At 44.1% G+C, this 57,671-nt stretch carries 50 protein-coding genes (1 of these 50 cut by a window edge); 20 read left to right on the top strand and 30 right to left on the bottom strand.

Features of this window, described 5'->3' with window-relative positions; all coding sequences use genetic code 11:
- Window positions 1-15 precede the first annotated feature (15 nt).
- Window positions 16-816 (top strand): TerC family protein, encoded by an 801-nt coding sequence (locus AC1RNB_RS03535; protein WP_493080760.1) that lies wholly within the window; start codon window positions 16-18, stop codon window positions 814-816.
- Between the two features lie 52 nt (window positions 817-868).
- Window positions 869-1,222, top strand: a complete 354-nt coding sequence (locus AC1RNB_RS03540; protein ID WP_493080762.1) for a diacylglycerol kinase family protein — start codon at window positions 869-871, stop codon at window positions 1,220-1,222.
- A 67-nt stretch (window positions 1,223-1,289) separates the two neighbouring features.
- Here the strand turns inward: AC1RNB_RS03540 and AC1RNB_RS03545 are convergent, their stop codons facing one another.
- Window positions 1,290-4,661: a hypothetical protein gene (locus AC1RNB_RS03545; RefSeq protein ID WP_493080764.1), complete on the bottom strand. Its 3,372-nt coding sequence runs from the start codon at window positions 4,659-4,661 to the stop codon at window positions 1,290-1,292.
- Between the two features lie 61 nt (window positions 4,662-4,722).
- On the opposite strand from AC1RNB_RS03545, the gene AC1RNB_RS03550 reads away from it, so the two are divergent.
- Window positions 4,723-5,358: an MBL fold metallo-hydrolase gene (locus AC1RNB_RS03550; protein WP_493080766.1), complete on the top strand. Its 636-nt coding sequence runs from the start codon at window positions 4,723-4,725 to the stop codon at window positions 5,356-5,358.
- Window positions 5,359-5,366: 8 nt separating this feature from the next.
- Here the strand turns inward: AC1RNB_RS03550 and AC1RNB_RS03555 are convergent, their stop codons facing one another.
- The gene (locus AC1RNB_RS03555; protein ID WP_493080768.1) at window positions 5,367-7,514 is read right to left on the bottom strand and encodes a hypothetical protein; all 2,148 of its coding nucleotides are present in this window, start codon (window positions 7,512-7,514) and stop codon (window positions 5,367-5,369) included.
- Window positions 7,515-7,692: 178 nt separating this feature from the next.
- Here AC1RNB_RS03555 and AC1RNB_RS03560 point away from each other — a divergent pair, with 178 nt between their 5' ends.
- The 5 genes from AC1RNB_RS03560 to galE all read left to right on the top strand — a co-directional run bounded on the left by AC1RNB_RS03560 (window position 7,693) and on the right by galE (window position 12,696).
- Entirely contained in the window at window positions 7,693-8,379 is a 687-nt protein-coding gene (locus tag AC1RNB_RS03560) for a response regulator (RefSeq protein ID WP_493080769.1), read from the top strand.
- 90 nt (window positions 8,380-8,469) lie between these two features.
- Window positions 8,470-9,519 (top strand): sensor histidine kinase, encoded by a 1,050-nt coding sequence (locus AC1RNB_RS03565; protein ID WP_493080770.1) that lies wholly within the window; start codon window positions 8,470-8,472, stop codon window positions 9,517-9,519.
- 277 nt (window positions 9,520-9,796) lie between these two features.
- Complete coding sequence (locus tag AC1RNB_RS03570; protein WP_493080772.1) at window positions 9,797-10,444, top strand: DUF47 domain-containing protein; 648 nt, start codon at window positions 9,797-9,799, stop codon at window positions 10,442-10,444.
- Between the two features lie 105 nt (window positions 10,445-10,549).
- Window positions 10,550-11,590, top strand: a complete 1,041-nt coding sequence (locus tag AC1RNB_RS03575) for an inorganic phosphate transporter (protein ID WP_493080773.1) — start codon at window positions 10,550-10,552, stop codon at window positions 11,588-11,590.
- Between the two features lie 62 nt (window positions 11,591-11,652).
- The gene (galE, locus tag AC1RNB_RS03580) at window positions 11,653-12,696 is read left to right on the top strand and encodes a UDP-glucose 4-epimerase GalE (protein WP_493080774.1); all 1,044 of its coding nucleotides are present in this window, start codon (window positions 11,653-11,655) and stop codon (window positions 12,694-12,696) included.
- On the opposite strand, the gene AC1RNB_RS03585 is transcribed toward galE, so the two are convergent.
- From AC1RNB_RS03585 to prfA, 3 genes are all read right to left on the bottom strand, one after another.
- On the bottom strand, window positions 12,697-13,404 hold the full coding sequence (locus AC1RNB_RS03585; protein ID WP_493080776.1) for a hypothetical protein: 708 nt from the start codon (window positions 13,402-13,404) through the stop codon (window positions 12,697-12,699). It lies immediately after the preceding gene.
- 141 nt (window positions 13,405-13,545) lie between these two features.
- Window positions 13,546-14,244 carry a hypothetical protein gene (locus AC1RNB_RS03590; RefSeq protein ID WP_493080777.1) on the bottom strand — a complete coding sequence of 233 codons (699 nt, stop codon included), beginning with the start codon at window positions 14,242-14,244 and terminating at the stop codon, window positions 13,546-13,548.
- A gap of 39 nt (window positions 14,245-14,283) precedes the next feature.
- Window positions 14,284-15,345 (bottom strand): peptide chain release factor 1, encoded by a 1,062-nt coding sequence (prfA, locus tag AC1RNB_RS03595; protein WP_493080779.1) that lies wholly within the window; start codon window positions 15,343-15,345, stop codon window positions 14,284-14,286.
- A 95-nt stretch (window positions 15,346-15,440) separates the two neighbouring features.
- Here prfA and AC1RNB_RS03600 point away from each other — a divergent pair, with 95 nt between their 5' ends.
- The 6 genes from AC1RNB_RS03600 (at window position 15,441) to AC1RNB_RS03625 (ending at window position 23,329) form a co-directional block, all read left to right on the top strand.
- Window positions 15,441-17,003, top strand: a complete 1,563-nt coding sequence (locus tag AC1RNB_RS03600) for an N-acyl-D-amino-acid deacylase family protein (RefSeq protein ID WP_493080780.1) — start codon at window positions 15,441-15,443, stop codon at window positions 17,001-17,003.
- A 3-nt stretch (window positions 17,004-17,006) separates the two neighbouring features.
- Window positions 17,007-18,098, top strand: coding sequence for a serine hydrolase domain-containing protein (locus AC1RNB_RS03605; protein WP_493080781.1), 1,092 nt, complete (start codon window positions 17,007-17,009; stop codon window positions 18,096-18,098).
- A gap of 6 nt (window positions 18,099-18,104) precedes the next feature.
- Window positions 18,105-19,271, top strand: a complete 1,167-nt coding sequence (locus tag AC1RNB_RS03610) for a dipeptidase (protein WP_493080782.1) — start codon at window positions 18,105-18,107, stop codon at window positions 19,269-19,271.
- 181 nt (window positions 19,272-19,452) lie between these two features.
- Window positions 19,453-20,280 carry a BRO-N domain-containing protein gene (locus AC1RNB_RS03615; RefSeq protein WP_493080784.1) on the top strand — a complete coding sequence of 276 codons (828 nt, stop codon included), beginning with the start codon at window positions 19,453-19,455 and terminating at the stop codon, window positions 20,278-20,280.
- 232 nt (window positions 20,281-20,512) lie between these two features.
- Window positions 20,513-22,696: a penicillin acylase family protein gene (locus tag AC1RNB_RS03620; protein ID WP_493080785.1), complete on the top strand. Its 2,184-nt coding sequence runs from the start codon at window positions 20,513-20,515 to the stop codon at window positions 22,694-22,696.
- 54 nt (window positions 22,697-22,750) lie between these two features.
- Entirely contained in the window at window positions 22,751-23,329 is a 579-nt protein-coding gene (locus tag AC1RNB_RS03625; RefSeq protein WP_493080787.1) for a hypothetical protein, read from the top strand.
- Between the two features lie 73 nt (window positions 23,330-23,402).
- Here the strand turns inward: AC1RNB_RS03625 and AC1RNB_RS03630 are convergent, their stop codons facing one another.
- The 9 genes from AC1RNB_RS03630 to AC1RNB_RS03670 form a co-directional block, all read right to left on the bottom strand.
- Complete coding sequence (locus tag AC1RNB_RS03630) at window positions 23,403-23,612, bottom strand: heavy-metal-associated domain-containing protein (RefSeq protein WP_493080789.1); 210 nt, start codon at window positions 23,610-23,612, stop codon at window positions 23,403-23,405.
- A gap of 197 nt (window positions 23,613-23,809) precedes the next feature.
- Window positions 23,810-25,381, bottom strand: coding sequence for a serine hydrolase domain-containing protein (locus tag AC1RNB_RS03635; protein ID WP_493080791.1), 1,572 nt, complete (start codon window positions 25,379-25,381; stop codon window positions 23,810-23,812).
- A 162-nt stretch (window positions 25,382-25,543) separates the two neighbouring features.
- Window positions 25,544-26,167 (bottom strand): hypothetical protein, encoded by a 624-nt coding sequence (locus AC1RNB_RS03640; RefSeq protein WP_493080792.1) that lies wholly within the window; start codon window positions 26,165-26,167, stop codon window positions 25,544-25,546.
- A gap of 522 nt (window positions 26,168-26,689) precedes the next feature.
- The gene (locus AC1RNB_RS03645; protein ID WP_493080793.1) at window positions 26,690-27,244 is read right to left on the bottom strand and encodes an ATP-binding domain-containing protein; all 555 of its coding nucleotides are present in this window, start codon (window positions 27,242-27,244) and stop codon (window positions 26,690-26,692) included.
- Between the two features lie 356 nt (window positions 27,245-27,600).
- On the bottom strand, window positions 27,601-28,137 hold the full coding sequence (locus AC1RNB_RS03650; protein WP_493080795.1) for a VOC family protein: 537 nt from the start codon (window positions 28,135-28,137) through the stop codon (window positions 27,601-27,603).
- Between the two features lie 56 nt (window positions 28,138-28,193).
- The gene (locus tag AC1RNB_RS03655; RefSeq protein ID WP_493080796.1) at window positions 28,194-28,919 is read right to left on the bottom strand and encodes a helix-turn-helix transcriptional regulator; all 726 of its coding nucleotides are present in this window, start codon (window positions 28,917-28,919) and stop codon (window positions 28,194-28,196) included.
- A 256-nt stretch (window positions 28,920-29,175) separates the two neighbouring features.
- Window positions 29,176-30,612: a hypothetical protein gene (locus tag AC1RNB_RS03660; RefSeq protein WP_493080797.1), complete on the bottom strand. Its 1,437-nt coding sequence runs from the start codon at window positions 30,610-30,612 to the stop codon at window positions 29,176-29,178.
- A gap of 247 nt (window positions 30,613-30,859) precedes the next feature.
- Window positions 30,860-31,183, bottom strand: coding sequence for a nuclear transport factor 2 family protein (locus AC1RNB_RS03665; protein WP_493080798.1), 324 nt, complete (start codon window positions 31,181-31,183; stop codon window positions 30,860-30,862).
- A gap of 20 nt (window positions 31,184-31,203) precedes the next feature.
- Window positions 31,204-32,067, bottom strand: coding sequence for an SDR family oxidoreductase (locus tag AC1RNB_RS03670; RefSeq protein ID WP_493080800.1), 864 nt, complete (start codon window positions 32,065-32,067; stop codon window positions 31,204-31,206).
- A 55-nt stretch (window positions 32,068-32,122) separates the two neighbouring features.
- On the opposite strand from AC1RNB_RS03670, the gene AC1RNB_RS03675 reads away from it, so the two are divergent.
- The gene (locus tag AC1RNB_RS03675; protein ID WP_493080802.1) at window positions 32,123-32,494 is read left to right on the top strand and encodes a winged helix-turn-helix transcriptional regulator; all 372 of its coding nucleotides are present in this window, start codon (window positions 32,123-32,125) and stop codon (window positions 32,492-32,494) included.
- A gap of 250 nt (window positions 32,495-32,744) precedes the next feature.
- Here the strand turns inward: AC1RNB_RS03675 and AC1RNB_RS03680 are convergent, their stop codons facing one another.
- From AC1RNB_RS03680 to AC1RNB_RS03690, 3 genes are all read right to left on the bottom strand, one after another.
- The gene (locus AC1RNB_RS03680) at window positions 32,745-33,728 is read right to left on the bottom strand and encodes a GNAT family N-acetyltransferase (RefSeq protein WP_493080804.1); all 984 of its coding nucleotides are present in this window, start codon (window positions 33,726-33,728) and stop codon (window positions 32,745-32,747) included.
- Window positions 33,703-34,461, bottom strand: coding sequence for a M23 family metallopeptidase (locus AC1RNB_RS03685; protein ID WP_493080806.1), 759 nt, complete (start codon window positions 34,459-34,461; stop codon window positions 33,703-33,705). Before AC1RNB_RS03685 ends, AC1RNB_RS03680 begins: the two co-directional genes overlap by 26 nt.
- Window positions 34,462-34,655: 194 nt before the next feature.
- Window positions 34,656-35,102, bottom strand: a complete 447-nt coding sequence (locus AC1RNB_RS03690) for a hypothetical protein (protein ID WP_493080807.1) — start codon at window positions 35,100-35,102, stop codon at window positions 34,656-34,658.
- A gap of 1,340 nt (window positions 35,103-36,442) precedes the next feature.
- On the opposite strand from AC1RNB_RS03690, the gene AC1RNB_RS03695 reads away from it, so the two are divergent.
- Together AC1RNB_RS03695 and AC1RNB_RS03700 are read left to right on the top strand one after the other, a co-directional pair.
- A complete protein-coding gene (locus AC1RNB_RS03695; RefSeq protein WP_493080808.1) occupies window positions 36,443-36,616 on the top strand; it encodes a hypothetical protein in 174 nt (57 codons plus the stop codon).
- A 200-nt stretch (window positions 36,617-36,816) separates the two neighbouring features.
- Window positions 36,817-40,098 carry a S41 family peptidase gene (locus tag AC1RNB_RS03700; protein ID WP_493080809.1) on the top strand — a complete coding sequence of 1,094 codons (3,282 nt, stop codon included), beginning with the start codon at window positions 36,817-36,819 and terminating at the stop codon, window positions 40,096-40,098.
- Window positions 40,099-40,161: 63 nt separating this feature from the next.
- On the opposite strand, the gene AC1RNB_RS03705 is transcribed toward AC1RNB_RS03700, so the two are convergent.
- The 3 genes from AC1RNB_RS03705 to AC1RNB_RS03715 all read right to left on the bottom strand — a co-directional run bounded on the left by AC1RNB_RS03705 (window position 40,162) and on the right by AC1RNB_RS03715 (window position 44,266).
- Window positions 40,162-42,192 carry an alpha-ketoacid dehydrogenase subunit alpha/beta gene (locus AC1RNB_RS03705; protein ID WP_493080810.1) on the bottom strand — a complete coding sequence of 677 codons (2,031 nt, stop codon included), beginning with the start codon at window positions 42,190-42,192 and terminating at the stop codon, window positions 40,162-40,164.
- 208 nt (window positions 42,193-42,400) lie between these two features.
- On the bottom strand, window positions 42,401-43,168 hold the full coding sequence (locus tag AC1RNB_RS03710) for a Bax inhibitor-1/YccA family protein (RefSeq protein ID WP_493080812.1): 768 nt from the start codon (window positions 43,166-43,168) through the stop codon (window positions 42,401-42,403).
- Between the two features lie 240 nt (window positions 43,169-43,408).
- Window positions 43,409-44,266: a polysaccharide deacetylase family protein gene (locus tag AC1RNB_RS03715; protein ID WP_493080814.1), complete on the bottom strand. Its 858-nt coding sequence runs from the start codon at window positions 44,264-44,266 to the stop codon at window positions 43,409-43,411.
- 143 nt (window positions 44,267-44,409) lie between these two features.
- On the opposite strand from AC1RNB_RS03715, the gene AC1RNB_RS03720 reads away from it, so the two are divergent.
- Both AC1RNB_RS03720 and AC1RNB_RS03725 read left to right on the top strand, forming a co-directional pair.
- Entirely contained in the window at window positions 44,410-46,257 is a 1,848-nt protein-coding gene (locus AC1RNB_RS03720) for a 2-oxoacid:acceptor oxidoreductase subunit alpha (protein WP_493080815.1), read from the top strand.
- A gap of 185 nt (window positions 46,258-46,442) precedes the next feature.
- Window positions 46,443-46,769: an MmcQ/YjbR family DNA-binding protein gene (locus tag AC1RNB_RS03725; protein WP_493080817.1), complete on the top strand. Its 327-nt coding sequence runs from the start codon at window positions 46,443-46,445 to the stop codon at window positions 46,767-46,769.
- A gap of 111 nt (window positions 46,770-46,880) precedes the next feature.
- On the opposite strand, the gene nth is transcribed toward AC1RNB_RS03725, so the two are convergent.
- The 10 genes from nth to AC1RNB_RS03775 all read right to left on the bottom strand — a co-directional run bounded on the left by nth (window position 46,881) and on the right by AC1RNB_RS03775 (window position 55,662).
- Window positions 46,881-47,528, bottom strand: coding sequence for an endonuclease III (nth, locus tag AC1RNB_RS03730; RefSeq protein WP_493080818.1), 648 nt, complete (start codon window positions 47,526-47,528; stop codon window positions 46,881-46,883).
- Window positions 47,529-47,609: 81 nt separating this feature from the next.
- Window positions 47,610-48,500: an alpha/beta hydrolase gene (locus AC1RNB_RS03735; protein WP_493080820.1), complete on the bottom strand. Its 891-nt coding sequence runs from the start codon at window positions 48,498-48,500 to the stop codon at window positions 47,610-47,612.
- A 127-nt stretch (window positions 48,501-48,627) separates the two neighbouring features.
- Complete coding sequence (locus tag AC1RNB_RS03740) at window positions 48,628-48,846, bottom strand: hypothetical protein (RefSeq protein WP_493080822.1); 219 nt, start codon at window positions 48,844-48,846, stop codon at window positions 48,628-48,630.
- A gap of 104 nt (window positions 48,847-48,950) precedes the next feature.
- Window positions 48,951-49,253, bottom strand: a complete 303-nt coding sequence (locus tag AC1RNB_RS03745; RefSeq protein ID WP_493080823.1) for an FtsB family cell division protein — start codon at window positions 49,251-49,253, stop codon at window positions 48,951-48,953.
- A gap of 232 nt (window positions 49,254-49,485) precedes the next feature.
- The gene (eno, locus tag AC1RNB_RS03750) at window positions 49,486-50,778 is read right to left on the bottom strand and encodes a phosphopyruvate hydratase (RefSeq protein ID WP_493080825.1); all 1,293 of its coding nucleotides are present in this window, start codon (window positions 50,776-50,778) and stop codon (window positions 49,486-49,488) included.
- Between the two features lie 53 nt (window positions 50,779-50,831).
- Complete coding sequence (locus tag AC1RNB_RS03755) at window positions 50,832-51,335, bottom strand: GNAT family N-acetyltransferase (RefSeq protein ID WP_493080827.1); 504 nt, start codon at window positions 51,333-51,335, stop codon at window positions 50,832-50,834.
- Window positions 51,335-52,246, bottom strand: coding sequence for a gliding motility-associated ABC transporter ATP-binding subunit GldA (gene gldA / locus AC1RNB_RS03760; protein ID WP_493080829.1), 912 nt, complete (start codon window positions 52,244-52,246; stop codon window positions 51,335-51,337). The genes AC1RNB_RS03755 and gldA overlap by 1 nt, the downstream gene beginning before the upstream one ends.
- Before the next feature lie 109 nt (window positions 52,247-52,355).
- Window positions 52,356-53,654 carry a Fic family protein gene (locus AC1RNB_RS03765; RefSeq protein WP_493080831.1) on the bottom strand — a complete coding sequence of 433 codons (1,299 nt, stop codon included), beginning with the start codon at window positions 53,652-53,654 and terminating at the stop codon, window positions 52,356-52,358.
- Window positions 53,655-53,843: 189 nt separating this feature from the next.
- On the bottom strand, window positions 53,844-54,089 hold the full coding sequence (locus tag AC1RNB_RS03770) for a DUF6814 family protein (RefSeq protein WP_493080832.1): 246 nt from the start codon (window positions 54,087-54,089) through the stop codon (window positions 53,844-53,846).
- A 34-nt stretch (window positions 54,090-54,123) separates the two neighbouring features.
- A complete protein-coding gene (locus tag AC1RNB_RS03775) occupies window positions 54,124-55,662 on the bottom strand; it encodes an MFS transporter (RefSeq protein ID WP_493080834.1) in 1,539 nt (512 codons plus the stop codon).
- A gap of 204 nt (window positions 55,663-55,866) precedes the next feature.
- Between AC1RNB_RS03775 and acs the strand changes: the two genes are divergently transcribed.
- Window positions 55,867-57,671, top strand: partial view of an acetate--CoA ligase gene (gene acs / locus AC1RNB_RS03780; protein WP_493080836.1) — the 5' portion only. Its footprint extends 133 nt past the window's final position; only the first 1,805 of its 1,938 coding nucleotides appear in the window; it begins with the start codon at window positions 55,867-55,869; the stop codon falls past the right edge of the window.

A 57,671-nucleotide genomic window follows, 5' to 3' on the forward strand; every position in this document is an offset into this window, starting at 1 on the left:
TTATTCTAACCCTGTATGGAAGCACTGTTTACCTCGGAGAATCTGATCAGTTTTATTGTTCTGGTGATACTGGAGATCGTTCTCGGTATTGATAATGTAATTTTTGTAAGCATTATCATGAACCGCATGACCAAGGCTTTGCAACCCAAAGCCCGGCTGATCTGGATGGTTACCGGTATGATTACCCGCACCATTTTATTATTCGGATTAAGCTGGTTACTTTCTCAAAAAGGCAAACCGGTGTTCAGTGTGTTTGGGAAAGATTTTGACCTGGCCAGTCTGGTAATGCTGGCGGGAGGTCTGTTCCTGATCTATAAAACAGTAAAAGAAATTCACCACAAACTGGAAGGAGAAGCCGATGTAGCTGCCGGTGTTACTACCAAACCGTTGGGTTTTGGTAACGCTATTGCCCAGATCATTTTGATTGATATGGTATTCAGTTTCGATAGTATCATTACCGCCGGTGGTACCGCCAAAAGCCTGGTAGTAATGATCAGCGCAGTAGTGGTTGCCATGATGGTGATGTTCCTGTTCAGTCCGAAGATCTCTGCTTTTATTCACAAGCATCCTACTTTAAAAATGCTGGCACTCTCTTTCCTCGTAATGATTGGTTTTGTATTGCTGGTAGAAGGCTGGAACAGTGAAGGCGCGCATGATCTGCACCTGAAAAACTATGTGTACTTCGCCATGGCTTTTTCTTTTTTGGTAGAACTGCTGAATATGCGGATGCGCAAAGCTTATGTTGCCCCGGTACAGTTACGCGAACCGCATTTGAGCGATGAGCCGGTGAACGGCGGTTCGGATATGGCGCATTAACCGGAACGGCTGTAATACCATAGATCACTGATACCTCATCAAAAGATCGTATATGAAAACAGCTAACCTGCTTGCCTCTTTCTACTATGCGTTCAGTGGCCTGTTCCATTTTATCCGCAACGACCGGAACGGGAAAATCCATCTTTGCATCAGCCTGCTGGTGATAGTTGCCGGTTGGTATTACGCTATATCTGCAACAGAATGGATCGCCATCCTGCTTTGTATCGCTCTCGTGTTTTCCCTGGAAATGTGCAACCATGCAATGGAAATGATTTGCGATGTAGCACAACCTGAGATCGATCCCAGGATCAAAACCATCAAAGACGTGGCAGCCGCTGCAGTACTGATGGCGGTATTGATTTCAGTAAGTATTGGGGTAATTATTTTCTGGCACAGGATCTTCTAATGCCCTTCAACAAATAAAAAAGCGCACATGAATTTCATGCACGCTTTCTGTATTAATTAAAAAGTATTTAGAAATCGAATCCTAAAGAGAAATACCAAACCGGTTTACCCAGAAAAATCCCCTTCATGGGCCAGCCTGCATCCAGTTTCATAAAGTATCCCAGCAAAGTGCTGCGTACACCAAATCCGTAACCGCCGGCAAAAGGTCCCAAGCCTCCTGCATCAATCCGAACCAGTACCGGTGTATTGGGTGCGGTAATTACTTCGCCCGGGCGTTTGATGCCATTGTATTTACCATTCCAGGCAGTACCCAGATCGAGAAACTGCACCAGTTGGAAATTACGCAGGAAGGCATTGTTGATAGGTCGGTTGATCAGTGTAGAGAATACCGGGAAACGGAACTCACTGTTAATCACCACCGCGTTATTTCCGTTGGCAATATTCTGGTTATAACCACGCATATTCAGTGTCAGCGACTGGAACGCATATGTCTGGTCAGCTGCCGGTTGGTTATTGTTGAACTTAGGACTGATCCAGCCATCTACCCCGCCAAGGTAATAGAGGATCTTTTGTCCACCCCACGAAAAATCACCCGCGGCACGGCCTGCCCAGATAAAGTTGCGGTAGATTTTGTGATAATACCTTCCATCAAAACCCAGGTTCATAGTGGCTTTGCCATTGCCAAGTGCCGTATTTAAAGTAGGCATATTTACATCGAGATAGATCTTGTAACGGAGCCCGTTCCAGATATTCTGCGTAGGACTAACTGTATTATCATGCACATACTCAAATCGTGATACAATGTATTTGGATAATGTATCATTATACTTCAATGCATTCGGATCGGGCAGGCCTGAGTTATTATCGTATGAACGAAGTACCCCTCTATCCGTACGCAGTCCCACGGTAGCACGTAAACTCTTCACCTCGTTAAACGGATAGGTTACATTCACCTGGTACAGGTTCGTGTATAACATTGTATTGAAACTGGAATTATAGAAATTGCTTACGTTACTGCGATAGTAAGTGAGTCCCCAATCGAAACGCTTACGCAGGTTCTGGTAAGTAAAGAATACATCTTTATCGCTGAGGTTGGTACCAAAACGGATACCGCCTACAAATTTCTGGTCTTCCATCAGGTCGCTGGTTCCTACGCGGAAAGTGAAATTGAAATCATTTCCGTTATTCAACTGTATCGGACCCGAACCACCGCCATAAGGCTGGTAGCGGTTGATGAGTATATTATTGGTAAACCCAACCAATGCATAATCCGAACTGAACTTCAGGCGATAGTCGAACAACCTTGAACTGCTTAACACAGAAGTTTTGGGCTGGCCGGTCAGCAACTGGTTTTGTATAGCGGCACTACTGCTGTCTGGTTTCTCATCTGCAAACTCGTTCTGGAAAAAGTCTTTCGCTTTTTTAGTAGTATCTACAGCAGCCTTCTTGTTATAAATAATGGCCCTGCCGTCCAATGCTTTTTTCTCAGCAGTCAGCTTGCGGATATATTCGGTAGGTCTTGCATTTACATTCCGCTTAGCCAATGCCTGTTCGTCTACTTTCAGTTTATAGAGGAATTTAAAATCCCCCTCCCTTCTCACTTCGCTCACCGTACCGTTATTACCGGCAATCCTTGTTTCGAGCAACGTGCTCTGGTAGTTGGTGATGGGGAACGTGTAGGTAGAATCTTTGTACACCTGGAAATAACTCACACTGTCAGGCTCCTGTTTTTGCCAGGCCACCAGGGTAGAATCAAATTCTTTGGGTGATGGATTGCGCAGCAACTCATCTCCTATATAGTATAACGTATCCAGTCCATTGCGTTGTGTAGAAAAGAAACCTGCCCAACGGTTACCGATCCCGTTCTCGTCTGATACAAACGTGAAGTGATTGGTATTGTACTGCATCGGGAAACGGGCATTACCCATTTTCAGATCGGTGAGTTTGGCCAGTTGTTTCTGTTTACTATCGTTGAGGATATCTACCATGTAAATATTGAATCTATACTTACTCGGCAATACGGTATCCTGGTTTGGTGCCAGCGGATCGGGACGGTTAGAGGAATAAATAATACCCGAACGGTTAGGGAAGGAAACAAAAGTAGGATCCAGGTCATCATAAATATCGTTGGTGATCTGGGTCAGTTTGTTCTGTTCGATCTTGTAGGTATAAATATCCGAGTGACCATTCTTCACGGCACTCATCACCAGTGTATTCGCATCCAGCATAAAAGAGGCATCCAATAACTGGTCTACCCCTTCTATCTCCTGTTTGTAGCGTTTGTATTTGGCAATCACATCGTACACAAACATTTTGATCTTACCATTTTCCCAGTAAGCCACCAGTAAACGGGTGCCTTTGCCATCCCAGGCAAGGATGGGATAATTAGGGTTGATATCGCCCTGGTTGGTACGAACGCCGATTTTCAGTAGAGTGCGTGCATCATAAAAATTCTCCATCAGCTTAACGCTGTACTGGCCTTTTTTGAATTCCACCACACCATACGTGCTGCTTTTGGGATTGGGATTGGCCTGGAAACGGAAATAATCGTTCTTGGAAATATCTTCCGATACATTCAACTGCCCCTTGGGCTGGTTGCGGCGCTGGCGGATATCTTTGGAATATACTTCCTGCTGGTACTGCATGAAATCGGCCAGTACTTCCTTGAATTTCTTTTTACATACCCGTAAACAGGCATTGTTCAGGTTTTTGTAAATACGTGCGAGGTATAATAAATACGTGATATTTTCTTTGCGGTATTTTTCGCCGATATAGTACCAGAAAGCATGTCCTGCCAATACAGGTTTCTCAAAAGCGAACTGGTAAAAAGAATTATAGCGGCCACCGAGTATGGCACTTTTCAGTTCATCATCTTTTTCAGTGCTCCAGGCTTCGCCGGCATAAGAAACATAGCCATCTACCAGCCATTTGGGAAGGTCCAGTAAAGCCTGGTTACTCGCAAACTCGCCGATATCGTCTCCAAACAGCAGGTTATCCGTCAATACCCTTGCAATACCTTCCCGGATCTGGCGTTTGAGGTGATCATGGTTACCATCAAAATACACCACAATTTTATTATTCACCAGCTTGGTTACGCCACCCGCATTCTGCCAGTCGCTGCCCAAGCCGATATTGCTGCTTTTATAATCGTTATAGCTGTTATAGATCACGATATTGGCCCTGCGCTGCAAAGAATATTCAATGAAATTCTCAATGGAACGTAATTCTTCCTCCGCCACCTGCGCCACAAATTTGCCCAGTTCTACGCCGCCCTGATTGGTATAGGTGTTGAAATTGGGCGACTGGTAAAATTTCCAGATGAATTTTTTATGCTGAACCCTGTTCTTGCCAAATTCCACAGAGTTAACCTGCGCCGAAGAGAGGGCTGGTAAAAGAAAACCGGCAAAAACCAGTAATTGAGCGATTCGATTCAATTGCATATCCGAACTTTAGTGTTTTAAAATTAGTCATTTACCATTAAAAGCAGGTAAAAATACGTTTATGATCAAGGTCAGGGTTTTTACATTTAGTCCCGTTCAGGAAAATACCTACGTACTGTACAATGAACAGAACAAAGCTATTATAATTGACCCCGGATGTTACTTCTCCGCTGAACAGGAAACGTTAAAAAACTATATTACCGATACGCAACTGGAACCGGTAAGGTTGCTGAACACCCACTGCCACCTGGATCATGTTTTCGGAAACAAATGGGTTTCAGAAACATGGAACCTGGAACTATACCTGCACAAGGGCGAGCAGCAGATGTTGCAGCTGGCTCCATTATCAGGCGAAAAATGGGGTTTGCCCTTTCAGAATTACACTGGCCCACTCCATTTTCTCGAAGAAGGAGATACGATTTCTATTGGTAACGATGCTTTACGGGTTATACTGGCTCCGGGCCATTCGCCGGCCAGTATCTGTTTTTATTGTGAAGAACAGTTGTTCCTGGTAGGCGGCGATGTGCTGTTCCGGGAAAGCATTGGCCGCACCGACCTGCCCGGTGGTAACCACGAAACATTGCTGAAAAGCATCCGGGAAAAACTGTTTGTGCTACCGGATGAGGTAGTGGTGTATTCCGGGCATGGCGAGCCTACTACTATCGGGCACGAGAAACGGAATAACCCATTCTTATAAACGCCTCTTTACTGTTTCTCTGCTTTATCATAGGCCATGATAAAAATGGCCCCCAGGTTTTTATGGGGAGGGATATAGTCGTCGAACTTATCGCGGTAACCCGCCCCTACCCTGCCCTGTACGGTTTTCCAGAGTTCTTCCCAGTTCAGGTCTTTACCGGCCCGCAGTTTATCTGTGATCGCATCTATCAGGCTCTGGTTTAACACACCGGCAGCCACCTGTTTGGAGGAAATGATATGTGCTTTGGGACAGATCTGCAGAATATCGTTCAGTTTCTGGTACCCGCCGCAACTACCCAGCAACACCACTTTGGCACTGGCAGGCAGGCGTTTGATGGTTTCGGGCAGGTAATAACTATGTCCGCGGTGAATAACGATCGCCGGCGGCAGGTGTTTTTCTTCCAGGTAACTGATCAGGCTGTCCTGCGCCTGCAGGTCCAGCTCCTGTTTCTCATCTAATGGCAGGTTGGCATAAATGGTGATGGGACTGCCTTTGGCCGAATGGATCTCCACCCATTGCGGTTTGCGGGTGATGCGCCAGTTACTGTTGCTGAACCGGCTCATGAATGCACCGAAATAAGTGGCTGCATCTTTATCGCCATAAGAGAATTGCTGGATGATAATCCGGCCCGTACTATCCTGCAGCGATTTACGGGGCATGATATACACCGGATCAATGCCCAAACGGGAAGCGATATCTACTTTGTTGGAAGGATCGAGCGACAAAAAGATGGTATTGAGGAGATCATAGATCACGGCTCCTCTTTTATTATGGTTGCGGGTACTATTGGCGAGGTTCACCTGTACCTGCGCCAGTATCAGGTTACGCAACTCCTTGTTATAAATACTGGCATAAGAATCGGCCACATCCACCGCATCTTCGAGTGTGGGCGAAGCGTCCAGTCCGTTCACAAAACGGCGCATCACATTTTCTGCGGTACTCTTCTCCATCCGGCCCAGAAAATTATCGAGCGTATTATAGGCTGCGCAGATCTTGATGAATTTTTTATAATAATCGCCATGGATCAGCCGTATCAGGCTATCTGCCCTTGGCACCTGCATGCGCTGGAAAATACGTGGGTACACCCCCACCACAAAACTGGAAGTATAGATCTCTTCCTCTCCCATCACCGCGAGGTAATACAGTTCTTCCGGACCCAGTTTATCCAGTGCTTTAAACCGGATATTCTCGTTGGCCACATCGTGCAGGGCATTGATCTCATTGATGAATAATTCAACGGCTTTGCTACGCAGTTTATTGGTTAATACCATGGCGGCCATGGGTGTATCGCCCCGCTGCATACGGGTGGCATAATCAATCCGCGTTTTCACGAGCAACTGGTAATACCCTATAGAGGAATCATTGGTAACCAGTGGCGTGATGGAATCGATAGAGATCTTATTACGGTAGAGATTATCGAGAAAAGGGAAATACATGCGCCCGGTTTTGGTCAAAGCCAGGCGTCCGATCATTTTTACCAGCGGATGATTTACCGACTGGATCTTTCTGCCTAATGCATTGGGTACGGCGGCATAACTGTACAGTTCTTCCTGGTTGCGGTAGGCAGCCTGTATGATGAGGCTGTCTGCAAAACGGTTATTCGGGTAACGTGTCAGGATCTTGAGTACATCCAATGGATTGCGCTGGCAGGTTTTGAGTACCAGGTAATCGGCCGCAGCAGGTATACCCGGATTCGATTTCAGGGCAAAATTATCTGTGAGAATGGAACTCACTTCCAATGTATTCGCAATGATTACGGGCAGCATAGAATTACCTGCTAATTCTGCCTGCATGGCATCTTCATAGGCTTTTACCAATGCGGGCAGCATACCCACACTCATGGAACGGGATCGATAAGAAGACAGAAAACCCCTCAGCATTTCATTGATACCCCGCAGCCATTTGAATTTGTCATTATCGCTGAGGTTTTTGTTCAGTTCTACAACAGCCCGCAGGTTATTGACCCGAATCCGAATGGACTGATCGATGGAGCGGTCGAGTGAAGCATTACCCGTAAACGGTATCAGGCTGTCGGTCTTGCTTTTTAAATGGGTGATCGCATTCAGCGAGATCAGGATGGTTTCGTGGTGAAACTCGCGCGAAGCGGGTATTTCAGGGATGGTCAATGCCTCCTGCGAAAAAACAGAAAGGCTCATTAATAAGACCGATATTGTAAGGTAAAGTTTCTTCCGGTTCATAAACTGGCCCAAAAATAGGTTCATTTATATGAAGACCCATATTTCGGGCCATTTGCAGTTAACAATAACATAATAAGGCCAAAACCCTTAATTGCGGTTCTTAAAAATTAATTTTGTGTAAACATTAGGTTAAGACATGGAAGTAAAGCCCAAACAGATCCTGATAGCAGACGATGAGCCGGATATTTTAGAGATAGTGAGCTACAATCTTGGCAAAGAGGGCTATGAGGTTTACACTGCCAAAGATGGCAATGAAGCCATTGAGCGGGCCAAACAGTTGCACCCCGACCTGATTATACTGGACGTGATGATGCCTAAGAAAACAGGCGTGGAAGTATGCCAGATCCTCCGTTCGCAACCCATGTTCCAGGATACCCTGATCATTTTCCTGACCGCCATGAGCGATGAAGCTTCACAGATCAAAGGCCTGGAAACGGGTGCAGATGATTATGTGAACAAGCCCATCAGTCCGAAAGTACTGGTAAGCCGCGTAAATGCCCTGTTCAGAAGACTGAATAAAGACGACAGCGGATCCGGAAAAAGTATTGTGATAGGTAATATCACCATCGACCCGGTTAAATTTCTGGTGACCATTGATGGGCAGGAAGTAACCCTTGCCAAAAAAGAATTTGAGCTGATTTACCTGCTGGCATCCCGCCCCGGTCGTGTGTTTCTGCGGAACGAGATCCTCTCGCAGATATGGGGTAATGATGTGATTGTGGGCGACCGCACCATTGATGTACATATCCGTAAAGTTCGTCAGAAACTGGGGGTAGACTGTATCACCACCGTAAAAGGTGTGGGTTACAAATTTGACCTTTAAACCCCGGCTACAGGACCGCTGTACCGGAACAGCGGAGGAATGCTGCCCGATCCTGCTGCTTGTATTTTGTTTGCTGTAACTTTATCGCAGATGTTCAAAACCAAGAACCTTTCCCCGCAGCAGTTATCCGCTTTTACGGCGTTGATCCTGTCGATCCCCATTTCGGCAGGGATCTGGCTGTTACGTCCCGACTGGATCATTGCCCTGGTATCGCTGCTGGTTACTTTTATCGGCAGTTATTTCCTTATCCGTTTTGTGCTGGAATCTTTTATTTACCGGAAGATCAAACTCATTTACAAATTCATTTACCAGACCAAAGCGAGTAAACGGGAAGAAACCTATTACAAATACATACTTCCCCAAAAAGGGATCGACGAGGTAAGAAAAGATGTGGAGCAATGGGCCGAACAGCGTAGTGCAGAGATCGAATTACTGAAAACCAACGAAGCCTACCGCAAAGAGTTTCTGCAAAACCTCGCACACGAATTCAAGACACCCATTTTTGCCATACAGGGTTATGTAGACACTTTACTGGGCGGTGCCATGGAAAACCCGGAACTGAGCAAACGTTTTTTAGAGAATACCGCCCGTAATGTAGACCGGATGGTAACCCTGGTAGAGGATCTGGACGAGATCTCCAGACTGGAAAGTGGCCAGCAGCCTTTGTACAAGGAGAATTTTGTGATCCAGGATATTATACGGGAAACCTTTGAATCATTGTCTATTAAAACCAGCGCCAAAAATATCCGGTGCAGTTTCAAAAAAGGCTGCGAATCGCCCATCACTGTTTTTGCGGATAAAGAAAAGATCCGGCAGGTGCTGAATAACCTGGTAGAAAATGCTACCAAATACGGCAAACAGGATGGCAGTATTGTGGCCAGCATTTACAAAACCGATGGGCAACATGTACTGATAGAACTGAGCGATGATGGCATGGGCATTGCAGAAGAGCACCTGCCCCGCATTTTTGAACGTTTTTACCGCACCGACCGGGGCCGTAGCCGCGATGTGGGGGGCACCGGGCTGGGACTGGCCATCTGCAAACATATTATAGAGGCCCATGGCCAGACCATGCATGTACGCAGTAAACTGGATGTAGGAACCACCATCGGATTTACACTGGATGTGCGGAAAGACTAAGCCATCCGTGATGATGAACTGACCAACGTATAAAAGCCCCGATAGAGATCGGGGCCGCACATGAGAGAAAACTGTTGGTTATTACTTGCTGCGGTAAAATTGAGATGCCAGGATTAACTGAAAATGAACAAAATGCCATCAAACTATTACCAATCATGCGCAAAGAGGACATTATCTATACAAAAAAGCCTGAAAAAGCTATATTACCAAATCATTAATTAAATTCAGTAAGGATACAATCACTGCCAGAATCTTACTTTTGCCTAAATTTTATTGTATGGGTATCAACAACTTCGGTCGCTTTTTTATGCCTAAGAACAAGATCTTCTACGAACTGTTTGAAGATGTTGCAGAGAAAGCCCACGAGATGGGTATTAAACTGAAAGAAATGGTGAGTGAGCCCGACCCCAACAAACGCGCCGCCATTCTTGCACAGATCGAAGACCTGGAGCATAAGAACGACGACAATACCCACCGTATTTTCACAGAACTGGGCCGGAACTTTATCACACCTTTCGATCGTGAAGATATTCACTACCTGGCCAGCTCGCTGGATGATATTGCAGACTATATCTATGCCTGCGCCAAAAAGATCAACTTCTACAGCGTTAATCCCAACGATACCGGTATCCAGAAAATGGCCGACCTGATTTTGCAGGGTTCCAACGAAATCAAAAAAGCGGTATTTGGCTTACGCGATATGAAGAACCTGCGCGAGATGACCGAAGCCATGGTAAAAGTAAACAGTATCGAGAACCAGGCCGATGATGTGTTTGATATGAGTATTGAAATGTTATTTCAACAGGAAAATGATTTCAAGGAAGTGATCAAAAAAAGAGAGATCTATCAGGTAATGGAGATCGTTACCGATAAATGTGAAGACGCAGCCAATGTGATCGAATCCATCATCATCAAATACGCATAGATTAATTAAAAATTAGCAATTAAAAATTAAAAATAGGTTTGTCGTAAGGCTGCTTTCTTTAATTGTTAATTGCTAATTGCTAATTGTTAATTTTCAATTACGCCCATGTTCACGATACTCATTATCATCATTGCGCTCGCATTTATTTTCGATTATATCAATGGGTTTCATGATGCGGCCAACTCAATAGCCACGGTGGTTTCCACCAAAGTACTAACGCCTTTTCAGGCCGTAGTCTGGGCAGCTTTCTTCAATTTCGCCGCTTTTTTTATCTCGAAATATGTGTTTAAGGAATTTGGTATCGGTAATACGGTAGCCAAATGGGTGCACGCAGAATTTATTACGCTGGAAGTAATTCTGGCGGGTATTATTGCCGCTATTATCTGGAACCTGATTACCTGGTGGTTCGGAATCCCCTCCAGTTCTTCGCATACATTGATGGGTGGTTTTGTGGGCGCAGCACTGGCGCATGCCGGCGGTTTCAGCGGAGGGGGGGTGGATGTGATCAACTATGTTAAAGTAGTACCTACTTTCCTGTTTATTTTCTTTGCGCCACTGATCGGTATGATCATCGCATTTATTATTACGATACTGATTGTGCATATCTGTAAACGATCGAACCCCTATAAAGCCGAAAGCTGGTTCAAAAGATTACAGCTGGTATCTTCTGCGGCCTTCAGTCTGGGCCACGGTGGTAACGATGCCCAGAAAGTAATGGGTATTATTGGCGCTGCCATGATCTATTACGAGGGAACCAAGGGCAACCATATGGATTTTAATGAGTTTGTAAACGCTTACAGCTGGGTACCTTTCTGCAGCTTTCTCGCCATTGGCCTGGGTACCATGAGCGGCGGATGGAAGATCGTGAAAACCATGGGAACCCGCATTACCAAAGTAACCCCGCTGGAAGGTGTTGCTGCCGAAACAGCCGGTGCCATTACCTTATTCATGACGGAACATTTCAAGATCCCTGTATCTACCACCCATACCATCACCGGCTCTATTATCGGCGTAGGTGCTACCAAACGCCTGAGTGCTGTGCGCTGGGGTGTAACGGTAAACCTGTTATGGGCATGGATCATGACCATCCCTGTTTCGGCCGCAATTGCCGCGGTGGTTTACTACCTGCTGAAACTATTTATCTGATCTGTCCCTGGATTGACGGTTTATTCTGGATATCAAATTATCTTGCGGGCTAACTCATGCCTATGTCTAAGATCCTTGTTACCGGCGGATGCGGTTTTATCGGCTCTCATACCATTGTAGATCTGCTGGAAAACGGATTTACCGTTGTTTCCATTGATGACAATTCCCGTTCCTTAGCGTATGCCATGAACGGGATTGAGCAGATTACGGGCAAGAAAGTGAAGAATTACAAGGTAGATCTTAAGAATTTTGATGAAACACGTGCCGTATTCCAGGAAAACCCGGATATCTCAGGCCTGATTCATTTTGCAGCCTATAAAGCAGTAGGAGAATCAGTTACTGAACCCATTTTATATTACGAGAACAATATCTTCGGACTGATTAACCTGCTGAAATGTGTACAGGAATTTCAGGTACCGCATGTTGTATTCTCCTCTTCCTGCACCGTGTATGGAAATCCTGACAGTGTTCCGGTTACCGAGTCCTCGGCCATTAAAAAAGCAGAATCGCCGTATGGTGCCACCAAACAGATGGGAGAACAGATTCTGCAGGATTTTACACATTCCCAGACCGGTTTATCTACTATTCTGTTACGTTATTTCAATCCGGTGGGAGCTCACCCTTCTGCATTGATCGGCGAAATTCCGCTCGGTAAACCGCAGAACCTGGTACCGGTCATTACACAAACTGCTATTGGGAAACTTCCCAAAATGACTGTATACGGCAATGATTATGATACCCGCGACGGCAGTTGCGTAAGAGATTATATTCATGTTTGCGATATCGCGCATGCGCATACGCTGGCCATTCAATACCTCGAAAACAAAAAGAACAAAACCCGTTGCGATATCTTTAACCTGGGTACCGGCGATGGTGTTACCGTGCTGGAAGCCATTCAGATGTTTGAAAAAGTCAGCGGCGTAAAACTCAACTACGAAATTGGCCCCAGGCGTGCGGGTGATGTGATCAATATTTACGCCAACAATAACCTCGCTGTTGCCGAACTGGGCTGGCAGATCCGCTACAACCTGGAAGATATGATGCGGACCGCCTGGGTATGGGAGCAGAAAATCCACGAAGCCGAACAGAAAGTAAAAAGCAACTGATTACGCTTTATCAAACAGCCCGTTGTAATAGCGGAACAGCTTCTCCAGATCAGCCTGTTTTTTGATCTTAAGGTTCTCTTTTTTGATATAGTCTGATACTTCCCGGGTTTTATCACCCAGTAATAAAAGTATATCTTCTGCTTTGCTGAGCCGTTGCATTTTACCTGCTGCCACTCCATAAAAACTAATGAGCCTGTCTATCCGGATAGAAGTAGTGGCACTATTATATTCTTTGTATTCCACTTCAGCAAATTTGGTATCCATCAATAAGCCGGCTTTGCCGGTTACAAGTACCTGGTAATAATTATCTGCTGTCAGTTTATCAATGGGCGGGAATCCTTTTTCAAAAACTGTATTGTTATTTTTACCTGGATCGCCGATGAACTCAATACTTTTTACCGGACTGGTCACTTCCATCTCCTCCCCATTGGCATCCATAAAAAACAAGCGGTTCTGCTGCAGGTTGAGTTTGAATTTGTTTCCCATCAGTGGTTTGCCGTTACCAGCCAGGTACAGAATGGCCGTCGTATACCCGGGTTTAAAAAGGTGGGCTGTTTCTCCGGCCGCGGCCTTCTTCATCAGAACGGGATTGCCATTACCATCAGACAAAGTGGTCATGGAGTATTGTAACTGGCCAAACAATAACTGGCCAAACATCAGAAAGGCAATCACTGCCAATAATTTCGGAGATGAAAAAAGTAGCTTCATAAACCGGGTAGAATTTTCTTAAAGATAGGTTGCCGGAATACCTGCATGTACAACAGGGGGCCACTTCATCCACCAGCCATGATTTTATTTTACCGAGGCATGAAAACAAGTCACCGGACCCGATAGCAAAATAACAGACTACTACTGCAGCGCATTATAAAACTGAACAACTTTTACCAGGTCGGTTTCTTTTCTGCATTTAAGATCATTGGTCGTGAGAAAAGCCTGCACCGTTTTTCGCTGATCAGAGAGTAGAGAAAGTACAGCCGTTTCTTCCTTGGCCAAACGTATCATTCCTTTAGCCGGTTGATAAGCGTAAACCATTTCTTTCTGCTCAAATACACGGGTGGTCTGGTTACTGCCATAATATTTCACATCGCGGTAATTGACCCCTATCCGTTTCAATAATGTTACACGACCAGAGTCAAGCACCAGGTAAAAGCTATTCACCGTTTGTCCATCTACCGGCGGAAACCCACTGCGGAATACCTGATTTTTAGCAGGATCTGCACAGTTCACAAAAATAATCTTTTCAATAGGTGTAATAGATGCCATTTCTTTTCCGTCGCCGGCATCATATATCACCAGGTTTTCCTGCAGGTTCAGTTTTGCTTTAATACCCTGGTAATATTTTCCATTACGTACTTTGAGATTAGCGGTACAATACTCCTGGGAAAAAAAAGGGGATCCTTCTATTAAGTATTCTGAACGCAACATCATGGGCCGACCATTCACATCATTCAGAAAGCTGTTATCTTCTTTCATGAACTGTAAGGTTTGCCCCTGACTGAACAACAAAAAAGGGAACAGCATGACCAGAATACATACAAAGATTTTCATGCAGCGATATTTTGTATGCTTAAAGTTACCGGGTTACGCTTATTGATTCACCATTTTGGCCGCATTTTCGGCCATCTGCAGTGATTCAATAAACTCATCGATATCGCCATTGATCACCGCATCCAGGTTATAGGAAGTAAGACCGATCCGGTGATCGGTAACCCTGCCCTGTGGCCAGTTATACGTGCGGATTTTGGCACTGCGGTCGCCGGTGCTAACCAATGTTTTACGCTGGCGCGAAATTTCTTCTTCCTGTTTACGCACCTGCTCTTCATAGAGTTTGGTACGTAACATGGTCATCGCTTTTTCGCGGTTGCCTAACTGCGAGCGCTCGGTCTGGCAAACCACCACCACGCCCGTAGGAATATGTGTCAAAAATACCTTGGTCTCTACTTTGTTTACATTCTGTCCACCCGCCCCCCCGCTTCGGGCGGTTTCCATTTTCACGTCACTTTCTTTCAGTTCAAAATCCACTTCTTCCGCTTCGGGCATTACCGCTACGGTGGCAGCAGATGTGTGTACCCGCCCCTGCGTTTCTGTATCAGGCACCCTTTGTACGCGGTGTACCCCGGATTCAAATTTCAATGTGCCGTATACATCTTCCCCGGTTACTTCCAGGATCACTTCCTTGTATCCGCCCACCGTTCCTTCGCTTTCGCTCACAATGGCCGTTTTCCAGCCTTTGCGGGAGCAGTAGCGTAGGTACATACCCAGCAGATCGCCGGCAAACAGGCTGGCTTCATCGCCACCGGTACCGGCACGGATCTCGAGAATGGCGTTTTTATCGTCCTGCGGATCTTTGGGTATCAGTAATTTGGTCAGTTCTTTTTCAAGGGCTTCTTTTTTTTCTTCCAGTTCGGGCAGCTCCATTTTGGCCAGTTCGCGCATTTCTTCATCAGAACCATTCTGGGCTTCTTTGGCATATTCATAGTCGGCCAGCACCTTTTTATACGCTTCGTAAGGCTGTACTATCTTCTCCAGAGAGCGGTATTCCTTGCTATAGGCACCAAATTCCTTCTGGTTATTGATAATTTCCGGGTTGGTAAGGGCTACCCCTACCTGTTCAAACCTCGCTTTTATCGCATCAAGCTTATTCAGCATATCCTTCTTTTAAAGTTGGCAAAATTACAGTTTTAGCGGGGAAGCGCACAGACTATTCAGAGATTACTTAATTTCATGATCCTCAATAACTGATTATGCGTATTCTTTTCCTTTTCGGCCTGTTTCTGGCTACCCAAAGTTTTGGCCAGCAGGCTGACCTCCTGATCCGGAACGGTAAAATCCTCGACGGTACCGGCAACAGCTGGTTTTACGGCGACATAGCTGTTCAAAAAGGGAAAATTATTGCCGTAGGCAAACTCGGCAAATGGACGGCCACCAAAACCATTGATGCTACCGGTTTGATAGTGGCTCCGGGGTTTATTGATGTTCACACCCATATTGAGGGGGAAGAAAAAAGACAACCTACCGCAGATAATTTTATTTACGACGGGGTAACCACCGTGGTTACCGGTAACTGCGGCGGATCCAACGTACATATCGGCCGGTATTTTTCGATGCTCGATAGTTTGAAACTATCTATCAATGTAGCCAGCCTCATTGGCCATAACGATGTTCGTAAAGCTGCCATGGGCTCTGCTAACCGCGATCCCAACGAAGCCGAAATGCAGCGTATGGAAGCCATTGTGGAACAGGCCATGAAAGACGGAGCCGTAGGACTCTCTACCGGCCTCATTTATATACCCGGCACTTATTCCAAAACAGAAGAAGTGGTACGCCTGGCCAAAGCAGCATCCAGATACAATGGCGTATATGCCAGCCATATGCGCGATGAGGGCGATAGTGTAACCCAGGCCATTGAAGAAGCCATCCATATCGGACGCGAAGCAAAGATGCCGGTGGAGATCTCGCATTTTAAACTGAGCGGACAGCAGAACTGGGGCAGAAGTAAAGAAACCATTCCCATGATCATCAAAGCCAGAGAAGAGGGATTGGATGTAACGATTGATCAGTATCCATATACAGCCAGCAGCACTTCACTGAGCACGTTGTTGCCCGACTGGGTATTGTCTGACGGACAGGATTCCATCAAAGCCCGTTTGGCAAGACCCGAAGTGAGAAAAGAAGTGGCAGAACACATGCTGCGGAAACTGAAAAAAAGAAAGCTGAAACATTTCAGTTATCCGGTAGTGGCTTCTTTCAGGGCTGATAGCACCTTTAATGGCAAAAGCATCGAGGAAGTGAACCTGCTCAAAGGCAGAAAACACAAAGCCAGAGAAGAAGCCGAAACCATTATAGAAATGATGGAGCTGGGAGGGGCGGGTATGGTATTTCATGGCATGGGCGATAAAGACGTAAAAGCCATTATGCAATACCCTTTTAACATGTTTGCGAGTGATGCCAGCATACGCGTATATGCTGCCGGCAATCCCCACCCGCGGGGATATGGCACCAACGCGAGGGTACTTGGTAAATATGTACGCGAAGAAAAAGTGATTTCGCTGGAAGAAGCGGTAAGACGGATGACGTCTTTACCCGCCCAGAAATTTCAACTGCCCAACAGGGGTTTGCTGCGCGAAGGCTTTGCTGCGGATATTGTACTGTTTGATGAGCAGAAAGTACAGGACCTTTCCACCTACGATAAACCGCACCAATACAGTACCGGTTTTCAGTATGTACTGGTAAACGGCGAACTTACCGTAGAAGCAGGCAAACACAATGGTACCCGTGCAGGAACTACTTTACGTTTGAAAAACTGATAGATGAGAAAATACTTTTTACTCGCTTTTTGTTTGACGGCTGTTTACGGCCATGCGCAAAAAGACCGTTACCAGATCATCGATTCCATTGTTAGCAGTGCCGCCGGTAATCACCCGCTGAGTGCCGTGGTAATGATTGCGGAAAAAGGAAAAGTGACCTACGAAAAAGCAGTTGGTTACCGCGAATTTGCCGGACAATTACCCCTGCAAACAACCGATGTGTTTGAACTGGCTTCTGTTAGCAAACAGTTTACTGCCATGGTGATCATGATGCTGAAAGAGAAAGGTTTGTTGCAGTATGATGACCTCGTAGAGAAATACCTCAGCATCCCTTACAAGGGAATTACGATCCGCAACCTGCTTACCCATACCAGTGGTTTACCTGATTACCAGGAGATCATGGATGCCCACTGGGATAAAAGTAAAGTGGCCGGCAATCCGGACATACTTGCCTATCTGAACCAATACGCACCGCCCAAACTATTTGAACCCGGCGAGAAATATGCGTACAGCAATACCGGTTATGTATTACTGGCCAGCATTGCAGAAAAAGTGAGTGGGAGAGATTTTATAGAATTTTGTAACAAAGAGATCTTCCGCAAACTGGGCATGAAACACACGGGCATCCGCACCCTGGCAGAAAAAGCAGCGGTAAAAAATTTCGCAATCGGACATATGTATGTGAAGGAGAGAGATGAATTTGTAAGAGCCGATTCTTTTCCTTCTTCCGACTATACTATCTGGCTGGGTAACCGCAAGGGACCGGGCCGTATCAGTTCTACCGTGCAGGACCTGCTGAAATGGGACCAGGCACTCTATACAGAGAAACTGGTATCACAAGTTACCCTGGCCGAAGCATTCAAACCGATGGTGTTGAATAACGGCAAGCTCTCAAATTATGGTTTTGGATGGATCCCGGTAACGGACGATCCTTCCGGCCGCATTGTATGGCACAATGGCGATAACCCGGGGTATAAAACAGAGATCATGCGTTTCATCGACCAGCAGAAAACACTGATCATACTTTGTAATAATGCTTCTGACCAGTTTGAGAATATTATAAAACAGATCCGTATCCAACTCACCCGTCAATAAACTACCATGTTGAAAAAACTATTGTTCCTATTATTACCCTTATCGTTGCAGGCCCAGCAGTACCAGAAGATTCACAACAAAGCCATTGTTGTTGATTCGCACAATGATATCCTTACTGCCTGTATGGAGAAAAAAGTAAGCATGGATGCCGATCTCAAAGGCAGAACCCACTCAGACCTGAACCGCTTTAAACAGGGTGGTGTAGATGTACAGATCTTTTCTGTATGGTGCGATGGTAGTAAAGAAAATCCTTTTGCCTGGGCCAACCGTGAGATGGATACCCTGGATGCCGTGATCAGCCGCAATCCTGATAAAATTGCACTCGTCAGAAATTCGAAAGAATTAAAACAGGCCATCAAAGACAAAAAACTGGCCGCCATGTTTGGCGTAGAGGGCGGGCATATGATCGAAGGCAAGCTGGAGAATCTCGATAAACTGTTTGCCCGCGGCACCCGTTACTTAACGCTTACCTGGAACAACTCGCCCGGCTGGGCCACATCGGCCATGCTGGAAGTGAGTAAAAAAGACAGTCTGGCCAATGCACAGAAAGGCCTGACCGATTTTGGCAAACAGGTGATTAAAAGAATGAATGAACTGGGTATGATGGTAGACCTCTCACATGTGGGCGAGCAGACATTCTGGGATGCCATCCAAACCACTACCAAACCGGTAATGGTATCGCATAGCAATGCCTATGCGCTTTGCCCCAGTTTCCGCAACCTGAAAGATGAACAGATCATTGCCGTAGGAAAAAATGGCGGTGTGATAGACCTGAATTTTTATTCCGGTTTTGTAGACAGCAGTTCCAAACGTAAAGAAGCCCTTTTTGTAGTGGCCCATGCAGCCGAACTGGATTCTTTGGTGAAAGCAGGCATACAAAAAGAATATGCCATTACCATGCTCGCAGACAAATATGCCGCAGAAGCACAGGCAGCCCGGGCACCCTTGAGCCTCTTACTGGATCACCTGGATTATATTGTGAAACTGGCGGGTGTAGATCATGTAGGACTGGGATCAGATTTCGACGGCATCAACTCTGCACCGCAGCAACTGGATGATGTGACCACGTATCCTGTTATCACGAAAGCCTTACTGGAAAGAGGGTACAGCAAAAAAGATATTGCCAAAATAATGGGGGGTAATATTCTGCGGGTACTTAAAGCAAATGAATAAAAGCATTTATATCAGCTTAGATTTTAACTACTTTTTTTGCTAAGCACAAAATTACAAGACACGATGTTTGAGAATCCCAAAAGGGTTCTCTAATGTAAGCGTTAATCTCTTTTCGATTTACTATCGATAAAACAGGTCTTTCTGAGACACATATGTGACAAATGATAAATTTGAAAATCAAATGAGTAATATTCAGATTTTTGAGAGTAAGAAAATCCGTAGCCAATGGAATGCTGAGGAAGAAAAATGGTATTTTTCTATAGTGGATATTATTGAAGTTTTAACTGACAGTCCTAATCCTCAGGTTTACTGGAGGGTATTGAAAAAAAGGCTTAAAGATGAGGGAAATGAAACCGTTACAAATTGTAACGGTTTGAAAATGGAAGCTGCAGATGGCAAACTCAGACTAACTGACGTGGCTGATACTGAGCAACTGTTTCGACTGATTCAATCAATCCCATCTCCTAAAGCAGAGCCTTTTAAACAATGGCTGGCTAGAGTAGGCTATGAAAGGATTGAAGAAGGAGAGGATCCTGAGAAAAGTATAGACCGGGCGATGGAAAACTACCTTACACTCGGTTATAGTAAGGATTGGATCAATCAAAGGCTGAAGAGTATTGAAGTTAGAAAAGAATTAACTGATGAATGGGAAAATCGTGGCGTTAAAAAAGGGCAGGAATTTGCAACGCTTACTGACATAATCACGCAGGCATGGAGCGGTAAAACAGTGAAGCAATACAAACAATTTAAAGGTTTGAAAAAAGAAAATCTTCGAGACAATATGACCAATCTCGAATTGGTGCTGAATATGCTTGCAGAAGCCACCACATCTGAAATCAGCAAAGAAAAAAAGCCCGCCAGCTTCACAGAAAACAAAACCATTGCAAAGCAAGGTGGAACAATTGCAGGTAATACACGAAAAGCTATTGAAGCTAAGACAGGGAAGAAAGTAGTGAGTAATAGTAATGCTAAAAAAGCGCTAACAAATAGATCTTTAAAAAAATACTAACCTGAAATTCATTTATGGAATTTCATCATCACCCACAGATTGAAAAGAAAAGCTATAGGCCTCCCCACTAGAAAAGGATAATAAAATAAAATCCTAAAGAAAAACTGCGCCTTTGCGCCTCTGCGGGAAAATTACACGCAAAGCCACAAAGGCGCAGTTTTTGTGGCAAATCGCTTACATTTATTCTATCTTTTAGTGCTGATGTATTTACCTATCCCCAACTTACCATAAGATGAGAAAACTGTTCATTACACTTATACTGCTTCCGCTACAATTACTGGCACAACCTTTTTCTACAACCGAGATCAGTAAATGGCAGCAACAGGCCAGTAAAGTAACCATCATCCGCGACAACTGGGGCATCCCGCATATTTACGGAAAAACGGATGCGGATGCTGTTTTCGGTTTGTTATACGCGCAATGCGAAGATGATTTCAAACGCGTAGAGATGAACTATATCGAAAAACTGGGGCGTTTGGCAGAAGTGAACGGCGAAAAAGACCTCTACAATGATCTGCAGATCCGGATGATCATTGACTCGGCTGATGCCGTGAAAGATTACCGGAACAGTCCTCTATGGTTACAAAAACTGTTGAATGCTTACGCAGACGGCATCAATTATTATCTCTACAAACATCCTTCTGTAAAACCCGCTTTACTCACCCGTTTCCAGCCCTGGTATCCGATGTTATGGACCGACGGCAGTATCGGCGCAATTGATGTGGCAGATGTGTCTGTGAATGAGTTAAAGAATTTTTATTCCAATGAGCCTGCGGTAACAGCAGCAGTGCTGCCGCAGGAAGTGGATCCTTTACCCGGTGGTTCCAACGGTTTTGCGATTGCACCTGCTAAAACAGTTTCGGGCAATTCCATTCTGTACATCAATCCACATGTCACTTTTTATTTCCGTCCCGAAGTAGCCGTGCAGAGCGAAGAAGGCTTACATGCGTATGGTGCGGTAACCTGGGGTCAGTTTTTTGTGTACCAGGGCTTTAATGAACACCTTGGCTGGATGCATACTTCCAGTTACAGTGATGTAGCTGATTCATACATCGAGAAAGTGCGTAAGCAAAACAATGAATGGGTGTATGAATATGATGGCCAGGCCAGGCCGGTAGGTAAAAAAGAGATCACGATCCGTTACCTCGCCAACGGCAGCCTGCTTACAAAAACATTTACCACCTATTACACCCATCACGGCCCGGTAATGGCGAAAAGAAACGGACAGTGGATCAGTGTAAAAGCCAATAACCGTTCTGTAAAAGGTATCGTGCAATCATGGGAGCGAACCAAAGCCAGGAATTACGATGAGTTCAAAAAAAGCATGGAACTGCTGGCCAATACATCCAATAACACCGTGTACGCCGATGACAAAGGCAATATTGCTTACTGGCACGGCAATTTTATGCCCAAACGCGATCCAAAATACAACTGGTCCGTGCCGGTAGATGGCAGTACTTCCGCTACCGAATGGAAGGGTTTACATACACTGAACGAATTGATACAGGTAAAAAATCCTGCTACAGGATGGATCCAGAATTGTAATTCTACTCCTTTCACCGTGTCGGGCAGCAGCAGTCCTAAAAAAGAAGACTTCCCCACTTACATGGCACCTATGGGAGAAAACTTCAGGGGTGTAAATGCCACCAGGATCCTGGATGCTACGAATGGCTATACCATCGATAAAACAATTGCATCCGGTTATGATACCCACCTGGCCGCATTTGATGTGCTGGTACCTGCATTGGTGAAAGCCTATGAAAGCAACCAGGAGAATCCAGCTTATAAAGAGCTGGCAGCCGCTATTGTTTTGCTGAAAGCCTGGAACAGAAACTCAGCCGAAAATTCCGTGGCCACTACCCTTGCCATTGAATGGGCACAAAGGATCTGGCCCAGCATTCAACGATCTAAAGGACCGGAAGATAAAGCGGATCAGGTAGAGAAAACCCACCGTTTTGCAGCAAGTGCCAATGCCGAAGCATGGTTACAACCCTTAGCAGCCACCCTGAAAGAGCTGACCACAAAGTTTGGCAGCTGGCAAAAACCATGGGGTGAGATTAACCGCTACCAACGCATCACCTCCGATATTACAGACAAACATGATGATGCACAACCCAGTATTCCCTGCGGTTTTGCCGCATCTGTGTGGGGCGCGTTGCCCTCATTTGTGAGCAGAACCTATCCCGGCACAAAACTGCGGTATGGCTACAATGGCAATAGTTTTATCTGCGCGGTAGAGTTCGGTAAAAAAATCAAAGCCAAATCCTTATTGGCCGGGGGTAATAGTGGAGACATCGGTTCAACCCATTTTAATGACCAGGCAGAGATGTACACCAAGGGGCAATTCAAAGAAGTATTGTTCTACAAAGAAGATGTATTGAAACATGCAGAAAAAACCTATCATCCCGGAGAATAACAGCATACACCATGCACTGAAACCCCATTTCCCGATAGAAGCTTATATTTAAAGATGAAAAGAACCTATTTATTGTCTGCCGTTTTGTTTATGGCACTGCTGCCAGGCATTTTCAATACCATTGCAGCACAAGCCAAATCAGGACTGAACCCTGCCCATGGTGCGCCCGGCCACCGTTGTGATATTGCCGTGGGAGCTCCACTGAATGCTGCACCTGCACCAGCCAAAGCACCGGTACAGAATCTTCGTCCCGGACAAATATTTCCTGGCATGCTGGCCAATCCGGCCAAGTCGGCTACAACTAACAAACCAGTAGTCAATACAGCTCCTGCTGCTCCGGTACAACAGGCAGCAGCCCCTCAACCTATCAAAACAGCTTTGGCAGCACCGCCCGCTACCAAAGTAACAGCCGGCCTGAATCCAGCACACGGTCAACCCAACCATCGTTGCGATATTGCCGTGGGGGCCCCGCTCAATTCTCCGGCCGGAAAACCAGCGGTTGCACCAGTACAACCCGCTACACCTTTACCAGGCGGTCCGGTGAAAAATGCGGCGGGAGTAAAGATCAATCCACCGCACGGACAACCGGGACATGATTGTTCTGTAGAAGTAGGTAAGCCGCTGAAACAGTAATGCTTTTTTACAACCGATATCGGTTAGCTATACCCGTTTACTGCCTCTCTGTTAAGCCAGTGCCGTTATCCGATCACTTTTCTGATAATTGATATTTGGGATAACCGGCAAGAGCCTGCTGTAAGGCTTCTGTGGTAACGGGTTGTTCCATTTCTATACTCACTGTTGCTGTGGTACGATCTATCTGAACGTCTTTGATCTGCGGATTGGCTTTTAAAGCATTCTTTACTTTTTTTTCACAACCGGCACAGGTAATGCCGGTTACATGGTATTGATGTGTCATTTTTGAGTATTTAACACAAAACTACCCTGCTTCATAGCCTTAGGTATTATACAATAGAGGATAAGATTTATATACTATTCTGCTGGCACTTATCAGTTGTGTGCGAACAGATGGTTGATGCATCTATATCAAAAATGCCACTGATTACCAGCCCTGAAGCAGCCTGGTAATCAGTGGCAGCATGTGTTATACCTTACCTATTTTTCTATCGCCCTGATATGATACTCCTGGATAAGTGCAGGATTCTCAGGGGTAAGCGTAAAACTCACCCACACATTCGCTTTCTCTCCTTCCATGATAAAATACCCGCGTAGCTGATTTTCGGGAACCAGTTCTTTTACGGTATGGATCTTGCCGGCTTTTTCAAAAATGGCTCTTGCTTCCTTCTTCAGTGAATCAATTATGTAATCTGCAAAAAAGTTCTCCGCAAAAATGCCAGAGCTAACGGCGTTGGTAAAATCAGGTAATAATTTTACCAGCTCATCGCGCCGTTGCGTAAGGATGGCAGAAGGAGGCAGTTGACGTGGCTGTAGTTTGGCTAAGCGGATCAGGGTATCTAGTACAGCAAAATTAGGAGGTGTGGTGGGTGCATAGGTAACATTGGCAAACAGGATCACTCCCAAACCATACTCGGGCAGAAAACGCCAGTTGCTGCCAAAACCCGGTAAGCCGCCACTATGCGCTACATATTCGCGGCCTTCGCAATCACGGCTCCAGTTTACGCCATATCCGTAAGCAGAAGTAATGGCACAGGCCCTGCCACTGGGATATTTGTAATTGGGATTGAGCCCGATAAAGCGCCAGGGCTGGTGCATCTCGCGCAGGGAACTTCTTTTCACCGGACCGGTTTCCGCATCGTTCCTTACCGGCCAGGCCGATTGATGCAGGGCCACATATTTACTGAAAGATTCAATAGACGTGATCATGCCACCCATAGCGCCATAAATACCATCGTGCAGCAAAGCTTCCTCGCGCCAGTTACCATTGATCCAGCGATAGCCATGTGCCAGCTCGCCGGCAGGCACTTTACTGTACTCCCATTGCGCCTGCGTCATACCCAATGGTTGCCAGATATTTTTTGCGATATAATCGCTGTAAGGAATACCCGTTACTTTTTTAATGATATACCCCTGCATGGCAAAACCCATATTACTGTATTCATACGCAATACCTGGCGCATTGGAAAAAGAAATGCCTTTTTTAATCATGGCAATCAGCTCTGCATCGGTATCGGCCAGCTGCCTGTCGCCCCAGGGATTGTCTTCGGGGAACCCGGCTGAGTGGGTCATGATATGGCGGATGGTGATCTCTGGTGCATCTTTGGTCATTTTCTGCCCTTTCATTTCGGGGATATAGAGATAAACGGGGTCATCTAATTTCAGTTTGCCTTCATCGCGCAGTTTCAGGATGGCCAGCGAAGTAAAACTCTTACTCATAGAAGCAATCCGGAACATAGATTTGGTAGTAGCCGGAATTTTATGCTCTATATCTGCATACCCGCCACTTCCAGAAAATACCAGTTTACCATCGAGCATGATGCCAAAAGCATACCCGGGAAAATGATTTTTTTCTGCATAGTCTTTATACATTTTTTCAACCAGTGGGAAATAGGTCGAAATTTTCTCCAGTCTGGCCGCATCTGTAAATACCGGCGGGCGGTAAGCTGCATTAGGGTTACTGGCAACAATTTTGTCCTGAGCCAGCACAACAAAAGATAACAAGGTCAGGATCAGTGAAGACAATGGTCCGAGGAAACGATAAGGGTGCATAGATTTTACTTTATCATACTTGAGGGGTAAATTAATAAAAATAATTAACAAACTCTCTGGTCTTAATTTACGGGAGTATGATACTTAAGGATAATCCCAACTGTCAGATTAGGTATTGATTATTACACGTAAACCCTATTGTTGGCTGTAGTGCATTTTCGCTTAATACCCATAAGTTCTGCTTTTATTTAGAAAGTCATTTCTTTTAGTCTTTCTATATAATGCTGTTGTCTCGGTAATTAGTTTGTATAAAATTGGATTACTTGTCAATGTTGGAGAATGTGCATATACAGTTCGTTCTATACCATCATTTGTTAATTTAAAATTCATCCATGTCCCGTCTAAAACAGCATGGTTTTTATTTTCAAGTATTTCAGTCGGCGCGTTCAATACTTCTTGGATCAGATTAAAATAGTCTTCATTTTTAGCATTTAAAACAATTAAACTATCCGTGTCATAAACAGTGTAGCTCAAATGAATAGAGTCAAGTTTTGCTAAATAGGTTTTAACGGTATCATTGTCTGCTATAGGGTTTTTTATTGATTGTAAGATTCGTCTGTATCTAACTGTATTTGTGTCTGCCTCAAGTTCAGCTTTTTTTATATGGCTTTTTATTTTTAAAATAAGTTTTGTACTGTCATTGTGAAGCAAAATGTTAATAAAATATTCTCCACCCGCAACCGATGTTGTAGCACGCAAAAGAATGCTATAATTATTTTTGCTCTGTCCTGAGATTGTTGCTTTGAAAGAAACGAGAGCCATAAAAAGAAAAAGTATTCGTGTCATTTAGATGGTCATTTTTCATTACAGCTAATGTCCAGGGCTTGGCGAAAGTTGGGAAATATATTCTGTCGCTTGCTTGGCCACTACAGACTCGATTAGCTAAAGCCAAATTTTCCTTCTCCGCAAGGTCTCCTTTATAAAATGTTCTCCGCAAACGTCTCTCGTAGAGGACTTTGCGGATTAGAAGTAGTTGAAAACCCGTTTAAAATAGTTCTTGTTTAAAGTGAGAAGTAAGCACTCCGTAGGCCGTAGGGTCCTCTGCGAGAGACCCTACGGAGAAGGGAAAGACTGTCGCCAATAGGGTTGCACATAACGTTTTGGGGGGTTGCGATGGCGGGATTATTAGCACTAAACTTCATTCGGAGAACTGAACTTCCTCCTTGCACAAAAGTGTCTGCGAAGAACGGCCCCCCCGCTATCGCAAACCCCTTGTTATGTGCTGCCCTTTTTTTCAGTTGAAGCACGTCAGCTTGAAGTTTGCACTATGGGGTTATAGAAGTGTCCGTTCTAATTAATGGTTTGTTGTCAGCTTGCAAAATGTTTTGTTTTTTCTCTAATAAACCTTGACACCTTTGGGTCAAGTATAATATCCCTTTGCCGAATTAGTGTTTTCAATGTAATTCCTTCAAGTGATGTGCAACGACTTAATGCAACATAAGTTTGTCCGTGGGTGAATGCACCACTGCCCAAATCAATTACAACATTGTCAAAGGTCTGTCCTTGGCTTTTATGAATTGTAATTGCCCACGCAAGTTTAACTGGGAATTGAGTGAATGAGCCTGTCACAATTGCTTCAATTTTTTTCTCCTCTTTGTTGTATTGGTATTCTATAACTTCCCAAGTGGCTTTTTCTATCGTGTAGTTTGTCCCATCAACTTCAACAGTCACTTCTGCTTCTGTCAATTCGCTAATAAGTCCAAGTGTTCCATTTACCCATCTTTTTTGACTGTCATTTTTTAGCATCATAATTTGAGCACCTTCCTTCAAGAACAATTTTGGCTCTGTCGGGTAGGAAGCCTTGTCAAATTTGCCCGTAATTGTCGCTGGATAGAAAAACTCCTTTGAGTTCAAACTGTTCATACGTTCCTGATTAACATCTTCTGCTATTTTGTTTGTAGTAGAAAGTGTGAGGCAAACGTTTGTTGTGTCAAAAGCGTGGTTTGGATTAAACCTGACGTTCAATAGTGATAGTTCTTTTGCTGTTACCCTATTCTCACGAATGCAATTCAAAATATTTTCCTTCTCCGCAAGGTCTCCTTTATAAAATGTTCTCCGCAAACGTCTCTCGTAGAGGACTTTGCGGATTAGAAGTAGTTGAAAACCCGTTTAAAATAGTTCTTGTTTAAAGTGAGAAGTAAGCACTCCGTAGGCCGCAGGGTCCTCTGCGAGAGACCCTACGGAGAAGGGAAAGTCACACACTATTCGGGGATTTGCGTTTACTTTTCCTGATAATTTTTATGCATCAAAAAGGCTTCGTCCAATGTTTTCTGGATATAGGAAATGCCATTCATAGCTTCGCTGGTTGTGGCTCTTTTACTTACTTCTTCTGGGCTTGTGAAATCAACTTCTTCAATACGCTCGTTTATCCAAAAAATATTCCCAAAAGGGTCTATTATTCTACACACTTTTTCGCCAAACCACAAAGAAGTAATTTCAGTTACAGACACTGCACCAAGTTTTAATGCAGCCTGGTAAACTTTTTCTACATCCTTTACATATACATTGAGAAAAGTAGAGGTATTTCCCCAGCTCTCTCTACTATCGAATAACATCACTTTTGCATTACCAATGTTTACTACGGAATGTATGATTATACCCTTTTCGTTTACAATTCTGCTGTTTGGAACTTCTTCTGCATCAAAAGCAGCCTTTAGAAAATTTATCATCTCTTCTGTTGATGAAGTGATAATCCAAGGTGTTACCTGTGTATAACCTTCCGGAGCAATTCGTTTTTCATTAAAATTTAATGACATAATCGTTTTTTTAAAATTATGTCGTAAAATTATTGCCGGGTATTGACAGCCCTATGTCAGGGGTTTGAAAAATTTTCCTTTCGATATTGTTCTAAATATTCTTCCAAACTCATTTTATGCGGTCTAAAATGTTCCTCACAAATTTTAAGGCTTAAAATTCTATCAAAACGAAACATCCTGAAATCTCTTCTTAGCCTACACCAGGCAATTAAATACCAGTGTTCTCCTACTTTATTGATCAAGGCAAAAGGTTCAACCAATCGGATTTTGCTATCAATGTCGTTTTGTGATTTATAGTGAATGTTTAACACATTCAGATTTGTAATTGATAGTTGTATAGTAGATAGATATTGGGACTCATAAAGATTGGCCTGGGGGGCTTTCCAAAACGCAATACGTTCTATCAACGTTTCTGCTTTGTCTCTTGTATCGTATCTTATTACAGACCTTATTTTTGTAATAGCTTCAGAATAATTTTTTGCAAACGAAGCATCTGTGTTGGATGAAATAAACTTTTCAGCAGTAATCAATGCGTAGGCTTCTGTTTCGCTAAACATTACTGGTGGAATTCTGTAACCTTCCATTAATGTATACCCTTTCCCCTCTTCTGTAATGATTGGAACGCCTGCTTGTTCTAATGCTTTGATATCTCTGTAAATGGTGCGAATACTAACCCCAAATTTGTCTGCTAACTTTGTCGCTGTCAAAATCCGTTTCGTCTGTAGGTGTGTTAAGATTTCCGTCAGCCGGGAAAGCCGTTTTTTATCATTGTTATCATCCATTTTTCTCTAACTTTTTATAGGTTTACAGTATCTCCCATTACAATGACCGCTGACGGCGTTCGAGGCTTGCCGCAGGGCTGGAATAGTTGCTGTGTCCGCCCGGTAACTGAAGCTGATTGAAAAACGAAGTTGAAGTTAACAACTAAAAGCCAAATAGAATTCGGTCAAGCCCGATATTGGCTGATAGTAGTACAACTGCTGATTGTTATTCTGTCCGCCAGCCTTGCGGCAAACCTTTTGTTGTATGCCGTAAAAGTCAAAGTTGCTTTTTGCACCAATCCAAAATGAAAGGATAAAGGTCAACTACTTTTAAATCTTTATGCTCTTGTCTAATTTTCAATAAAGCTTGGTCAAACTCCTTGAATTTTATGAATTTTCTTATGTCAGCCATTCGTGTCTCTCTTTCATTAATAACCAAGTCTGCCGTTCCTTTGTCATAGTTGTCTGCTATGTATAAACAAAATATAGCCCAAGTCATATACTCATTAAATACAGCAATAGAATTTCCGTAAAAATCGCTGCTGTTACCTTTCTCTGTCCAGATATTTCTGTCGGAAAAAATACTGTCTATTTGTTTCCGGTATTTGTTTGTTGAAGGGTTCACATAATTATGGTCAATCTCCGTAAAGACAATTCCCGACATTAATGCTTCTCTTTGTTTTTCTGTTAATTTTTTGTCGTCATCAACTCTGTCAGTATTGCAAATAAACATTACAATTTGGTCAAACCCTCCTTCGTCAGTACTGGTATGATACCTTTGTGTACTGTGTGAGCCACCAATTAGTGGGGAGAAAACAATTTTATATGAGTTGAATTTTTCTTTAGGAAAATTAAATTCCAACCAATCCCACATTTGTTTGATTGGCAATAGTTCACTTTGCCTTTTTATTTGGCCATCGTAAAAACTCAAATTGTTTTTATAAAACTGCTTAAAATTTGATTTTTTTGCAAAATCTTCTATCAATGGTTTTAATTTACCAAATAAGCTGCTGTCAGCAAATTCATCTCCATAAACATAATAGTAAGGCCCGTTAAATAAAAGTTTAACATTCTTGTCGGTTAGTTTTGAACTTTGGAAATTATAGGCAAAACTATTCTCTCGGAAGTCGTAATATTTGTTGTAATAAAGGCTATCTGTAAAGTCCAATTGTTTAAAAATTTGATGACTTAAATATGGCTTAAAATAAGATAGAACTCTTTTATAGTATTCGCCCTGAGCATTCAAGTCTTTTGCTCTTTGTCCACTTGGTGAAAGTATCCAAACTATGTTAGCCAATTCGTAAACAGCAGGGATTTCAAATATTACTTTTTGGTTGTTTTGCTTGATGAAATTTTTGTCAAAAAAATTGGTGACCCCATTGAAATGAAAGCGAAGTGTTGTTTTTCCTTTTGGAGATTCAAAATTTACATAGTAATTATGTTGAAAGGGGAATTTGTTATTGTAGTTTAATCTTAGTGAGTCGTTATTAAAATAAATAGTGGCATAAGCATTGAGGTTTGCATCAAATCCAGGACTTATTTGATTGGTTCTACTTACTTTGAATGTGTCAAGTCCGGGATATTTCCAATACTTAATAATAAATGTATCATTTTGACAGAATATTGTTTTTGGGTATTTTTCTTCAACAGTTTGTCCAACTACAGAAACAGTCAGCAAGCTAAAAGCTAAAAATAGAGTTTTATATTTTGTCATTCTTTTGAATTAGTGGAGTGTCTGAATTTATGGCATACAACGAATAGGGCTTGGCGTTGTTGGGGGATTTGAAAAACGTCCGCTCGTGACTGAAGCCCAATTAAAAAACTGAAGTTGAAGATAACAACTAAAAGCCAAATTGAAAAACGTCAAGCTGGAACAAAAGCTTCATAGAATTACAAAAACTGATGATTATTTCGTCTGCCCCAATAACGCCAAACCCCCTGTTAGCTGCTGCCCTTTTTTGTCAACCTGTAACTTTTAGGTAATCGATAAGATTATTCTTCAAAGTGAAATGAAACTGCAAAACTGCAGGGCTTCCAGGAAAGGTGCCTGATACCTCTGCAGATAAGACGCTTGTAGTGCCATCTTCGATATATTTTAGAGGTTTCATCACGGATTGGTATTTTTCGTTTGTTTCTTCTAACAAACCTTGAATCTCTACTCTTCCAGTGTACGGCTTGCCTTCTTCGAGCATTATCCCGTTTACTGAAAAGCAATTTGCAGATGCTTCGCTGTCAAAATTGTTTTGAGCATTTACAAAATCAGATACTACTTTTGGTAAATTCATTGTTTTATTTTTTAAGATTATTAAATTGTTGGTACTGTACCGCCATCGATTACAAAATTTGTTCCTGTTAAATAGTTGGCTCTTTGTGAAACCAAAAAACCAACTAATTCCGCAACTTCTTCTGGTTCTGCAGGCCTGCCAAAAGGTATTCCACCCAAAGCATTCATAACACTTTGTTGAGCTTCTTCAATAGAAATATTTGAACTCTGTGCAATGGTCTCCAACCATCCTTTTACATTTTCTGTGCTTATCCAACCTGGCGAAACAGTTAGCACACGAACTCCTTTTGGCGTCACTTCATTTGATAAACTTTTACTGTAATTTATCAATGCCGCTTTTGAAGCTGCATAAGGCAATGTAGAATCGTATAATGGTAGTTTGCCTTGAATAGAAGCAATGTGAATGATAACACCATTTTTTCGTTCAATCATTTGTGGTAAAAATCCTCTGTCCAGTCTTACAGGTGCAAGCAGATTAGCTTGTAAGGTCGATTCCCAATCTTTATCAGTTAATGCAGCAAAACCACCAGCAGGTGTTATTGAAGAACCAAGGTTGTTTACTAAAATGTCCAGCTTACCATAAGTGGAAAGCACTTCGCTGACTACTTTTTGTGCATCTTCTGCCTTGCTTAAATCGGAAGAAATGAAATGCAAATTGCTGTTTTCTTTTTCAGGTGCGTTTCGTGCTGTAATTATGACTGTTGCACCGGCTTGCAAAAGTCTTTCTGCAATTGCCCTTCCAGCACCTTTTGTGCCTCCTGTTACCAAGGCAATCTTACCTGATAACTCGTTGTTGAAATTAAATTGTTCCATTTTTATAAATATTTTAAGGGCAAAATTGGTGCATACAAATGGTTGGCACAAGTACGGAATATCGAATTGCATAGGGTTAAATTTTTCCCCTATTGTGCAATTTGGAACATTGAACTAAATTTGCTTTATGAAAGACAGAAAAATTCCGTTGAACCTAAATTGCGGTCTTGATTTAATTGGCGAGGTGCTTTATGGAAAATGGAAAATCCGTTTGTTATGGTTCATTAATGAAGGTCATAAACGCCCAAGTGAACTGCAACGAAAAATTCCAGATGCTTCAAGGCGAGTTTTAAACATTCAGTTAAAAGAATTGGAAGAACACGAATTAATTTCAAAAATCATTTATCCTGTTGTTCCTCCAAAAGTTGAATACAGTCTTACAGAATTTGGCAAAACACTTATTCCGGTAATTTCTGCGTTGGGAAATTGGGGAAATGAAAATGAAAACCGTTTGCGGAATGTCATTATGCAAACGTCCGAAAGTTTATCAGTTAAATGAACTTGTCGTTTGTTTGTTGTCAGCAGGGTGTTTCGGTAGGGTAGCAGCTAACGTTCGAGTATTTGCGAAGGCAGGGAATTCATTGATTGTCCAGCCCGGTACAAATGCCCAATTGAAAATATGTTGTTGAAGTTATGAACTAAAGCTGAAAATTGAACGTCGAGCCAGAACCGCTGCTGATGCTTGCACATAGCTGATGTTACATTGTCCAGCCCTGCTTTTGCAAATACTTTTGTTAGCGGCAGTACTTCTATTTGTCAGTGAATTTTTTATATAGAAAATTGAATTCACCAACTTTGTAAAATCCGAGTTTGTGTAAGAACTTAAGCATTTGAAAATTGTCAGACATAGTACTTAATTCAATGTCAGACTTTTTTTCTTGCATAATATGGCTAAAAAATAAATTGCCAAGTCCATTACCCCTTGCTTCTTCGTCAATTACGATTAAGTCCCACGTCACTAATGGCTTTGTCAACCAAGTGTTGAAATATTTGGGTGTCGTGTGCATAGAAACACCAACGACCTTTTTCTTTTTTACTTCTTCCAATATTAAAGCAGTAACAGTTTCACTAGAAGACTGCTTTAGAAAATATTGCTCAAATATTCTTGTTGTGTTTTCTATAGGAAAGTCGTGATTGTAATAGAGTTCATTCTTTTTATGTTGCCCGAGTATTTGTAGGGCAGCATTTTTATCTCCGCCCTTGTATGGTCTAATTTTATACTTGTGCTTTACCACAGCCTTTGGAATTCCCAAACTATTTATGTCGTAATAGATTTTACAACTTGAAGCATAATAATGATAATGCTCGTTGAGCAAATAGCCAACATTTGTGTGGTCCTCTGCATCTATTTTGCATCTTATGCTGTCAACATTATTCTCTTTGCAAAATGATTCTATGTGGTTATTTATTAAAGCAAATGCTTCTTTGGCTGAAGAGGAATAGTTGTAAAAGCTACCCAAATGATATATATTTTTTCCATAATTGCTCGATGTCGCAATCTCTTTGTCAAGACCGAATATTGCAATAAGATTTTCATCGCTTCTAACTTGCCAAATATCAGGGTTGCTCTTTATTCTCTTGTCAAGTTTATCAACAAGGAAGTCAATAAATACTTCATCGTCAATCTGTAGATTTCCGATATAAAACTTTTCAAAAGGATAGTCTTTAAAAAAGGCTATTTTTTGTTCCTTTGTTAGGTCTTCGATTTTAAGTGGTAGAATTTGCATCTTCATATTTTTTTATTACGGTTGACCAATTTGCTAAATCTGTTGAATGCTTTAAATAAAACTGCTTAAACTCACTAAAAGATTGAATATCTTTTGTAAGATTTTGGCTTGAGTTAAGTCCAATTGCCTTTGCAGGGTCAATAATTAGAACTTTGTTTTCTGACTGCTTACGGAATTCAATTTGTAAATGCAGATGTGGGAAAATGTTTTTAGAGTTTCCACTGTCACCAGAAATGCCAATTACATTATGCTTTAAAACTTGTCGGTTTGTAGATTTAATAAATCCAATACTTCTTAATGTCTTTTGTATTAAACTGAAGCTTAATAATGCCTTGTCAAGATGTAGATAAAGACTGTACATTTTGTATCCATCCTTTGTTACTATTTGTGGATGAGAGAGCATTAAATATGTTCCATTTTGGGTTCCAAAACCAGAATATTCAAAAACACCATCTGCAATTGGATGCACCTCTGCTCCAATTTCTTTGTCAATGTCAATGCCGATATGAAAGTAGTTAGGTTTGAAATTTATGGGATGAAACCGATATCCAAAATATCCAAAGTATGGGTTAATGTTGTTTTGTTCTGTCGGAAATGGTAAATGCAAGTCTTTTGAAAGTCTCAAATGCTCGTAAAAATCAAACCAGAAGGTTTCAAGTTTGCTGTCTGGAATATAGTGTTCAACTTGACTGTTAGGTCTTTTGATTATTTTGTCTGATATAGTAAAGTCTTGAATCATTGTAGGGTTTCTGTATTGCCGCTAACGGCCGAGGCTTTACGCAGGGTGGGGAAGGATAGTTCCTGTTGCTGGCTTGGCCACTAAAAACTCGATTAGTTAAAGCCAAATTACTGAAGTTGATTTGAAACTCCAAAGCTGAAGGGCCATTGCTGAAAGCCCAACTTGCGTAAAGCCTTTTGTTGTAGGCATGGCTATCAGTCACTCCAACTATCAGATACGCCACTTATTTTCAATCTGCGTTTCGCTAAACTGTCCAGCCACTTACTAGTCAACCTGTCCATGATAAAGCCTAAGGGTCGTTTCCCTTGAGCGCCTTCTGCTCTTAGATGACTTTTAGAGGAGTCAGCAATCAAACGTTGATTGTCAAGCGTTGTTAAACTGTCAATGATCTTATAGTCTTGTTCTGTAAGAATTGGTTCTGTAAACCCGCTGTGATCATCACCAATAATTTCTCGAATAGCATTTGAATTGTTGTAGCTTTTCTTAAGAAGTTGCCTAAAATATGTCAACTTGAATTGGTTAAGATAAACCTCCTTGTACTGTGTGTTTAGCGCGCTTGCCCTATGAGTATTTTCACAAGACGTTGTTATCGTTAAAATGGTCAGTAGGAATGAATAAAAAATGGCTCTTGTTGTCGTCATATGTTTTTAGATGTTGCGGAAATTGAGCCGGTCGCCTTGCTTGCCTACAACACTTAAATATACGCCACACCTCCCTCAAGATCAAAATCTATCGGGCTATATTTGAGTGTTTTAGGATGATACATTTTTTATTGTTGTTACGTCAATACAGATCTATTTTTAACATTGCCGGTAAGAAATAATGCTGTTATACATAGTGTATTGTTTGCATTGACCTTATGGCTACCAGGCAATCTGCCTGCGTTTCAATAGCTCATCCAAGGGGCTGACAATATAGGTCTTGCATTCTCCAGAACAAATTGCTCTCTCCGCAAAACCTGTTCCTACTAAAACTGTAAAGCAAAGCCACCTGAGCCCCAGACATACCTGTCTCAGTTCAGTAATTACTGACTGTACCAATTTTTATTCGGCAAAGGGGGGGGGAGGGGGGTATTGTGAATATAGAATTTCTTCTGCATTATGCGAAAAAATGGCGCAATTAATTGGGGATGTTATCAGATACAATAAGAGCCTGTTTAAAAATGCAAGATCATCGTTTTAAGCTACGAGCTGTGAGCTGTGAGCCGCCAGCCTGGCAGGTGCTTATCCAGATAAATAGTACACCTATTATGAAATTTCAATAGGCCGATGGTATTTGAAAACTTTCATTTTAAACGGGCGCTAAATACACAGCACAGGAGCATTCATCAGCAAAGAATCGCCTGGTAACCTATCTCGCCATACAGGGCAGAACACTGCCAACCCAATGTACGGATAAGCTAAATCCGCAACATTACAACAGCCTTGCAGAAAACTTAGCCAACAAGAAACACTACTGTATGTGTCATACATCCCCCCTTCCCGCTATTTCCGAACAATGCAGCTGGCAGATCCCCGCCCGCGGCAGAAAACGCACTCAGTTTGTACAGCTGCTTACCCCTCACCTTTTCAAGTGCAAAAGCTTGTTGATTGGTTGTATCCTACGCATCGGCAGCAGCAGCATATACGGGGCATTCCTTCTCAGAATAGTCTCCCGAAGCGGGCTGTTCGTTTAACACAACAGCTTCCCCCTTACCAAAGAGTCCCGAAGCGCAAGACTCTCCGGGGAAGGAACATCTAAAACACTGGTAGTCAATACTCATTTATCTCTCAGTTGCCATCGGCATCCCCTCCTGTTTCTTCCTAATTTCAACAGCTTCATAACTCTTTGATAACCCGCCTATAACCCGTAGATAACCCGCAGATAACCCGCCTCTTTAAAAGAGCGGGTCATAGGGGGTGTTTTCACGGTATTTTAGGGGTTTATAGGACAAGCATGGTGGAATAGGATACGGAATGAGTTGCTTCAACATTCTCCTGTCTTGCCCATATCAAAAGACCTTACAACAGCCCCCGCTACTACCACCACATTGCCACTGGAAGAAAAACAAAACCTGGTACTGGCCGCCGGCATACAAATGGGCAAACCGGGACCAGGCGATACCATACAGGAAACCCAATACTGCGGTACAGGAAAAATACTGACGGTGGGGTAGTGAGTAGTGAGTGGTGAATGGGCAATGGTGAATAGGCAGCAGCAACGACTCACCACTCACTACTCACCACTCACCACTGCCGACTCACGACTGATGCATTTCTTTACCTATGCCCAACGGCTACCCTGCACGGTGATCAGGAATTGGGATAGGCTTTCTGCTATTCTTTGAGTACATTAGTCAGACCAAAACTTACTGTTATGAAATACCGTTTACCCTTCGGCAGGGCATTTCTCTCCTGCCTTGCCCTTATGCTGGTAACGAATAAGGTTATGGCGCAAGGCACCATGCTGCTCCGCCAACCGGATGTTAGTAAAGACCAGATCGTTTTTGTGCATGCCGATGATCTCTGGATCACTGGTGTTGATGGCGGAGATGCCCGCAGGTTAACCAGTGCAGTGGGCACAGAAAGTAATCCCAAATTCAGTCCCGATGGCAACTGGATCGCTTTTACCGGCCAGTACGATGGTAATACGGATGTGTACCTGATACCGAGCAAAGGCGGTGAACCCAAACGACTTACCTGGCATCCCATGGCCGACCTGGTGCAGGGTTGGACACCAGATGGCAAATCTATTTATTTCACTTCCGGCAGAGAGGGTTTTCCTACGGCCACCTCAAAATTTTATACCATCAGCACTGCAGGAGGAATGGCGCAGCCTATGATACTTCCTTTTGGTTTTACCGGAACCCTTTCTGAAGACGGGCAGCAGATGGCCTACCAACCCTCCCCGTTATGGGATGTAGAGTGGCGTAATTATCGCGGCGGACAGGCACAGCCGATCTGGATCTTTAACCTAAAAACAAGGGAAACCGTAAAAACAGTGCAGGGCGATAAGGAAAGACATAGCAGTCCGGTTTGGGCAAACGGCATTCTCTATTTTTTATCAGAGCAGGATTTCATCAACAATGTATGGTCTTACGATCCCAAAACAAAAACACAGAAGCAGGTAACTTTTCACAAAGACTTTGACATCAAAAACCTGGCAGCCAGTAATAACACACTGGTATATGAGCAGGGTGGATACCTGCATCGTTTTGATCTAACCAGTGGCAAGGGCAAACAGCTTGCCATTAACGCTACGGGTGATCTGAACTGGGGCAGGCCCAGATGGAATAACCTGGGAGCAGGTTCACTCATCAATGCAAGTTTATCGCCTACCGGCAAAAGAGCCTTGTTTGAAAGTCGCGGAGAGATTTTTACCATGCCGAAGGAAAATGGCGACTGGCGCAATATCACTAAGTCAACGGGTGTGGCCGACCGCTTTCCCACCTGGTCGCCCGACGGACAAAAAATTGCCTGGTTCTCTGATGCCAGTGGCGAATACCAGTTACTGGTAGGCGATCAGTCTGGTTTGCAAACACCCAAAGCTTATCCTATCCCCAACAATAAATTTTATTTTTTACCTGCCTGGTCGCCCGATAGTAAATACATTGCTTTTACCGATACCGATTACAATCTCTGGTACATTGATCTCGCAACAGGTGTAGTAAAAATCGCAGACACAGACCGTATGGCACATCCCAACCGTAGCCTGAATCCTGTTTGGTCGCCAGACAGTAAGTGGATCGCTTATGTACAGATCCAGGAGAACCAGTTCAAAGCCGTTAAGTTGTATAATCTGGAAACCGGGAAGAGTACACGCTTAACAGATGGTTTATCCGATGCCATCGATCCGCAGTGGGATGAGAGTGGAAAATACCTGTACTTCCTCGCAAGTACCGATTACGGATTAAGTTCGGGTTGGCTGGATATGAGCAGTTTTAATTATCCCGTGAACCGGGCTTTGTATGTGGCGGTGTTAAGTAAAGATGCGCCCTCTCCCTTTGAACCCAAAAGTGATGAAGAGCCTGCCAAAGAAGAAAAAAAACCGGGCGATACTTCCAAAGCCGCAGCCAAACCTGCAGCTGCTGCCGGCGGTGGCGTAAAAGTGAAAATTGATTTTGAAGGAATAGAACAACGCATTCTCTCTACCAATCTGCCCGCACGCAACTACCTGGAATTAACAGCGGGTCCCGAAGGAACGGTTTTTTATTCAGAAGGCATCCAGAACGAACCGGGTGTGGTACTCTCGCGCTATAGTTTGAAAGATAAAAAAGGAACCGAGTTTGCCAGGGGCGTATTCAGTAATACAACCAGTTTTGACAGGAAAAGTCTTTTATTCAGAAATGCTGGTGGGTGGTTTATTACTGGTACCGCAGCAGCACCCAGGCCCGGCGAGGGCCGGCTGGCAGTAGAGGGTATGAAAGTATTTGTTGATCCCGCCAAAGAAGCCGAACAGATCTTCAGGGAAGGCTGGCGCTATCAGCGCGATTTTTTATATGTAGACAATGTACATGGGGCACCCTGGGATAAAGTATACAACTGGTACAAACCATGGGTGGCGCATGTAAAACACCGCTCAGATCTGAATTATATCATCGATATCCTGGGTGGTGAAGTTTCGGTAGGACATTCGTTTACCCGCGGCGGTGATTTCCCGGATGTACCAAACGTACCAATAGGATTACTGGGTGCAGATTACGAAACAGACAATGGATTTTTCAGGATCAAAAAAATCTATACCGGCGAAAACTGGAATCCTGAATTACGCGCTCCGTTAAGCGGCCCGGGAATAGATGTGAAAGAAGGAGATTATTTGGTGGAAGTAGATGGCAAAGCTCTTACTGCATCTATGAATTTGTATAGTCTGTTTGAAGGCAGCGCCAACCGCCAGGTAAAGATCCGCGTAAACAGTAAACCTTCTATGGAAGGAGCGAGAAGCCTTACTGTAGTACCTGTTGCCAATGAAGGGGCTTTGCGCTCACGTAACTGGGTAGAGGGTAACCGGAAAAAAGTAGACCAATTATCAGACGGTAAACTGGCTTATGTATATGTACCCAATACCGGCAATCCGGGTTATACCTATTTCAACCGTTATTATTTTTCGCAGCAGGATAAAAAAGGAGCGGTGATTGATGAAAGAAATAATGGTGGAGGTTCTGCTGCCGATTATATGATTGATGTAATGAGCCGCAAGCTACAAGGCTATTTTAATAACCGTGTAGCGGGTCACAAACTGTCTACCACACCCATGGCGGGTATCTGGGGACCCAAAGTGATGATCATTAATGAAAATGCCGGCTCCGGTGGCGACCTGTTACCCTATATGTTCCGCAAGATGAAGATCGGGCCACTGGTGGGTACACGCACCTGGGGTGGTTTGGTGGGTACCTGGGATACACCGCCGTTTATTGATGGCGGAAGCATGGTGGCACCCAGGGGTGGTTTTATAGATACCGATGGAGAATGGGCCGTAGAAGCAGTGGGTGTTGCGCCTGATGTAGAAGTGTTCCAGGATCCCAAAGCCATTATTGAAGGCCATGATCCGCAATTGGAGAAAGCAGTACAGGAAGCGTTGAAGTTATTACCTACACAGGGTATTCAACTTAAAAAAGAACCTGCACCACCGATCCGTTACTTTAGGCCAAAAGGCAAATAATATTCCTTACAACCGCGCCTTTGCGTGCATAATTTCTCGCAAAGGCGCAAAGGCGCGGTTTTTTTAGTAGTTGATCAGTTTCTGCACATATTCCCCCAGCCTGCTCTTCGCCATAAAGTTTTTCTCCAGTTCCATATTAAAAGGGATGGGTGTATCCAGCGATGCACAGCGCATCACCGGCGCATCCAGTAATTCAAAACAGTGTTCACTGATCCAGGCACTGATCTCTCCGCCAAGGCCGCCAGTTAAAGTGTCTTCATGCAACAGCAATACCTTGCCGGTTTTGGCAACCGCTTCTTTAATAGCCGCATAATCCAACGGCAATAAACTGCGCAGATCCAGAATGTGCAATGATTGATCAGGATGTTGTTCCTGGTATTCCATCGCCCAATGTACCCCCGCACCATAGGTGATCACAGAAATATCATTACCCGCTTTTACCAACCTTGCCTTACCGATCTCTACTTCGTAATATTCTTCCGGCACGGCTCCGCTGATACTTCTGTACAAAGCTTTGTGCTCAAAGAACATCACCGGGTTGGGATCATTGATGGCTGCAATCAGCAAACCCTTGGCATCATGCGGTGTAGAAGGGTACACTACTTTTAAACCGGGCACATGCGTAAACCAGGCTTCATTACTCTGCGAGTGAAAAGGCCCCGCTCCCACTCCGCCACCTGTTGGCATACGGATAACAACATCGGCGTTCTGTCCCCAGCGGTAATGGATCTTGGCCAGATTATTTACTATCTGGTTAAACCCGACCGTTACAAAATCGGCAAACTGCATTTCCATCACAGACTTAAATCCTTCCAGACTCAAGCCGAGAGCACTGCCCACAATAGCACTCTCGCACAAAGGCGTATTGCGTACCCGGGCTTTGCCAAAACTTTCTACAAACCCTTCGGTGATTTTAAAAGCACCACCATACTCGGCAATATCCTGTCCCAACAATACCAGGTTCGGATGTTGCTCCATGCTTAACCGCAGGGCGGATTGGATGGCATCAACAAATCGTGAGTCGTGAGTCGTCAGTCGTGAGTCGTCAGTGGTGAGTAGTGAGTAGGGAGAGTCTATCACTTTAACTCCAAACTCCAGACTCCTAACTCCAGACTTACCCGCATACACATCCTGTATTTCTTCTACTTCATCCACTACCATTTCAGCCGCCCGTGCCGCCTGTTGCAGTTCGGTTTCTATATATTCCCTGAACTCATTTCTGATAGCGGCTACTTCCATTTCGGTGATTACCCGTTGATCGGTCAGGAACTGCTCAAAGTTTTTGATGGGGTCTTTTCTGCCCCATTCTTCAAACAATTCTTTGGGAACATATTTGGTGCCACTGGCTTCTTCATGTCCGCGCATGCGGAAAGTCATACACTCTATCAGGTAAGGTTTCTGTTCGCGGATACAATAGTCGCGCACCCCTCTGATGGTATCATAAACAGTGAGGATATTATTCCCATCAATCCGAACACCTTCCATACCATACCCTTTGGCTTTATCTACCAGGCTTTCGCAACGGTATTGTTCATTCACAGGGGTACTCAAACCATACCCGTTATTCTCGATCACAAAAATGACGGGCAATCCCCATACTGCAGCTACATTCAGTGCTTCATGAAAATCGCCTTCACTGGTTCCACCATCGCCACTGAAAGCCAGGGATACTTTATTTTCTTTTCTGAGCTGATAAGCCAGTGCCACCCCATCTGCAATAGCGAGTTGCGGACCGAGGTGCGAGATCATACCACAGATATGATGTTCTCTCGTACCAAAATGGAAACTTCTTTCTCTCCCCTTGCTGTAACCTTCTTTGTTTCCCTGCCACTGCATGAATAATTTATGCAAAGGCATCTGCCGCGAAGTAAACACACCCAGGTTGCGATGCAATGGCATGATCCACTCATCCTGCAACAAAGCCATGGTGGCTCCCACCGAAATAGCTTCCTGCCCAATGCCACTGAACCATTTACTGATCTTACCCTGCCGCAGCAGCACCAGCATCTTCTCTTCGATCATTCTTGGCAGCAGAAGGTTCCGGTAAATGTTTACCAGTTCCTCATTCGTATAATTCTGTCGGTTAAAATCCATTACAGCGAAAATTTTTTGGTGAATTGTGAATGGGCAATGGTGAATATATTTTGAGAATCGATCACCAAGCTCCCCAGTGATCTCCTCATTGCCCATTCACCATTCACAATTCACCATCTAAGGTACTGCATTTCGCCTCCTCCATAAAGTACACACATAAAAAAGCCACCCAAAAATGGATGGCTCTATAAAAAGATGACTGTTTTTATTAATCGCGGCTGCCCAGTTTGCTCAGTAGTTTCAGCATTTCGATGTATAACCACACCAGGGTTACCATCAGGCCGAATGCACCAAACCATTCCATGAATTTAGGGGCACCTCTTTCTGCGCCCTGCTCAATCATATCAAAATCCAGGATCAGGTTCAGTGCAGCAATGGCTACTACAAACAGGCTGATACCAATGCTCAGCATACTGCTGTCGTACATAAAGCTCACATTTACCCCGAATAAACGCAGCACCATGGTTAACAGGTAAAACAAAGCAATACCCATGGTAGATGCGATGATCACTGATTTAAATTTTTCAGTAGCGCGGATCACACGGAAATTATACAACAGGAATACGGCGATGGCTACACCGAAAGTTAAACCCACCGCCTGCATTACCAGGCCGGGATATTTTTCAGCAAAAGCTGCATTCAGGATAGCGGAAATAGCACCCACAAACAATCCTTCCAGCAAACCATATAAAGGTGCCAGGTAAGGGGCCCAGTTGGGTTTGAAAGAAATGGCAATGGCAGTGATCAGTCCGCCGAAAATACCCACCATCATCAGGGTATTCATCAGGCCGGTCTGGGCCTGCTCGAACAGATGCCAGCTATACGCAGCACCTGCAATGATCATCAACAAAAGAAATCCGAATTTATTAATGGTTCCCCGCACACTCATCGTACCCTGCATATTGGATTCGATATGCAGACTTTTGTCAAACATTTTCTCTGTCAGCGTAGGGTTACCAGATTTAAAAATGGCCATAGTTGGAAATTTAGTAAGTACAAATATACGGAATTGGAAAGGGGATGGAAAGGGGTAATCTTTAATAAAACACTAAAATTAGTGGGGCGTGAGTAGTCAGTAGTGAGTTGGGAGTGAGGGGGTAGTCAATGGGCAATGGTGAATGGTGAATAGGCAAAAGACGTAATGGCCGATTATTGACCATTCACCATTGCCCATTCACAACTACCTACTCACTACTGACTACTGACTACTCACCCCTCACGGTCTCAGCTTTTTCAGCCCCGGGTAATGATCCACTGTTTCAAACACATATCCGGGGTTCTGTTTGAGCAGGCGGATGAATTTGGCCAGCGAATCCGCATCGGCCGGATGGCGGAACATACGGTCGTGGGTAAGAATAACGAGGTGGTTGGGGGTATGCGTATTCGATTTATAAAAAGCACTGTCTACAGCCCTGGCCATGGTTTCAGGTGTTTCTACCGGTCGGGCAGAACGGTGGTTGAAATCCCATTCCAGGTCCCAGCCAATCACATTATATCCGGCACTATCCAGTAAACGGGCAACAGGGTGTACCAGGCCCGAAGCCCTTAACTCTCCTTCCCTAACCCAGGAACGGTTGCCGGGTAAACGGGCAATCAGGTAAGGAACCTGCAAGGCTTGCTGTGACTGAAAAAAGTCAGCTGCTGCTTTCTGTGGGTGATGGTAAAAATCGAGGTATTTATTATTGGCATGTGTATAGCTATGATTGGCCAACAAAAACCGGGGGTACCCCGAACGGATCATATTCACGATCTGTTTGCCGTCTGATTTCATGGTTTCGTGCAGTCCAACCATAAAAAAACTGGCTTTGATCCCTTCTGTAAGGCAAAGATGGTAACAGGATAAGGTTCCGGGCTGGGGGCCATCATCAAAAGTGAGGTAAATATACTTTTTGGTGCTATCGTAGCGGTAGGGGGCAATGCCCGCTTCAGTATGGGCCGGATGAGCCGGTACAGTTGCAGGTCCGGCCTGGTTCTCCACCAGCCAGGCTCCTCCCAGCAAAACAGCTGTCAGCAGCAGTATGGCCAGCACCCAACGGTTCTTTTTCGACGACTTCACGATCACCTGATCTTTCATTTGGCGGCGAAGGTAACTATTGTACCGATTCTGCAAGAAAGCGGCTTGTTTTTTAAGAAAAAAGACCGACTTTACAAGCCATTAAAAATCATGTTTTTCATGCCCGGTTATCCAGTAACTTTGTGGGCACAATTTATTCTTCGATGGCTAATAAAGACGAATTACTGCAAGATGTTGTGATCAAATTTGCAGGAGACAGTGGAGACGGTATGCAGCTTACCGGACAACAGTTTACCAACAATACCGCGATGCTGGGGATCGACCTGGCCACTTTTCCGGACTTTCCGGCGGAAATCCGTGCCCCGATTGGTACGTTGCCGGGTGTGAGCGGTTTTCAGTTGCACTTTTCCTCTAACAAAGTATTTACACCGGGAGATATTGCCGATGTGTTGGTAGCGATGAATGCCGCTGCCTTGAAAGTGAACCTGAAAGCCATTAAACCAGGCGGTAAGATCATTGTAAATATTGAGGGTTTTGATACCAAAAACCTGCGCCTGGCCAACTACCCCGATGGGGTTAATCCATTGGAAGATGGCAGTCTGGATAGTTATGAACTCATCAAAATAGATGTAACCAAACTTACCCGCGAAGCCCTGAAAGACTTTCCTGAACTCGGTAACAAGGAAAGGGACCGTGCCAAAAACATGTTCGTACTGGGTTTTATCTATTGGATGTACAACCGCAGTCTCGAAACCACCATCGCTTTCCTGAAAGAGAAGTTTGGCAAAAAACCGACCATTCTGAACAGTAATATCAAAGTATTACAGGCGGGTTATAATTACGGCGATACCACGGAAACTTTTACCAGTCGTTATACGGTAGAAAAAGCCAAAATGGCGCCGGGCCTGTATCGCAGCATTATGGGCAACGAATCGTTGGCCATGGGATTGATCGCCGCAGGCGAAAAAAGCGGATTGCCTATTTTCCTTGGTACTTATCCGATCACACCCGCTTCTGATATTCTGCATGAATTAAGTAAGTATAAAAATTTCGGGATCCGCACTTTCCAGGCCGAAGATGAGATTGCCGGTATTGCCGCAGCCATCGGAGCCAGTTATGGCGGGTCATTGGGTATCACCTCCACTTCCGGTCCGGGTATGGCACTGAAAACAGAAGCTATGGGTCTGGCCGTAATGCTGGAAATACCTTTGGTGATCGTGAATATCCAGCGTGGCGGGCCTTCTACCGGTTTGCCCACCAAAACAGAACAGAGTGATCTGATGCAGGCTTACTATGGCCGTAACGGCGAATGTCCGATGCCCATCGTTGCTTCCTCCACCCCAAGCGATTGTTTTGAAGTAGCGTATGAAGCCTGCCGCATTGCGGTTCAGCACATGACACCGGTGATCATTCTGAGCGATGGTTATATTGCCAATGGTGCAGAACCCTGGAAATTCCCAACTGCAGCAGAACTGCCTGAGATTAAAGTGAATTTCAAAAAAGAACTGGCAGAAGATGAACCCAAATACCAGCCCTACAGAAGAGACGAGAAACTGGCGCGTCCATGGGCCATTCCGGGCACTACCGGACTGGAACACCGTATTGGTGGTCTGGAAAAACAGGATGTAACCGGTAATATCAACTACGAACCTGAGAATCACCAGCACATGGTGAATACCCGCCAGGCAAAAGTGGATAAGATCGCAGATTATATTCCTTTACAGAAAATTGACAGTGGAGCCGATAAAGGAAAAGTGCTGATCCTCGGATGGGGTTCTACCTACGGTGCCATCAAAAGTGCCGCACTGGAATTACAGGCACAGGGGCATGCGGTAAGTCATGCACATATCCGTTACATGCGTCCATTCCCTAAGAACCTGGGCGAGATCATTAAGAACTTCGACAAAGTGCTGATCCCTGAGATCAATAATGGTCAGTTGGTAAAGATCATCCGCGACCAGTATATGGTGGATGCCAAAGCCTATAACAAAGTGATGGGTATTCCTATTACCAAAGGCGAACTGGTGGATGTAGTGAAGAAAATGCTGTAATAAATCTTACCAGAAATATAAAGCCCTGCGGAATTGTTTTTACCGCGGGGCTTTTTTATTTTGGAGAAAAGAACAGATGAACAGATGAACAAGGAACAGACGAACAGAGAACGCAGAACAAAGAACATAACAGATGTAGGAGAAGTAATCTGTATTTTACCACTTATATCATCCTGGCAAATTCTATGGATATTGAACAACTGAGAGCCTATTGTTTGAGCAAACCTGATGCCGAAGAAGCTTTTCCCTTCGGACCGGATACACTTGTATTTAAAGTGAAGAATAAACTATTCCTGTTGGCCGGACTGGACAATCATCCACTGCGATTCAATGTAAAATGCAACCCTGACAAGGCCATCGAATTAAGAGAAGAATACCCGGACCATGTACTACCCGGTTTTCACATGAACAAAAAACACTGGAACACCGTAGTGGTGGATGGCATTGTTCCCGGAAGGGTGTTGAAAGAATTTATTGATCACTCGTATGAGCTGGTGAGGGGGAAGAGGTGAATCGTGAGTCGTCAATCGTGAGTCGTGAGGGAGGGCAATACGAAACATTCATCATTGACAATTGCCCATTCACTACTCACCACTCACGTCTCACGACTCACGATTCACGATTCACCCCTCCCGGTTCTTCTTAAAGTACACGCACAGCTCCGTAAACATACATTCCGCACATTTTGGATTACGGGCCAGGCAAACATAACGGCCGTGCAGGATCAGCCAGTGGTGGGCCTTGTGTACCATTTCGGAGGGGATATGTTTGATCAGTTCTTTTTCTACCGCTAAGGGAGTAGATGCTTTTTGTGATACCAGTCCTAAACGTTTGCTTACGCGGAACACGTGCGTATCCACGGCCATATTGGGTTGTTCATCAATGACGCTGGTAATCACATTGGCTGTTTTTCTGCCTACCCCTGGTAATTTCACCAACTCTTCCACCGTCATCGGCACTTCGCCATCGAATTGATCGAGCAGCATGTTGGCCATGCCGATCAGGTGTTTGGTTTTGTTATTGGGATAGGAAATACTCCTGATCAGTGGAAACAATTCATCAAAACCAGCTTTCGCCATTTGCTGCGGGCCCGGATAGCGGGCAAAGATAGCAGGCGTGGTAAGGTTGACACGTTTATCTGTACACTGCGCCGACAGGATCACAGCTACCAGCAACTGAAAAGGATTATCGTAGATCAGTTCCGTTTCTGCATCAGGCACATGTTGCTGGAAATAATCCAGTATTAACCGGTAACGTTCTTTTTTGGTCATGTATACAACTAACACATTACTGTGCCTTCGTGCCTTTGTGTGAGAATTCATTTGCACACAAAGGCACCAGGGCACGGTTTTTTATTGGTGAAAGCTTTCGCCGATAAATTTCAGGGCATCGGTAATGCCGGTGCGCCAGTAAGTCCAGGTATGGGCCCCATCACGAACACGGTATTCATGTGGCACTCTTTTTTCGGTGAGGGCAATATGCAGCAGACAATTTCCTTTCGTTAAAAAATCATCATCCCCGCAATCTATCCAGTAACGTACTTTTTTCAGTTCGTCGGCCGATTTGGTTTCTACGAGCTTCAATACCGAATTATCATACCAGGCTTTTGTTAAGCGATCACGCCCTTTCAGATCGCGGCCGTAGAGCTGACCAAAGGTTCTTGCCCAGTTGGCATCCGGCGTGGTAACGGCAGCTTCATCATCAAACACAGCAGCACTCAATGGTGCAGCAGCAGCAAATAATTCTGCGTGTTTCAGCGCATAGATGAGGGTGCCGTATCCTCCCATCGAAAGCCCGGCAATACCCCTGTATTTTTTTTCCGCTTTGATACGCCAGGTCTTTTCAACAGATGGCATAAACTCTTTCACAAAAAAATCTTCGTACTTCTCTTTACCATCATAGGAATTGATATACCAGGTAGAATCTGCATCGGGCATTACAATGATCATTGGAGGAATCGTTCCTTCGGCAATTGCCTTGTCTGCATAACGGTTGATCTCGCCAAACTGTAACCAGCCGGTATTATCATCTGTATAACCATGCAGCAGATATACCACAGGATAACTGCGGCTGGAGGTTTCGTAATCAGCAGGCAGGTACACCGTGTAGTGTACATCTTTACCCATGATGGCGCTTTTTACGGTTTTGGTTTCATATACTTTTCCGAGCGTCTGGGCCTGCGAAAAGAACACGGTCAGGCTGCACAATAGCAGCAGAGAGAAATTGCGGATAGCCATTTTCATATCTCCTTTTTTAGTGGAGATAAATTTAGTTGAAAAGAAGGGATACAAAAGCAGGAGTTGTAATAATTAGGCAGAAATTTGCCCGCAAAGGCGCAGAAAATACTTTGCAAAACCCTTACATAGATAATTATTTCCCGTTGGCGTGCTGCAGAATGGCTTTGATGGACTGTTTAGACGGAGATTTGAGTTTGAGCTTGTCCAGCTGGCGGATGGTACGGCGCAGCAGTTTCAGTCGGTCATTCAGTTCCAGGTCTTCTTCCAGTGCCGCTTCGATGGCGGCACTCATTTTGGGTGAACAATCCTGATACAGGTACAGGATCAGATCCTCTTCTTTGAATTTTTTCATAACACAGGATAACACATCTTAAAATAAGAGGATACGGCGTGTATATAAAACGGGGAAGGGGGAATAATATTGTTGTGCGGGCGACCAACGTTTTTGGCGGAAAATTATTTTTTGAGGTCGGCAGAATCTTCAATGATAAAGATATCCTCCCCCTCCCGCTTCATCAGGTAGCGTTCGCGGGCAAATTTTTCGAGGGCTGCCGGGTTATTCTGCAGATCCTGCAGTTGCTTGCGGGTTTTCTCGATCTCTTCTACATAGTAGCGTTTCTTGGCTTCCAGTTTGTTCAGCTCCGCCTGCCGCTCGCGCTGCTGAAAGTAATCACGCTGGTCAAAGAATAACATCCACACAATAAAAAACACGGAAGCTACCAGGTATTTGTTGGTGAGTATGGTAGCGATTTTTTTCATTGATGGATGATAAGGTAGTTGGTTTCAGGGATAAAAATAGATAATTAGTATTTCTGCTGAGCAATAAACTAATCAACAGGTGTGAAGAAGCGTAAATCGTGAGTAGTCAGTCGTCAGTAGGGAGTTAGACATTGTGGTAATAGTACTTTTTACTGTTTTGCTGGAATAGTAATATACCCCAAACAGTCCTTCCCTCACTACTCACTACTGACGACTCACGTCTCACGACTGCTTATTTAGAACCAAACTTGATCTTCCCTTTCGGATACACGCCGGTACTTCCGAGCATTTCCTCGATACGGATCAGCTGGTTGTATTTGGCGATACGGTCGGTACGCGATGCAGAACCGGTTTTGATCTGTCCGCAATTCAGTGCCACGGCCAGGTCGGCAATGGTGGTATCTTCTGTTTCACCGCTGCGGTGACTCATAATGGTATTGTATCCGTTATGCTGTGCCAGCGATACGGCATTGATGGTTTCGGTAAGTGTTCCGATCTGGTTCACTTTTACCAGCAAGCCATTGGCGATGCCTTTATCGATACCGGTCTGTAAACGGTTTACATTGGTTACAAACAGATCATCACCTACCAGCTGGCATTTGCTGCCTACTGCCTGGGTAAGGGCTTTCCAGCCGTTCCAGTCGTCTTCGGCCATACCATCTTCAATAGAAACGATCGGGTATTGTTTCACCCATTTTTCCCAGAATTTCACCAGTTCATCGCTGCTGATGGCTTTGCCGCTGCTTTTATGGAACACATATTTTTTCTTCTTGGCATCCCATAATTCGCTGTTGGCTGCATCCATGGCTATCACGATCTGTGAACCGGTTTTGTAACCGGCTGCAGAAATGGCTTCCAGTACGGTTTCAATGGCTTCTTCATTGCTCTGGATATTGGGTGCAAAACCACCTTCATCACCTACATTGGTACTGAATCCTTTTTTCTTTAACACACTTTTCAGTACGTGGAAGATTTCAACACCCCAGCGCAGACCTTCGCTGAAAGAAGGAGCACCTACCGGCATGATCATGAATTCCTGGAAATCAATTTTGTTATCTGCGTGCGCACCACCGTTGAGGATGTTCATCATCGGCATGGGCAGTGTTTTGGCATTGGTACCGCCAATGTAGCGGAACAAAGGCAGACCCGCTTCTTCAGCAGCTGCTTTGGCAACGGCCATACTTACGGCCAGTATAGCGTTGGCGCCCAGTTTGGTTTTATTAGGTGTACCATCCAGTGCAATCATGGTTTCATCAATAGCCGCCTGCTGGGCCACATCAAAACCTACGATGCCTTCGGCAATAATATCGTTCACGTTCTTAACGGCTTTCAGAACGCCTTTTCCTGCATATTTCTTTTTGTCGTTATCACGCAGTTCAGCTGCTTCGTGAATACCGGTACTGGCACCACTTGGAACTGCCGCACGGCCTATAACGCCGTCATCGGTAACTACATCTACTTCAACCGTAGGATTACCACGACTGTCTAAGATCTGTCTTGCGTGAACTTCAATAATGTAACTCATGTTGATTGCTTGTTGGTTTAAAAAGTTGATTAGCTCGTCTTCGGTGCCGCAATTTAAGGATTTACCGGCTTTTGTTTTTTGAAATCATTCCAGGAACCACGGGTTTTACGCATAAATACCTCGTCGTAACCCTTGCGTACATAGTCTTTCAGGATGCCTATCTCTTCAAAACCCAGTCGCAGATAGAGTTCGCGGGCCCGGTGGTTAAAGGCGCTTACGCAGATAAAGACATTGGGACTAACCGAAAAAATGACCGTTTCTGCATAACGGATAGCCGCTTCGCCCAGTCCCTGACCACGGGCGGCTTCTGTAATAACGATCGTTTGTATGTATCCGGTAAAAGCACCTTTTACTTTGAGCATGATAAAACCCAGTCGTTCTTCTTTTCTTGAAAACAGATAAACTTCGCTTAAAGGATCCTCCAGTAATTGTATCGAATCTTCATAACTGCGTTGCAGTGTGATCCAGGGTTCGTTGGCCGCCATCAGTTGTGCGCACCATTCCAGATCAGCAGTTTCGTTGGTATGTGTAACTGATATGCCGGGCAGTACTTCCATCAGGCAGGGTTGGTTACTGTGCGGAATACCTGTTCGAGGCTATGCCCTTCCGATTGCAGGGATACAATATTGAGATTATTCGCTACCGCCAATGAGAGCAATTGTTTTTTCACGGATTCCGGGTTAGCGGTTTCCAGTTGCCAGTGGCTGTTTCCCTGCTCCTGTAAACGGGATATATCGGTCAGTGTATCCAGTAAGGAACGACTGACGGTTTCGCCAAACTGAACAGACACGATATGTCTTTCCCCCTTACCCTTCTGCAGGTTAACCAAACGATCATCGGCCACAATATTTCCTTTGTTGATGATAATTACGCGATCGCAGATGGCTTCTACTTCCTGCAGAATATGCGAAGAAAAAAGAACGGTTTTGTTCTGTCCCTGTTGTTTAATCACATTCCTGATCTCGATGATCTGGTTGGGGTCCAGTCCGCTGGTAGGTTCATCCAGGATCAGCACTTCGGGTTCGTGTATCAAGGCAGCGGCCAATCCTACCCGTTGTTTATATCCCTTGGATAATTGTCCGATCTTCTTTTTGGATTCTACAGTAAGGCCCGTGAGGGTAATTACTTTTTCAACCGCCGCTTTTATATCTTTCAGTTGATGAATACCCGCCACAAATGCCAGGTACTCTCTTACATACATATCGGGATAGAGCGGGTTGGCCTCGGGCAGGTAACCTATTTTCTTTTTTACTTCTATGGGATGGGCAGCCACATCCTTTCCGCAAACCAGTGCTTTGCCCCCATCAGCCTGCAGGTAACCGGTAATGATCTTCATGGTGGTGCTTTTGCCCGCCCCATTTGGACCCAGAAAACCAACGATCTCCCCTTTATTCACAGTGAACGAAACACCATTTACCGCTTTTTGCTCACCATATTGTTTCAGTAACTGTGTAACTTCTATTGACATGCTTCCGGGTTTCCGTCAAAATTAGTTGAATGCAGGGAAAATGGGGTTAAGGGATTGGTAAGAATTGAGCGGTGCCCAAATTCTCCTCGTTTTGGTCTTCCTGACGGGCTTACAATTTGTATTTCGCCACGATATTGTCGAACTCTTTAGATTTTATAAAGTTTTGCTTCTTTTTATTTACTTGTATAGTTTCTAAAAATCCTAAGTCAACAAGGTTTTTTAAATCTGATCTGGCAGTAAAATTGGAAATGTCAAAACGGCTTTCCATCTCTTTAGTATTTAATATTCGTTCAGAATCATCGTTTAATATTTTTAGTATTTGAGCCATCCTGTCGTTTACATTAGGTATTTTCATGAATTTTGCGGCCTGAAAAACTTCTTTTTGCTTTCGATTGATATAATCTTTTAAAGCATAGAATGCTTTTTCCATTGTTTTAATATGGTATGTAATAAAATAGCTCAAATCATTTTCATCAATTTCTGAATATAAATATGCCTTTTCATATTGTCCTTTTGTGTCTTTAATAATTCTTGAGATTGATAGATATTCTGTCAGCCAATAACCTTGCTTCAGTAAATACCAATAGAATAGCGCTCTAGCCGTTCTTCCATTTCCATCGGTAAAAGGGTGAATCCATCCAATCATAAAATGAACTATACATCCTTTGACTATTGGATGAGTGAAATTTGCGGACTCGTTATTACAAAAGGAACATAAATCTTCTATTAATCTGTCTAATTCACTTTTAGGCGGAGGGATATGAACGATCTCACTTGTAGAATGGTCTACCACAAATACCTCATTGTTGTCTCTAAATCTTCCTTCATCCGCAGGGTCATTTAAGGTTTTGTTAGATATTAATTTGTGTAGATAAAGGATGTTTTCGGGTGTTATTGCTTCATTTTTATGCTCGATTATGTGTTTCATGGTTATGAAATTATTCATAATCATTTGTTCAGACTTATTCTTTGGCCTTTGCTCTTTTTGAATCATTTCTTTAGCCTTTCTCCTCGTGGTGTTTGCTCCTTCCATTTGACTACTGGAAATGGCTTCTTCCATGATAGAACTTACAATAAATTTAGTCTTATCAGTTTCCGCAATTCCAATATTACTACTTAAATTACCCCCTATATGTAGGTCAAATTGATGTAATGCACGTTGCATAAAATCTGTAACTACGTAATGAAAATTGTATGTTCCAAATTTGATTGTGTTGCTTTTAAGATACCTGTGGAATTTAATTGCATTCCAAAGTTCTTCTGGTTTATACTCTTTAGATTTATATTTTATTTTATCCCAGTATAGATACTCGTCTTGAATTGAATTCAAAATTCCATCGAATTGCAACTTTACCATTATTGGTATCACCTTGTCGTCCCTTATATGTTGTGGGGCTTTTTCAATCATTTTCGAGGATTTAAGCTAAAATAAACAAAATTGCGAGATTATTCAAGAATCTCGCAATTTTACCAATTCGCAGAAAGGCTCACCTCATTGAATATGACTGAAATAACAGTATTTCATTATGATATATATTATGTTTATATTGATAAATAGATTTTATTCATCCGTTAACATTCATCTTTACGACCCTCTTCAATCAATCAACTCCTCCGAACGCTCCGGCAAATGATCATACTCGCCCCGTAACGCATACCAGCCAAATATCATCATCCCGATGGCGATCGGGATAAAGATGACCACAAATACACCCCACTGGATCTTGGTATCCATCACCGGCTTTTTCGCAATTTCAGAAGCGGCTGTTTTTATGAGGTAATACACAGCCACCGGCCCGAGTAAAAACCAGATAATACCTGCGAGTCTTTTGAGTTGGTTCATACAATTCGTTTAAATAGTCATATTCTAAGCAGCGTTACTCATTCGGCACTTCTATCGGCGGATCTATGCGGTTATTGATGTACAGGGTTCCTATCACCAGGCAAACCGCTGCTATAATAATAGGGTACATCAGTCCCACCAACAGATCATTCGTATAAATCGTAGTAAGTAATGTAGCGATAAAAGGAGTGAGTCCGCCAAATACACCATTACCGATATGATACGGTAAAGACATGGATGTGTACCTGATCTTGGTAGGGAACAGTTCTACCAGGAATGCCGCGATCGGACCATATACCATGGTCACATACAAAATCATCACAAACACCAGCAGCACCATTTGCCAGTAATCACTGGTGCCCGCCTTTTTGGAGAGCTTTACATCTGGCTTCACCGTTGTTTTGCCGGCTGCTGCATATACCGTGTCTTTGGTGGTTTGCGTTACTACCATGCCATCTTCATAATAGGTAAGATGGGATACCGTGCGTAAAGTATCGTTTGTATTGGCAATAGGTACCCGGTTGGTTTTGATCTGCTTCAGATCGGTTAATTCAGTTTTGGTAGCCGTACCTGAAAGTACCAGTAATTGCCTGAACAAAGGTTTGTAGGTAACAATAGCGAGGAACATCCCTCCCAGCATGATCCATTTGCGGCCGATCTTATCGCTCCAGCTGCCGAATACCACAAAAAAAGGCGTGGCAAAAAGGATGGCCCAGATGAGGATGGTGCGCGACTGGTCGAAATCGATCTTACATACATTTTCTATAAATGATTGTGCATAGAATTGTCCGGTGTACCAAACCACTCCCTGGCCCATGGCCGCACCAAACAAGGCCAGCAATACCATTTTGAGGTTGGATTTATGTCCGAAACTTTCTTTTAAGGGATTCACAGAACGGGTGCCGGAAGTTTTCAGTTGCTCAAACAGGGGCGACTCTTTCATCTTCAAACGGATATAGATAGATACGCCTACCAGTACTATGGAAACCAGAAAAGGAATCCGCCAGCCCCAGTCGTTAAACTTGGCAATGGACCTTGCCTGGTCAATATCCAGGCTATGACGGGTTAAGAGGATCACACCGAGTGATACAAATAAACCCAGGGTAGCGGTGGTCTGGATCCAGGAAGTATAAAAACCCCTTTTATCGTGCGGTGCATGTTCGGCCACATAGGTAGCGGCACCACCGTATTCGCCTCCCAGTGCCAGTCCCTGCAGCAAACGCAATACCAATACCAGAATGGGAGCCGCAAAGCCGATGGTTTCGTAACTCGGTATGAGACCGATGGCAAATGTGGAACCGCCCATGATAACAAGTGTGAGCAGGAACGTGTGTTTACGACCGATCAGATCGCCCAGCCGGCCAAATACCAGTGCCCCGAAAGGACGTACGATAAATCCTGCTGCAAAAGTGGCCAACGTAGATAATAATGCCGCGGTAGGATTGGTTTTGGGAAAAAACTGGTTAGCGAGCACCGTGGCCAGGCTTCCGAAAATATAGAAATCATACCATTCTATTAAAGTGCCGAGCGAAGAAGCACCGATCACTTTCCAGATACTGTTCTTTTCTTTCATACGCAATAAATCATCGTCAACTTACGCCAAAGGGATGATTTAAACAAGCGGGGCTGCGCTATTTTCAGTCAGGTAGCTCTTTGGGTGAGTGGTCAGTAGTGAGTAGTGAGAGAAAAAGATACTGACTACTCACTACTGACCACTCACGATTCACGACTTTCCCCTCCATGCCTTATCTTTATCCCCCTTTAAATCCCCGATTATATGTCATACCCCTACCAGATCAAATCCTTTGACGAGTACAAAAAAGCTTATCAGAAAAGTATCGAAGATCCTTCCGCTTTCTGGGCCGATGTGGCCGAAAATTTTACCTGGCGTAAAAAATGGGACACTGTGCTGGAATGGAATTTTACAGAGCCCAAAGTAGAATGGTTCAAAGGTGGCAAACTGAATATTACCGAGAACTGCCTCGATCGTCATATCTCCACCAAAGGCAATGAGCCCGCCCTGATCTGGGAACCCAATGCACCCGATGAACAACACCGCACACTTACCTATAAAAAACTGCTGGAGAAAGTTTGCCAGTTTGCGCATGTATTAAAGAACAATGGTGTTAAAAAAGGCGATCGTGTGTGTATCTACATGGGCATGATTCCCGAACTCTCTATTGCGGTTTTAGCCTGTGCACGTATCGGTGCCATTCATAGCGTGGTGTTTGGTGGTTTCTCTGCACAAAGTATTGCCGACCGTTTATACGATGCCCAGGCAGAGTTCATTGTTACCTGCGATGGTGCCCATCGCGGTGCCAAAGACATTCCGCTGAAAAGCGTGATCGACGATGCACTGATCGGTAACAGAACGGTGAAAAGAGTGATTGTGTGTACCAGAACCCGCACACCCGTATCCATGATCAAGGGAAGGGATGTATGGTGGGAAGAAGAAATGAAACATGTGGAAGAGAAAGGACTCAATTTTATAGAAGCCGAAGAAATGGATGCAGAAGATCCACTGTTTATTTTATATACTTCCGGCTCTACCGGTAAACCCAAGGGCGTAGTGCATACCTGCGGAGGGTATATGATCTGGGCCAATTATACATTTGTAAACGTATTCCAGTACAAACCCGAGCAACTGCATTTCTGTACGGCAGATATAGGCTGGATTACCGGGCATACCTATATCATTTACGGCCCACTTAGTGCCGGCGCTACTTCATTGCTATTTGAAGGGGTACCTACTTTCCCGGATGCGAGTCGTTTCTGGGATATTATCGACAAGTTCAAAGTCAATATTTTTTATACCGCTCCTACTGCCATCCGCAGTCTCATGGGATTTGGCACCGGCCCTTTACATGGCAAAAGTCTGGCTTCGCTCGAAGTGCTGGGTACCGTTGGCGAACCCATTAACGAAGAAGCCTGGCATTGGTACGATGAACATGTGGGCAAGAAAAAATGCCCCATCGTAGATACCTGGTGGCAAACAGAAACCGGCGCCTGTTTAATCAGTAACCTCGCAGGCATTACCCCATCCGTTCCGAGCTGGGCCACATTACCCATGCCGGGTTTACAGATGGTTTTGGTAGATGAAACCGGTAAAGAAGTGGTTGCCGAAGGCGATGAAACCGTTTCGGGTAATCTCTGCATCAAAGCTCCATGGCCCGGCATTTTACGCACTACCTATGGCGATCATGAGCGGTGCCGCACCAACTATTTTGCCACTTACGAGAATATGTATTTCACCGGCGATGGCGCGATGCGCGATAAGAATGGCTTTTACCGCATCACTGGCCGCGTAGATGACGTGTTGAATGTAAGCGGTCACCGTATCGGTACCGCAGAAGTAGAGAATGCCATTAATATGCACGCCGGCGTGGTAGAAAGTGCCGTAGTGGGTTACCCACATGATGTGAAAGGGCAGGGAATTTATGCGTATGTCATTTACCAGGGTTCGCACGGACAGGATACGCATGGTACTGCAGAAATGATCCGGAAAGATATTCTGCAAACCGTTACCCGTATCATTGGTGCCATTGCCAAACCCGACAAGATCCAGTTTGTGAGTGGATTACC

The organism is Sediminibacterium sp. GW821-FHT12F12, from assembly GCF_058806635.1.

Excerpts from the sequence above, each read along its gene's own strand:
- AC1RNB_RS03535 (WP_493080760.1), top strand. The coding sequence starts at position 16 with ATGGAAGCACTGTTTACCTCGGAGAATCTGATCAGTTTTATTGTTCTG.
- AC1RNB_RS03540 (WP_493080762.1), top strand. The coding sequence starts at position 869 with ATGAAAACAGCTAACCTGCTTGCCTCTTTCTACTATGCGTTCAGTGGC.
- AC1RNB_RS03545 (WP_493080764.1), bottom strand. The coding sequence starts at position 4,661 with ATGCAATTGAATCGAATCGCTCAATTACTGGTTTTTGCCGGTTTTCTT.
- AC1RNB_RS03550 (WP_493080766.1), top strand. The coding sequence starts at position 4,723 with ATGATCAAGGTCAGGGTTTTTACATTTAGTCCCGTTCAGGAAAATACC.
- AC1RNB_RS03555 (WP_493080768.1), bottom strand. The coding sequence starts at position 7,514 with ATGAGCCTTTCTGTTTTTTCGCAGGAGGCATTGACCATCCCTGAAATA.
- AC1RNB_RS03560 (WP_493080769.1), top strand. The coding sequence starts at position 7,693 with ATGGAAGTAAAGCCCAAACAGATCCTGATAGCAGACGATGAGCCGGAT.
- AC1RNB_RS03565 (WP_493080770.1), top strand. The coding sequence starts at position 8,470 with ATGTTCAAAACCAAGAACCTTTCCCCGCAGCAGTTATCCGCTTTTACG.
- AC1RNB_RS03570 (WP_493080772.1), top strand. The coding sequence starts at position 9,797 with ATGGGTATCAACAACTTCGGTCGCTTTTTTATGCCTAAGAACAAGATC.
- AC1RNB_RS03575 (WP_493080773.1), top strand. The coding sequence starts at position 10,550 with ATGTTCACGATACTCATTATCATCATTGCGCTCGCATTTATTTTCGAT.
- galE (WP_493080774.1), top strand. The coding sequence starts at position 11,653 with ATGTCTAAGATCCTTGTTACCGGCGGATGCGGTTTTATCGGCTCTCAT.
- AC1RNB_RS03585 (WP_493080776.1), bottom strand. The coding sequence starts at position 13,404 with ATGAAGCTACTTTTTTCATCTCCGAAATTATTGGCAGTGATTGCCTTT.
- AC1RNB_RS03590 (WP_493080777.1), bottom strand. The coding sequence starts at position 14,244 with ATGAAAATCTTTGTATGTATTCTGGTCATGCTGTTCCCTTTTTTGTTG.
- prfA (WP_493080779.1), bottom strand. The coding sequence starts at position 15,345 with ATGCTGAATAAGCTTGATGCGATAAAAGCGAGGTTTGAACAGGTAGGG.
- AC1RNB_RS03600 (WP_493080780.1), top strand. The coding sequence starts at position 15,441 with ATGCGTATTCTTTTCCTTTTCGGCCTGTTTCTGGCTACCCAAAGTTTT.
- AC1RNB_RS03605 (WP_493080781.1), top strand. The coding sequence starts at position 17,007 with ATGAGAAAATACTTTTTACTCGCTTTTTGTTTGACGGCTGTTTACGGC.
- AC1RNB_RS03610 (WP_493080782.1), top strand. The coding sequence starts at position 18,105 with ATGTTGAAAAAACTATTGTTCCTATTATTACCCTTATCGTTGCAGGCC.
- AC1RNB_RS03615 (WP_493080784.1), top strand. The coding sequence starts at position 19,453 with ATGAGTAATATTCAGATTTTTGAGAGTAAGAAAATCCGTAGCCAATGG.
- AC1RNB_RS03620 (WP_493080785.1), top strand. The coding sequence starts at position 20,513 with ATGAGAAAACTGTTCATTACACTTATACTGCTTCCGCTACAATTACTG.
- AC1RNB_RS03625 (WP_493080787.1), top strand. The coding sequence starts at position 22,751 with ATGAAAAGAACCTATTTATTGTCTGCCGTTTTGTTTATGGCACTGCTG.
- AC1RNB_RS03630 (WP_493080789.1), bottom strand. The coding sequence starts at position 23,612 with ATGACACATCAATACCATGTAACCGGCATTACCTGTGCCGGTTGTGAA.
- AC1RNB_RS03635 (WP_493080791.1), bottom strand. The coding sequence starts at position 25,381 with ATGCACCCTTATCGTTTCCTCGGACCATTGTCTTCACTGATCCTGACC.
- AC1RNB_RS03640 (WP_493080792.1), bottom strand. The coding sequence starts at position 26,167 with ATGACACGAATACTTTTTCTTTTTATGGCTCTCGTTTCTTTCAAAGCA.
- AC1RNB_RS03645 (WP_493080793.1), bottom strand. The coding sequence starts at position 27,244 with ATGAACAGTTTGAACTCAAAGGAGTTTTTCTATCCAGCGACAATTACG.
- AC1RNB_RS03650 (WP_493080795.1), bottom strand. The coding sequence starts at position 28,137 with ATGTCATTAAATTTTAATGAAAAACGAATTGCTCCGGAAGGTTATACA.
- AC1RNB_RS03655 (WP_493080796.1), bottom strand. The coding sequence starts at position 28,919 with ATGGATGATAACAATGATAAAAAACGGCTTTCCCGGCTGACGGAAATC.
- AC1RNB_RS03660 (WP_493080797.1), bottom strand. The coding sequence starts at position 30,612 with ATGACAAAATATAAAACTCTATTTTTAGCTTTTAGCTTGCTGACTGTT.
- AC1RNB_RS03665 (WP_493080798.1), bottom strand. The coding sequence starts at position 31,183 with ATGAATTTACCAAAAGTAGTATCTGATTTTGTAAATGCTCAAAACAAT.
- AC1RNB_RS03670 (WP_493080800.1), bottom strand. The coding sequence starts at position 32,067 with ATGCAATTCGATATTCCGTACTTGTGCCAACCATTTGTATGCACCAAT.
- AC1RNB_RS03675 (WP_493080802.1), top strand. The coding sequence starts at position 32,123 with ATGAAAGACAGAAAAATTCCGTTGAACCTAAATTGCGGTCTTGATTTA.
- AC1RNB_RS03680 (WP_493080804.1), bottom strand. The coding sequence starts at position 33,728 with ATGAAGATGCAAATTCTACCACTTAAAATCGAAGACCTAACAAAGGAA.
- AC1RNB_RS03685 (WP_493080806.1), bottom strand. The coding sequence starts at position 34,461 with ATGATTCAAGACTTTACTATATCAGACAAAATAATCAAAAGACCTAAC.
- AC1RNB_RS03690 (WP_493080807.1), bottom strand. The coding sequence starts at position 35,102 with ATGACGACAACAAGAGCCATTTTTTATTCATTCCTACTGACCATTTTA.
- AC1RNB_RS03700 (WP_493080809.1), top strand. The coding sequence starts at position 36,817 with ATGAAATACCGTTTACCCTTCGGCAGGGCATTTCTCTCCTGCCTTGCC.
- AC1RNB_RS03705 (WP_493080810.1), bottom strand. The coding sequence starts at position 42,192 with ATGGATTTTAACCGACAGAATTATACGAATGAGGAACTGGTAAACATT.
- AC1RNB_RS03710 (WP_493080812.1), bottom strand. The coding sequence starts at position 43,168 with ATGGCCATTTTTAAATCTGGTAACCCTACGCTGACAGAGAAAATGTTT.
- AC1RNB_RS03715 (WP_493080814.1), bottom strand. The coding sequence starts at position 44,266 with ATGAAAGATCAGGTGATCGTGAAGTCGTCGAAAAAGAACCGTTGGGTG.
- AC1RNB_RS03720 (WP_493080815.1), top strand. The coding sequence starts at position 44,410 with ATGGCTAATAAAGACGAATTACTGCAAGATGTTGTGATCAAATTTGCA.
- AC1RNB_RS03725 (WP_493080817.1), top strand. The coding sequence starts at position 46,443 with ATGGATATTGAACAACTGAGAGCCTATTGTTTGAGCAAACCTGATGCC.
- nth (WP_493080818.1), bottom strand. The coding sequence starts at position 47,528 with ATGACCAAAAAAGAACGTTACCGGTTAATACTGGATTATTTCCAGCAA.
- AC1RNB_RS03735 (WP_493080820.1), bottom strand. The coding sequence starts at position 48,500 with ATGAAAATGGCTATCCGCAATTTCTCTCTGCTGCTATTGTGCAGCCTG.
- AC1RNB_RS03740 (WP_493080822.1), bottom strand. The coding sequence starts at position 48,846 with ATGAAAAAATTCAAAGAAGAGGATCTGATCCTGTACCTGTATCAGGAT.
- AC1RNB_RS03745 (WP_493080823.1), bottom strand. The coding sequence starts at position 49,253 with ATGAAAAAAATCGCTACCATACTCACCAACAAATACCTGGTAGCTTCC.
- eno (WP_493080825.1), bottom strand. The coding sequence starts at position 50,778 with ATGAGTTACATTATTGAAGTTCACGCAAGACAGATCTTAGACAGTCGT.
- AC1RNB_RS03755 (WP_493080827.1), bottom strand. The coding sequence starts at position 51,335 with ATGGAAGTACTGCCCGGCATATCAGTTACACATACCAACGAAACTGCT.
- gldA (WP_493080829.1), bottom strand. The coding sequence starts at position 52,246 with ATGTCAATAGAAGTTACACAGTTACTGAAACAATATGGTGAGCAAAAA.
- AC1RNB_RS03765 (WP_493080831.1), bottom strand. The coding sequence starts at position 53,654 with ATGATTGAAAAAGCCCCACAACATATAAGGGACGACAAGGTGATACCA.
- AC1RNB_RS03770 (WP_493080832.1), bottom strand. The coding sequence starts at position 54,089 with ATGAACCAACTCAAAAGACTCGCAGGTATTATCTGGTTTTTACTCGGG.
- AC1RNB_RS03775 (WP_493080834.1), bottom strand. The coding sequence starts at position 55,662 with ATGAAAGAAAAGAACAGTATCTGGAAAGTGATCGGTGCTTCTTCGCTC.